The following is a 47,306-nucleotide window of genomic DNA, read 5'->3' as shown; positions in this document are numbered from 1 at the left end:
AGTACGTGAGGGCCCCCTTCCTTGCGTCTAGCGCAATAAAGGGGGCCATCACGTACTTCAAGCGACCGAGGCGCCGGTACCGAGTGGGTCGGGTTGGTGGTGTGGGGGGGGGGGGGGGGGGGCCCCCCCCCCCCCCCCCCCCCCCCCCACCGCCGGTCAGGAGCGAACCGGACCGTTCACGGCCTCAGGCGGGGCCGGTGCCCCACCACTGGCTGCGGCCACCGGCGAGGAAGCTCCACAGCTGGAGCCGCGTGCCGTTGGAGGCCGAGTTGCCCTCCGCGGTCAGGTAGCGGCCGCTGCTCGGGTTCTGGAACCGGACGTAACCCTCGGGGTTGACGGCTCCGCCCCACCACTGGTTCTTGGCACCGGGGATGTAGTCCCACAGCTGGACGATGGTGCCGTTCTGGTTGATGGTGTTGAGGTCCGCGTCCAGGTAGCGGCCGCTGGCCACGTTCTGGAAGCGGGTGTAGCCCTCGGGGTTGTCGGTGATGTAGAACGCCTGCTGGTCCGCGTCGAAGTTGCAGTCCCAGACCTGCATCTTGGTGCCGTTGCGGTTGATGGTGCCCAGGTCGGCGTCCCAGCACTTGTTCGCGTCCAGCCCGGACGGGATGAGGAACATGTCCGCGTCGGCGACGCCGGCCGCCTGCGTGCGGGCGCCCGTCGAGGTGCGCTTGACCGGGATGAGCTTGATGCCGTGCACGGTGACCGTCTTGAACCCGTCGCCGGTGGGCTGCGGGGCCGCGGTGGCGGCGGGCGCGGTGGCCAGGGTCAGGACACCGGCCGCGGCGGCGATGAGGCCGGCCAGACGCTTCATTTTCGTCATTTTTCCCCTTTGTGGAAAGCGTTTTCTCCCAGTGAGACGAAGGGGTACGGCAGGAGTCGTCAGGCCGCGTCGAAACGCGGCCCCTTGGACCTGTCGGTGATTTCCCCTCGTGGAAGGCTCCGCGTAAACCCCCGAGAAGCGGGCCCTCTGTGAACATCATTCAGGTCTGGACCACGGCCGTCGAGGAGATTTCCGGCAGCGGCAAAGCGGCAGTTCAGTGATGTAACGGAACGGCGTGGCTCGCGATCACACGGCGACGACTTCGATCTAGGCGAGGACATCCGTGCGTATCGAGCTGACGTTGCAGGACCTGACGCGCGTCCGGCTCGCGCCGGAGGCCGATCCCCTGACCGAACTCGTATCCAGTTTGCAAATCCTGCAGCGGCGCGATGCCGGCTCGGCGTTGTTCAACCGGTGGCGGCACCGGGTCCGGCACGGGCTGGCGGAGTCGGCTTCGGTGCTGCTGTGGCTGTGCCGCCCGTACGCGCCGATCCCGCCGTTTCTCGTTCCGGACGCCGAGGAGAGCGGTTTGGAGGCGGGGCTCGCGGCGGTCGCCCGGACGGGCTCGGTGTGCTTGAAGTCGGCCTTGCGGGACGCCCCGGTGAACCGGGAGCTGCCCGCCTGGGCGGCGGCATTGCCGGACGGTGACACCGCGGGGCTGCCGAAGCTCGTCCAGGCGATGCAGGACTACTTCGATCTGTCGTTGGCTCCGGGGTGGGAATCGGCACGGGCTCAGGTCGACGCGGATCGCGGGATGCGGGCACAGCTACTGCTGCACGACGGGGTGGACGCGGTGCTGACGAGTCTGCGTCCGCTGGTGCGGTGGTCGTCTCCCGTCCTGGAGGTCGGCGACGGGATCGTCGGCTCCCGCGGCGCGGGTGGCGCCGGGCTGGTGATCTCGCCGACCTACTTCGCGGTCTGCCCGGTGATCGTCCCGGCGGAGGGGGAGTCGCCGGTCCGGCTGCTGTATCCGTCGGTGCGGCAGGCGGCCCCGTCGACCGGGTACGGCCGTGACGTGCGGAGGTCGCCTGACACCGCCCTGGCCGACCTGCTCGGGCCGACCAGGGCCGCGGCGCTGGCGGTCTTGGTGGTCGGGTGCAGCACGTCCGAACTTGCCGCAAGGCTGGGAGTGACGCCGTCAGCGGTGAGCAAGCACGCCACGGTGCTGCGGCGCGCGGGGCTGATCACCACCGAACGCGACCGCAACGCCGTGCTGCACTCGCTGACGCCGCTGGGCAGCGCCCTGCTCGAAGCCTAGTTCCGGTAGATGGTCAGCGCGCTGGGCCGCGACCGGAAGCGGAAGTCGTTGCCGAGCGGGCCGACCTCGCCGTCGGTGGCCACCCGGCGGTTGCCGTTGAGCAGCCGGACGTGCAGCTCCGGGACGTCGAGTTCCTGGTACACGTGACTGGCGTTGAGGCTGTTCGTGATCGTGGCGAGGATGAACCGGGCCCGCGAGTAGGGCAGGTCGGCTCGCAGGTAGCGCACGTCGAGAAGGCCGGTGTCGAGTGCCGGGCGGTGTGAGGGCGCGAGCCCCTTCGGCGCGTAGGTGCCGTTGCCGACGAACAGCAGCCAGATGCTCGTGCTCTTGCCGTTGAGTGTCACTTCCAGCGGCTTCGCGCGCCGGAGGGTGCGGGCGAGCGCGATCGCCGCGGACGGCCACTTGGGATGCCGCTTCTGCAGCTTCTCCCTGACCCGCACCATCTCCGGGTAGCCGCCGAGGCTGGCCGTGTTGACGAAGTAACGGTGATCGTCGTCGTCGTTGATCTCCACTTCGCCGAGGTCGACGCCGACGGCGTTGCCCGCTTCTGTGGCGGCGTCCGCGTCGGGCATCGAGCGCATGCCGACGTCACGCGCGAAGTGATTGAGGGTGCCCGCCGGGATGAGCGCGAGCGGCAGGTCGTGGTCGGCCGCGACGGCGGCCACCGCGGCGACCGTCCCGTCCCCGCCGGCCACACCGAGCGCGCGCACGGTGTTGTCGCGGGCGGCGATCTCGTCACAGAGCTGATCGCGGAGATCCCGCTTCGAGTCCGGGTACAGGATGGTGGCCTTGGGCCAGGCGAAGCGGGCTTCCTCGGTCGGGTCCTGGCCGTCGACCCCGGAGTGCGGGTTGACCAGGACGAGCATGTCCTCACCGTCGCGCATCTCGGGCGCTTCGGCTGTATGCGCTGTGCGGGCGGGGACGTCGGGGTTCAGCGGCCACCAGTGGCGCGTGAGCAGCCCGGCGCCGACACCGATACCGATGCCCACGCCGACGTCACTGGGCCAGTGGACGCCGGTGTGGACCCGGGAGTAGGCCACGGCGGCGGCCAGCGGCACGAGGGCCGCGCCCGCCTTGGGCGATTCCATCGCGACGGCCGTGACGAAGGCCGCCGCGGACGCCGAATGCCCGGAGGGGAACGACGACGAGGTCGGACGCCGGACGAGGCGCCGGTGCATCGGCACCTCCTCGGCCGCGGGACGGCGGCGAGGGAACAGCGGTTTGCCGATCAGGTTGGCCGCGGCGCTCGCCCCGGCGATGGCGGCCACGCCGCGGAGCGCGCCCCGGCGTGTCGGGCCCTTCTTCGCCGCGAGCAGGACGGCGACACACCACCAGAGCTTGGATTTGTCCGCACTTTTGGAGAGCGAGGTGATCACCTCGTCGGCCCTGGTCCTCGGCAGCGCCGCGCTCTGCGCCATCAACCTTCGGTCGGTCCGCCCGACCTTGCGGAAAGGGCGTTTGAGCTGCTTTAACACGAGTTCCCCACTTCCGGGCCGGGATGTCATGTGCGTGATACCCGATCGGGACATCCCGCACACCTTTCACCGAATGCAACGTACCTACCGCGTGTCGCAGCCCGAACGGCGCATCATCAGTGGGGTCTCACCGCCTACTCTGGTGGGATGCAGCGGCGGATCTTTGGCATCGAGACCGAGTTCGGGGTCACGTGCACCTTTCACGGGCAACGCAGGCTCTCTCCGGACGAAGTGGCGCGTTACCTGTTTCGGCGTGTCGTGTCCTGGGGACGTTCGTCGAACGTCTTCCTGTCGAACGGCTCGCGGCTCTACCTCGACGTGGGCTCCCATCCGGAATACGCCACGGCCGAATGCGATGACCTCGTGCAGCTGGTCACGCATGACAAGGCGGGCGAGCGGATCCTCGAGGATCTCCTGGTCGACGCCGAGCGGCGGCTGGCGGACGAGGGCATCGGCGGCGACATCTTCCTGTTCAAGAACAACACCGACTCGGCGGGCAACTCCTACGGCTGTCACGAGAACTACCTCGTGACCCGTGCGGGGGAGTTCTCCCGGATCGCCGACGTACTCCTGCCGTTCCTCGTGACCCGGCAGCTGATCTGCGGCGCGGGCAAGGTGCTGCAGACGCCCCGCGGGGCGGTGTACTGCCTGTCCCAGCGAGCGGAACACATCTGGGAAGGCGTCTCCAGCGCGACGACGCGTTCGCGGCCGATCATCAACACCCGCGACGAGCCGCACGCCGACGCCGAGCGGTACCGGCGCCTGCACGTGATCGTCGGCGACTCGAACATGGCCGAACCGACCACCCTGCTCAAGGTCGGATCGGCGAACCTGGTGCTGGAGATGATCGAGGCGGGCGTCCAGTTCCGCGACTTCACGCTGGACAACCCGATAAGGGCGATCCGCGAGATCAGCCACGACCTCACCGGCCGCCGCCAGGTGCGGCTCGCCGGCGGTCGCGAGGCGTCCGCGCTGGACATCCAGCGGGAGTACCACGCCCGTGCCGTCCAGCACGTCAAGGAGACCGGCTCCTCGCCGCAGTCCGAGCGTGTCGTCGAGCTGTGGGGCCGGGCGCTGGAGGCGGTGGAGCAGCAGGACTTCAGCAAGATCGACACCGAGATCGACTGGGCGATCAAGCACCGGCTGGTCGAGCGCTACCGCGCCAAGCACGACCTCGACCTGTCGAGCCCGCGCATCGCGCAGCTCGACCTGGCCTACCACGACATCCGGCGCGGCCGCGGCATCTTCGACCTGCTGCAGCGCAAGGGCCTCGTGCGCCGGGTCACCGACGACGGCGAGATCGAACTGGCCAAGGACACCCCGCCGCAGACCACGCGGGCGAAGCTGCGCGGCGACTTCATCGCCGCCGCGCAGGCCGCCGGACGTGACTTCACCGTGGACTGGGTGCACCTGAAGCTGAACGACCAGGCTCAGCGGACAGTGCTGTGCAAGGACCCGTTCCGCTCGGTGGACGAACGGGTCGAAAGGCTCATCTCCTCGCTCTGAAGTTGCTCCGTGAAGGCCATCCTGAGGAACGCTCGGTCCTCTAGGGTGGCCTTCACGGATCTTCGAGGGAGAGGTGCGCCGATGCGCCGTTCGTTGCTGGTCCTGCTGGGAGCGGTCGTCCCGCTGGCGTTCACCGGCGTCGCGCACGCCGCGCCGGAATGCCCCGACCCCGCGTGGACGGAGACTCCGACGGGCACGGACGCGCAGTTGCGCGGGCTCTCCGCGGTGGACTCCCGCACGGCCTGGGTCAGCGGCAGCAAGGGCACCGTCCTGCGCACCACCGACCGCGGCCGCACCTGGAAGCCCGTCGCACCGCCCGGAACCGAAGCCCTCGACTTCCGTGACATCGAGGCCTTCGACGCCGATCACGCGGTCGCCCTGTCCATCGGGCCCGGTGACGCGTCCCGGATCTACCGCACCGACAACGGCGGCAAGAGCTGGCGACTGTCCTTCCAGAACAGTGACCCCGTCGCCTTCTACGACTGCATCGCGTTCTTCGACCACCGTCGCGGCCTCGCGATGAGTGACCCGGTGGACGGGAAGTTCCGGTTGCAGTCCACTTCGGACGGCGGCCGCAGCTGGAAGCCCGTGCCCGCCGAGGGCATGGTTCCCGCGCTGGAAGGTGAGTTCGGGTTCGCCGCCAGCGGTCAGTGCGTCACCACGTCGGGCCCGCGCGATGCCTGGATCGCGACCGGCGGCGGGGCACGCGCGCGGGTTCTGCATTCCGGCGACGGCGGGAGGACCTGGGAAGCCGCCGACACCCCGTTGCCCAGCGGTGCTTCCGCCGGGGTCTTCTCGGTGACGTTCCGGGATCCGCGGCACGGCGTGGCCATCGGCGGCGACTACGCGGCGCCGAACGCACCCGGTCCCGCGGTCGCGCTCAGCGCGGACAAGGGGCGCACGTGGCGGACACCGCCGGAGGCCCCGGTCGGTTATCGCTCCGGCCTGGCCTGGCTGGGGAACACGGTCATCGCCGTCGGCCCCGGCGGGAGCGATCTGAGCCCGGACGGCGGACGGCACTGGCAGTCGTTCGACACTGGATCGCTGGACTCGGTCGATTGCGCCCGCGGCGCGTGCTGGGCGAGCGGGGCGAAGGGCCGGGCCGCCCGGCTCGCCGCGGGTTAAGCTCGAAGGACCATGACCGCACACGCCGAACCCGCCCAAGACACCACCGAGCACCTGGTCGAGGTGCTTAAGGCGCTCGCCAACCCGGTCCGGCTCCAGGTGCTCGGCTGGCTGCGCGAGCCGGACCGGCATTTTTCGCCGGAGAGGGCGATCGCCGACCAGAACGAGGTCGGCGTCTGCGTCAGTCACCTCCAGGAGAAGCTCGGGCTCGCGCAGTCGACGGTGTCGGCGTACATGGCGTTGCTGCAGCGTGCCGGGCTCGTCCGGTCCACCAGGGTGGGGAAGTGGACGCACTACCGGCGTGACGAACAGCGGATCGCCCAGCTCGTCGACCTGCTCGGACGCTCCATCTGAGCCTCCTCGGGAATAACATATCGAAAATCTGCGATACTGCGATATGTTGTACTCGACCTGAGGAGAGACAGATGGAACTGGGGCGTTTCGGGATCTGGACGTTCGACTTCGAGGATCAGCCCGCGAGCCTGCTGCGGGATTCGGTACGGGAACTGGAAGAACTCGGCTGGCCCGCGATCTGGATCCCGGAACGGGACGGCCGTGAAGCGCTGACCCACGCCGGATTCCTGCTGGCGTCCACCGAGCGGATCTCCGTCGTCAACGGGATCGCGCGCATCGATTCCCGCGGAGCGCGCTGGACCCACGGCGCGGCACTCCTGCTCGCTGACGCCTTCCCGGACCGGCATGTCCTGGGGCTCGGCTTCGGCGGTGCGCGTCCCGGTGTCAAACCGCTGGAGGCGATGAGCGGGTACCTCGACGAACTCGACACCGTCACCAGCGCGAACCCGCTTCCCGCGGCCCCGATCAGGCGGCTGCTGGCCGCGTACGGGCCGAAGATGCTCGGGCTCGCCCGCGACCGGTCCGAGGGTGCGCACACCTATCACGTGACGGTGCCGCATACCGCTCAGGCGAGGGAAGTACTGGGGGACAAGGCCTTCCTTGGTGTCGAGCACGCGGTCCTGTTCGAAACCGACCCGGGCAAGGCGCGCGAGATCGCCCGTGCGCACCTGCACCCGTACCTGACGTCGCAGTACAACGTCGCCAAGTATCTCCGGCTCGGCTACACCGAGGCCGACATCGACGGCGGCCGCGGCAGCGATCGGCTCGTCGACGATCTCGTGTTCTGGGGCGACCTCGACACCGTCGTCGCGAAGCTTCACGGCCACCTCGACGCCGGCGCCGACCACGTCGGGATCCAGGTCATCGGGGTCGCTCCCGGCGAGTCGGCGATGCCGCACTGGCGGCGGCTGGCCGAAGCGCTGCTGCCGCGCTAGCGGAGCTGGCCGGTCGGGCGGACCACGATCTCGTTGACGTCGACCGAGGGCGGTTGCTCCAGCGCGTAGAGCACCGCCCTCGCGATGTCGTCGGGCTCCAGTTTCGGCTTGGACTTCGAGTCCTCGGGGATCATCGAGGTGTCGACCAGTCCCGGCTGGACCACGGTGACCCGGACGCCGGTGCCGATGGCCTCCTCGCGGATGGACCCGGCGAGCCCGGTCACCGCCCATTTCGTCGCCGAATAGAGGTTTCCCGGCCGGTGGTAGCGCCCGGCGACCGAACCGGTGAGCACGAGGTGCCCCTTCGATTCCGCCAGCGACGGCAGGGTCGCCCGCGCGGTGAGGGCGGTGCCGTAGACGTTGGTCAGCACCATGTCCCGCCATTGTTCGGGGTCCGCGCCGCCGTCGCCGAAGAACGAGACCACGACGCTCTGCCCCGCGTTGGCGAACACCGCGTCCAGGCGGCCGAAGGTCTCCTTCACCGTCTCCACGGCGGAGGACAGCGACTCCCAGTCGGTGACGTCCACCGCGAGCGCGAGGGTGCGATCCTCGCCGAACTCGGCGACGAGGGGGAGCAGCGCCTCGCGGTCGCGGGAGAGCAGCGCCAGCCGGAAACCGGCCGCCGCGGCCCGGCGTGCGGTGGCTTCGCCGAGGCCGCGGGAGGCGCCGGTGATCAGCAGTACTCGATCGTTCATGCGTCCAAACTAGGCGGCGTGTAGGTGTCCCACTCGGGCACCGGTTCGCCGACGAGGGAGGCGCCGAGCCGGTCGAGGTAGAAGTGCCAGCCCTTGAGGATGTCCGAGGTGTCCCAGTCGGTCTTGGGCAGGTGGTGCACGAAGTCGAGCACCGTGCCGTCGCCTCGCGGGCTCAGGGTCAGCTCCACCCGCCAGGTCGGCTCCTCGGTGTTGCGAAGATCCATGACCAGGCGTTTCGGCGGATCGCATTCGCGGATGACAGCGGCGGCCGGATCGGAGCCCTCCTCGGCGGTCATGGACAGCATGATCGTGTTGCCGATACCGGCTTCTCCCGTCCACGGGCCGATCCAGCGCGTCGTCCGGTCTGATTCGGTGAGCGCCGACCACACGTCTTCGATCGGGTCCGGGTACTCGCGCCGGAGTTCTATCCGGGTTTCCTCGTTGTCCATGACGCGAACATAACCGAGGGCTTAATTAAGCGTCAACTTATTCTTGGATCAGAACGAGTCGCCCGCGGAGGCCACCCGCCGCGAGGCGCTCGTGTGCCTTCGCCGCCTCGTGCAGGGGCAGGGTCTCCGCGACCCGCAGGGCGAGCACGCCGTCGTCGACCAGGGTCGCGAGTCCGGCCAGCGCGGCGCCGTCCGCGCGGATCCAGACGTGCCCGACCTCGATGCCGCGCAAGGGGATGGGCGCCGCTCCGGCCGCGAACACCACGAACCGCCCGCGGTTCGTCACGGCGTCCAGGGCTTCGAGTCCGAGCAGTGCGGTGTCGAGCGCCGCGTCGACGCCACCCGGGATCTCGACTCGCACGCGGTCGGCGAGAAAGTCGCCGCGAGGCACGAAAACCTCGGCGCCGAAGCCGCGAACCAGTGCTTCGTCGGCTGAACCGGCGACCGCGACCACCCGGAAGCCACGGGCCTTGGCCAACGCGACCGCGTAGCCGCCGACGGCGCCCGCCGCGCCGGTCACCAGGATCGTCGCTCCCGGCGGCAGATCGAGCAGATCGAGTGCCTGTGCCGCGGTGAGACCGTTCAGCGGCAGTGTCGCGGCCTCCACAGTGGACACCGTCCGCGGGGCGGCTGCGATCGCTGCCGCGTCGAGGACGACGAACTCGGCGTGCGTGCCGAGCGCGGCCGACGGCCGGTCCCGCAAGCCGATCACGGCGTCCCCCTCGGCGAACCCGGTGACACCGTCGCCCACCGCGTCGACAGTCCCCGCCACGTCCCAGCCGATGCCGATCACCTCGCGCGGCGGGATGATCCCCGCCTCGGTCAGGAAACCCGACCGGGTCGCGGCGTCGACCGGGTTCACCGCGGCCGCGGCCACTTGCACCCGCACCTGACCGAATCCCGGTACCGGCACCGGGATCTCGGTGAACTCCAGGACTTCCGGACCGCCGAACCGGCGGACCACCACAGCGCGCATCGTTCTCCTCCAAGGGGTCGTTCATCGCGAACGTAGGGGGAGTTACTCTCCATCGGGAAGTACGCACCTCGAGGTGCCCAACCCACGCGGAGGTACGGCGACCGTGGTCACGCGCACGGCACAGGAACGGCGGGACGAGGAGAAACGGGCCTACGACGCCTACCTCGCGGCCTGCCCGGCCCGGAAGCTGCTCGACGAGGTCTCGGGCAAATGGGTCAGTCTCGTCCTCGTCGCCCTCGGCGACGGCCCCCAGCGCTACAGCGACCTCTCCCGGCGGATCGCCGGCGTCAGCCAGAAGATGCTCACGCAGACGCTGCGGACCCTGGAACGGGACGGTCTGCTGACCCGCACCGTCACGCCGTGTGTGCCGGTTCGCGTGGACTACGAACTGTCCGAACTCGGCCGGAGTCTCCTGCGGCTGGTGGCCGGGATCAAGGACTGGGCCGAGACGAGGTTCGACGAAGTGGAGAGCGCCAGGGATCGTTATGACGCGCGATCGGCGGCTCTCACCATCGGGTCGGACGGCGCGGGCTAGGGTAACCGGGTGTCCACCGCACGCGCCGAACGATTGGTCAACCTGGTTCTGGCCCTCCTGTCCACCCGGCAGTACCTCACCGCCGAGCGGATCCGGGGCATCGTGCCCGGGTATGCCGACGCGGCCAGCGACGAGGCCTACTTCCGCATGTTCGAGCGCGACAAGACCGAACTGCGCGAACTCGGCATCCCGCTGGAGACCGGGCGCAACTCCGCGTTCGACGCGATCGACGGCTACCGCATCGCTCGCCGCGACTACGAACTCGGCGAAATCGACCTCGCGCCCGACGAAGCGACCGCGGTCGGCCTCGCCGTCCGGCTCTGGGATTCACCGGAACTGACCGGAGAAGCACAGGGCGCGCTGGTGAAGCTCCGCGCCGCCGGGGTCGAAGTCGACGACCACGCCCCGACCGTCGTCGAACCTCGCGTCCGCGCCGAACCGGCGTTCGGCCCGCTGCTCGCCGCCGTGCAGGCCGGGCAGGCGGTGCGCTTCGAGTACCGGCGCAGCGGTTCGGCCGAACGCAAGATCCGCACCCTCGAACCGTGGGGTGTGGTGTCCTGGCGAGGCCGCTGGTACGTCGTCGGGCACGACAGGGACCGTGGCGCGTCCCGGTGTTTCCGTCTCTCGCGGGTGACCGGGAAGGTCGCGGCCTTCGGCGAAGGCGGCGTCGTGGAGCGCCCGGAAGGGGTCAACCTGCTGCGGATGGTTTCGGCCAGCAGCAGTGAGGACCCGTCCGCGCCGACCACGGCGAGCGTCTGGGTCGCCGACGGCCGGGCCGCCGGGGTCCGCCGCCGTGGCCGGGTGGTCGGTCGCAGCGACGCCGGGGGAGAAGAAGGCGATCTCGTGGAGATCGAGCTGTACTATCCCGAATCCGCCGCCGACTGGCTCACCGCCCACGGTCCGGATGTCCTGGTCCTCGAACCCGACGTCCTCGCGAAGTCGGTCTTCAGCCGTCTCGAGGCCATCGCGCACGCGGGCGGTGCCCGATGAGCGCCACCGGACGGATGCCGCGCCTGCTCGCGCTCGTGCCGTACCTGCTCGCCCGGCCGGGTATCAAGATCACCGACGCCGCCCACGACTTCGACGTCACGCCCAAGCAGTTGCGCAAGGATCTCGAACTGCTCTGGATGTGCGGGCTGCCGGGCTACGGCCCCGGCGATCTGATCGACCTCTCCTTCGAAGGCGACACGATCGTCGTCACGCACGACGCGGGCATGAACCGCCCGCTGCGGCTCACCGGCGGCGAGGCGACGGCGATGCTCGTCGCGCTGCGGGCATTGGCCGAGACTCCCGGCGTACTCGACGCCGATGCCGTCCGCCGTGCCATCGCGAAGATCGAGGCCGCCGCGGGGCAGGCCCAGCCGTCCGGGATCGTCGTCGGCGGGGGAGTCCGCGAAGGAAAGAAGACCGCCGGCACCCGCGAAGCCGTCCGGGCCGCTCTCACCGCGAAGCGCGCGTTGCGGATCCGGTACTACACCGCGTCGAAGGACGAGATCACCGAACGCACCGTCGACCCGATGCGGCTGCTCATCGTCCAGGCCGTCGGCTACCTCGAAGCGTGGTGCCGCCGCGCCGAGGACGTCCGCCTGTTCCGGCTCGACCGCATCGACGAGCTCACCGTGCTCGACGAACCCGCCGTCCCGCCCGCGCACGCCCGGCCGACCGACATTTCCGACGGTGTCTTCCGGCCGCGTCCCGATCAGCAGGAAGCCGTTCTCGTGCTCGACCCGGACACACGCTGGGTAGCCGAGTACTACCCCTGCGAGGAACTCGCCGAGCTCGACGGCGGGCGCCTGCGGATCCGGATGCGGTACGCGGACGAATCGTGGATGGTCCGGCTGATCCTCGGTCTCGGTGGGGACGCGCAGGTCGAAAGCCCCGTCGTGCTCGCGGAGGCGGTTCGTCGACGAGCGTCCGACGCGCTGGCGCGGGCTCGTCACCTAACGTCAACCTACGAGCAGTAGGGTGACGCCGTGTCGTACCTGCCGAGCATCGTGCTCGCCATCGCCGGGCTGGTCCTGCTCTTTGTTCTGCTAATCAAATTACGCAGAGTCTTGCGCGTGCTCACCCATACGATGAGCATGGTGGCTACGAACACCCGAAAACGGACAGGGCTGCTCCGCGCCCGATCGGCCGCGCTCCGCGTGGCGATCGCGCAACGACGTGGGCTCGAAGACCGGTAACATCTCACACAGAGACTCGAGAAGGAGGCCGCAAACGATGAACGCGCTGCAGCCGTGGCACATCATCATCCTGGTGCTCGTCGTTGTTCTGCTGTTCGGCGCCAAGAGGCTTCCGGACGCCGCGCGGTCCATCGGCAAGTCCATGAAGATCTTCAAGGCCGAGACCAAGGACATGGCCGGGGACAAGGACAAGGCCGCCGAGACCGAAGAGGTCGAGACCAAGCAGCTGCCGCAGGCCACCACGCCCGCGCCCGCCGCCTCGACGGCGCAGGACAAGCAGGTCGCCGACCTCCAGCGTCAGCTCGACGAGCTCAAGAAGCAGCAGGCCCCCACGCCCGCACCGGCGGAGCAGGCGCAGAAGAACGCCAGCTGATCGGCTGGCGAGCAGCGGTCTCAGCAAGCCCAGCGGAGCCTGTTCGCGGATGAGCGCGCCGAAGTCACGGCGCGCTCATGGTGGACCCTGACGAGAACGGACTGTTCAGTGGCGGATTCCGCCTCCGGTGAGGAACGCCGCGGGTCGAAGCGGCGCAAGCGCAGCCGTCGCGGCAACCCCGACGGCACGATGACGCTCATCGAGCACATCTACGAGTTCCGGCGCCGTCTGGGCTTCGCGCTGCTCGCTCTCGTCGTCGGCGGAATCTTCGGCTTCATCTGGTTCCAGACGACGCTGGGCCCCGTTCCATCGCTGGGCAAGTTGCTGGTCGATCCTTACTGCGCCATTCCCGCGGACCGCCGGTTCGGCGGGACCGAAGGCGAGTGCAAGCTTCTGCAGACCGTGCCTTTCGAAGCGTTCATGACGCAGTTGAAGGTCGGTCTCGCGGGCGGCGCGGTCCTGCTTTCACCGGTGTGGCTCTATCAGATCTGGGCGTTCATCGCGCCCGGCCTCTACTCGAAGGAGCGCAAGTACGCGCTCACCTTCGTCGCCTTCGCATCGGCACTGTTCGCCGCGGGCGCCGTGCTGGCGTACCTCCTCGTCCCGCACGCTCTCGCACTGCTGATGAACTTCGGTGGAGACCAGTTCATCACCGCGCTCACCGCGGACAAGTACGTTTCGTTCATCCTGTCGCTGCTGGTGATCTTCGGCGTCAGTTTCGAACTCCCGCTGCTCGTGGTGATGCTGAACCGCGTCGGCGTCCTGAAGTACCAGATGCTGAAGAAGTGGCGCCGCGGCCTGATCATGGTCGTGTTCGTCTTCGCCGCGTTCGCCACGCCCGGCTCCGACCCGTTCTCGATGCTCGCACTGGCGGGCGCGCTGGTGGTGCTCCTGGAGCTGTCCATCCAGATCGCGCGCTTCCACGACCGCAAGCTCGACAAGGAACGCGGCACCGAGGGCTGGGACAAGCTCGACGACGACGAGGCCGCGCCGTTCGACTACACGCCGAGCAAGATCGACGACGAGCCTTCCGCCGCGACCGGCGGCAAGCGGACCAGCACCGACGACGTCACCTGATCCCGGGGATGCACGCGGCACTGGCCGTCCACCCCGCCTCCGGTAACGGAGCCGCAGGACGTTTGACGGAGTCGGTCGCGGCGCGGCTGCGGCCCGCCGTGGACCGGCTCGACGTCCTCGTCGCCAACACGGTCGAGGAATCCCGAGCGCTGATGACCGACTCGCGCGCGGCCGGGCTGGACGTCCTCGTCGTCCTCGGCGGCGACGGCGCGGCGCACCAAGGCGTCCAGTTCTGCGCGGAATCCGGCGTCGCCCTCGGTCTCGTCCCCGCCGGCACCGGCAACGACTTCGCCAGGGCGCTCGGCATCCCGGAGAACCCGCACGCGGCCGTCGATCTCGCCGCCAGGCAGATCGCGGAGGGGAAGCGACGCAGGATCGACCTCGGCCGGGCCGGTGACGCCTGGTTCGCCACCGTTCTCTGCTCCGGCTTCGACGCCCTGGTCACCGAACGCGCGAACAGACTGTCCTGGCCTCGCGGACCGCGCCGCTACGACGTCGCGATCCTGGCCGAACTCGCCGCGTTCCGGCCCCGGCCGGTCCTGCTCCGCACCGACGTCGAGACACTCGAACTCGACGCCACCATGATCGCCGTCGGCAACACCCCGTTCTACGGCGGCGGCATGCGGATCTGCCCGGGAGCGGATCCGGAGGACGGCCGGTTCGACGTCACCGTCGTGGGCAACGCGACCAGGCGGGATCTCCTCCGCATGCTGCCCGGCGTCCGCTCCGGCGAGCACATCGCGCATCCGGCGGTCCGGACTCTCAAAGCGAGCCGGATCCACCTCGCGGGCAGCGATCTGCCCGTCTACGCCGACGGCGAGCCGCTGGGCAGGCTCCCGATCGACATCTCCTGCGTCCCCGGTGCGCTCACCGTCCTGGCTTGAGCCCGGCGTAGCCACCCGCGCGCCACACCCGGCCCCGGAACTCCGCGGCAGGCATCAGGTCGCCGCGCGGGAAGAACACGCCACCGCACCGGTGGCAGAACCACGCCTGCCGCCAGTACTCCAGCGCGTCCGGGATGCCTCGCCGGATCCGCGCGTTGCGCCGCAGCCGGAGCACGAACAGCACGGCGAACAGCGCCACCAGCGCGAACGCCCCGAACGGGAAGATCCACGCCCCGATCGCCGCCCCGACGCGGCCGCCCGCGGTCGGCGCGGGGTTCTCGGCGAGCACGTCGTTGGCGAACGAGACGAACACGAACGCGGGGATCAGCATGAGCAGGGTCAGCGTCAGGAAGCACCCGCCGCCACGGACCACGGGATACGGGTTGAGCGCCGCCGCGGTCGCGGTCACCGACACGCCGCGATGAGCCGTCGCGGTGTAGACCACGCCGTCACCGGCGGGGACGGCCGTCATCGACCCCTGCACGCGGTAGGTGGTCTGCCCGGCCTGGAACACCGCCGGCACGCTCTGCACCTGGTCGACCTGCGCGCACCGCGGACAAGCGAGCTCCATGGCGTCCCCTCTCGATCCCGAATCCGGCCCTTGGATGCGAAAGGGGTGGCCGCCGTTCCCGGGATCGTCACACCGAGTGCGAACTGTCGGTGGGGTATGGAACCCTGACGAAGTGGTCAACAGCCCTTCTCAGACCCCGGCCGAGGCGTACGCAGCCTCCCAGCGCCGCGCTCGGTATCCCCAGCTGACCCGGTTCGCCGCGGAATCGTCGTTCGAGTTCGACGACTTCCAGATCCGCGGCTGCGAGGCGCTCGAAGACGGTCACGGTGTGCTCGTCTGCGCGCCCACCGGCGCCGGGAAGACCGTGGTCGGCGAGTTCGCGGTGCACCTCGCCCTCGCCGAAGGCCGCAAATGCTTCTACACGACACCCATCAAGGCGTTGTCGAACCAGAAGTTCGCCGATCTCGTCGGGCGCTACGGCGCCGACGCCGTCGGCCTGCTGACCGGTGACACCTCGATCAACGGCAACGCGCAGGTCGTGGTCATGACCACCGAGGTCCTGCGCAACATGCTCTACGCCAAGTCGTCGACCATCGGCGAGCTCGCCTACGTGGTGATGGACGAGGTCCACTACCTCGCCGACCGGTTCCGCGGCGCGGTCTGGGAAGAGGTCATCCTCCATCTGCCGGAGCACGTCCGGGTCGTCGGCCTGTCGGCCACGGTGAGCAACGCGGAGGAGTTCGGCGAGTGGCTCGTCGAGGTCCGCGGCGACACCTCGGTCGTCGTCGACGAGCACCGTCCGGTGCCGCTGTGGCAGCACATGCTGGTCGGGAACCGGTTGATGGACCTGTTCGCGGGCCAGGAGGAACACGCGCCGGGCGCCGAACTGCGGATCAACCCCAGCCTGCTGCGCCGCACCGAAGAGGTCGGCCGCGGTTTCGCCCCGGCCGGGATGCGCGGGCCGAGGGGGCGGCGCGGGGCGCCGTCACGGATGCCGCGGTTCCGGCCGCCGTCCCGCACGGACACGGTCGAGCGGCTCGACAACGCCGGTCTGCTCCCCGCCATCGTGTTCATCTTCTCCCGCGCCGGCTGCGACGCCGCCGTCGGCCAGTGCGTCCGGTCCGGTTTGCGGCTCAACGGTCCCGAAGAGGTCGAGAAGGTCCGCCGGATCGTCGCCGAACGCACCAAGGACCTGCCCGAAGGCGACCTAGGCGTCCTCGGCTTCTGGGAGTGGCGTGAGGCGCTCGAGCGCGGTATCGCCGGGCATCACGCCGGGCTGCTCCCGGCCTTCAAGGAGACCGTCGAGGAGCTGTTCGTCCAAGGCCTCGTGAAGGTCGTCTTCGCCACCGAGACGCTCGCGCTCGGCATCAACATGCCCGCGCGCACCGTCGTCCTGGAACGACTGGTGAAGTACAACGGCGAGGCGCACGTCGACCTGACACCGGGGGAGTACACGCAGCTCACCGGGCGCGCCGGACGGCGCGGGATCGACGTCGAAGGGCACGCCGTCGTCGCGTGGCAGCCGGGGATCGACCCGAAGCAGGTCGGCGGGCTCGCGTCGACGCGGACGTATCCGCTGCGCTCGTCGTTCCGGCCCGGCTACAACATGGCGGTGAACCTGGTCGCCCAGGTCGGCGCCGATGCGGCCCGTGACCTGCTGGAGCAGTCGTTCGCGCAGTTCCAGGCCGACCGGTCGGTGGTCGGGACGGCGCGGCGGATCGAGCGGAACAAGGAGGCCCTGCGGGGCTACACGTCCGCCATCACGGGCGATTTCGACGCGATGTTCGAGTACGTCGAGCTGCGCGCGAAGATCTCGGCCCGGGAGAAGGCGCTGTCGCGCCAGAACACCTCCGCGCGCCGCGCGGGCACGGCCGAGTCGCTGGAAAAGCTCCGCAAGGGCGACGTCATCGCCGTCCCCGCGGGCAGGCGAGCGGGGCTCGCGGTCGTCGTCGACCCGGGGCTCGATCCGATCCGCGAACCGCGGCCCATCGTGGTCACCGAGGACCGCTGGTCCGGTCCGCTCTCGGTCGCCGACTTCCCGTCGCCCGTCGAGGCGCTGGGGAACATCAAACTGCCGAAGCACATCGAGCTGCGGTCACCCAAGACCCGCCGGGACATCGCCGCGACTCTCCGGAACGCGGGAATCTCGTTGCCCGGCAGGCAAAAGCGCCGCGCCGGGGCCAATGAGGACGGTGAGCTGGCCGCGCTCCGCCGCGCGCTGCGCGCCCACCCGTGCCACGGTCTGGCCGAACGCGAGGCGAACCTGCGCTGGGTCGAGCGGTACCAGCGTCTCTCGGCGGAGACCGAGCAACTGGAACGCAAGGTCGCCGCGACCACGCACTCGCTCGCGCGTGCTTTCGACCGCATCCTGCGGCTGCTCGGCGAGCGCGGTTACCTCGGCCCCGAATCCGAGGGGAACGGCGAGGACCGCGTCACCGAACACGGCAAACAGCTCACCCGTCTCTACAGCGAGTCCGACCTGCTCGCCGCCGAATGCATCCGGCAAGACGTCTGGAAGGGCCTGGCTCCCGCCGAACTCGCGGCCGTCGTTTCGACGCTGGTCTTCGAGGCCCGCCGCGACACCGCGGGGGAGCCGCGCCTGCCGGCGGGCAAGGTGCTGGACGCCTGGCAGGCGACCACGCGCCTGTGGATGGAGCTCACCGAGGACGAGCGGCGGCACAAGCTGGACCGCACCCGCGAACCCGACGCCGGCTTCGCCTGGCCCATCTATCGCTGGGCGCGCGGCGAATCGCTGGAGAAGGTCCTCACCGCCGCCGAGGCGAACGGGCAGGAGCTGTCCGCCGGTGACTTCGTGCGGTGGTCGCGGCAGGTCATCGACCTGCTGGACCAGATCCGCGACGTCCTCGGGCGGGCCGATCCGGTGGGCGCGGCGGCTTCGGACGCGGTGAAGGCTTTGCGGCGGGGTGTCGTGGCGGCGGGCGGGGCCTGATCCCGGGTTCGGTTCGGTCACCCAAGCGCTATGAAAGGCCCGTTACTTGCAAAATTTGCAAGTAACGGGCCTTTCATAGCGCGCGCTGGGGCACGCCACGGTGCGCCCGGCTGCCGGGGGGTGTTGGGCTGACCGGCGGATTCGATGCCGCCACCGGTGTGAGCACGGTCGCGGCGAGTTGGCCCGACACCACCCGGGAACAGTGGGCAGGGGCGCCCACCTGTGGTTGGATCGCCCACGACGGCCATGTAGCACGGCCGGTGACGATGGCGGAACAGGCGGAGGCGAAACGATGAGCACGCCGTATGGCGGCAACGACCCGCAGCAGCAGCCCCAATGGGGGCAGCAGCCGGGCTACGGGGAACAGCCGGGCGGCGCTCAACCGCCGAGCGGTCCCCAGCAGCAGCCGCAGTGGGGTCAGCAGCCGCAGTACGACCCGTCGCAGACGCAGCAGCAACAGCCCCAGTGGGGCCAGCAGCCCGCTCCCTACGACCCGTCGCAGCAGCAGCCGGGGTATCCCCAGCAGCAGCCCGGTTACGACCCCTCCCAGACGCAGCAGCAGCCGCAGTGGGGTCAGCAGCCCCCGCAGTACGGCCAGCAGCCGGGCTACCCCCAGAGCGGTCCCCAGCAGCAGCCCGGCTATCCGCAGAGCGGACCCCAGCAGCAGCCCGGCTACCCGCAGAGCGGCCCGCAGCAGCAGCCGCAGTACGGGCAGCCGCAGCAGCAGGGTCAGTACGAGTACGGCCAGGGCCAGTTCGCGGGCACCCAGGGCGAGGGGCAGGACAAGCCGAAGCCCAAGAAGGGTCTGTTCATCGGGATCGGCGCGCTCGTGGTGATCATCGCCGCGGTGGGCGTTCTCGGGTTCGTCACGCCGGGCTGGTTCAACACCCAGGTCTTCAACAACACGCAGATGCAGACCGACGTGCAGAAGCTGCTCACCGAGACCTACGGGATCAAGGAGATCAGCGCGGTCACCTGCCCCTCCGGCCAGGAGGTCAAGGACGGGGTGAAGTTCACCTGCACCGCCACGATCGAGGGCAAGCCGCAGGAGGTGCCGATCACCGTGAAGGGTGACACCGGCAACTACGAGGTCTCACCGCCCGCCGTCACCAAGTAAACGGCGGGCGCCGGGGGCGGTCGATCCTGCATGATCGTCCCATGAGCGACTTTTCAGTGCGGCTGTTGCGGTCCGACGAGGATCGGGCCGCGATGGACGTGTTCAGGCGTGCCTTGCACGCCAGGGAGATGACCGACGAGGAATGGTCGGCCATCTCACCGTCGATGCAACCGGACCGCGGGTTCGGCGCGTTCGACCCGGAGCTGATCGGCACCGTCCGGTCCTTCGATTCGGAAGTGACACTGCCCGGCGGCGGCACCACGCCGCTCGCCGCGGTCAGCCTCGTCGGTGTCCGCGCCGACCGGATCCGGCGTGGTGTGCTGACCGGTCTGATGCGCGCTCAGTTCGAGGATTTCGCCGCCCGCGGCGTTCCCGCGGCGATGCTGCACGCGTCCGAAGGAGCCATCTACGGCAGGTTCGGTTACGGCGTCGCCGCGCGGGGCAAGTCGATCGAGGTCGACAGGCATCGCGCGCGGCTCCGTCCCGAGGCCCCGGCCGGCGGGCAGATCTCCTTGCTGGGGCTGGAAAGTACCATCGAGCAGTGGCCGTCGCTCTTCGACGCCCTCCCGCGCACCCGGCCGGGGATGATCGCGCGGAGCCCGCATCTGTGGCCGGGCTACGAGCGGGAAGTGCGCCGGGCGACCACTCCCGTCACGACCGCAGTGCACCGAGGCGCGGACGGGGTCGACGGCTACGTCACGTACACCGTCGAGAGGGCCAGATTCGACGCCCCGTCGCTGCTGAAGATCCAGTCCTTCCACCACGCGGGCCCGGACGCGTTCGCCGGGCTGTGGCGCTACCTGCTGTCCGTGGACCTGGTCGACCGCATCACCGCCGAGAAACGGCCGCTCGACGAACCCGTCGAGTTGTTGTTCGCGGACCCGCGGCACGTGACCGTGCAGAAGACCCAGGACGAGGGCTGGCTCCGGCTGGTCGACGTCGCCACGATGCTCGGCGCCCGGACGTACCGGGGCGAACCCGTCGTCATCGAGGTCACCGATCGCTTCCTGGACCACAACTCCGGCCGGTACCGCCTCTCCGAGGACGGCGCCGCCCGCACTGCCGACCCGGCGGATCTCGCCATGGACGCCGACACCTTGTCGATGCTGTACCTCGGCGGCTGGCGCGCGTCGGATCTCGCCTTCGCCGGACGGGTCCGCGCCACCGGCGCGCTCGCCTTGGAACGGGCGGACCTGCTGTTCGGCACGCGAGTGAACCCCTGGTGCGGTACCTTCTTCTGACGTTGGAAGATCACATTCCGGGGGTGGAGAAGCTTGAGCAGGCGAGCCGTCGCGACGGTCGGTCTGTGCTGTGCCGCTTTCACGGTGCTGGCGGGGTGTTCGGACACTCCGGTACCCGCGCCGGCGACGAAGACCGTCACGGTCCCGCCGTCGACGAGCGTGTCGTCGAGCGCGCCCGCCACCGGCGGTACGTCGGTCGGCCCCTCCAGCGCCCCGGGCAGGGTCTTCGACCCGAGGACCATGCAGGCGGACGTGAAGAAGGTCCTCACCGAGACGTATCAGCTCCAGGGCGTCGGGGACGTGATCTGCCCGTCCAACCAGAAGGTCACGGACGGCAGCACGTTCAGCTGCACCGTCCAGGTCGGCGGGGAGGGCAAGACCGTCACGATCACCGTCACCGGTGAGGACGGCCGCTACGAGGTCGGCGCGCCCGCCTGAAAACCGGTTGGGTTCGCCGCGGCCGGACGGCAGGATCTCCGGTCATGAGCGAATTCCATGTGCGTGCCGTGGCCGAGGGCGAACAGCGGGCCTGCCTCCAAGTTCTCGAAGAGGCCTTGCACGCCAAGCCGATCTCGGACGAAGCCTGGGCCAAGATGGCCCCGAGCTGGCCCGCCGCGGGGAAGTTCGCCGCGTTCGACGACGACGGCACCCCGGTGGGGATCACCAGTTCCTTCGAGATCGAACTCACCGTCCCAGGTGGACAGAAGCTCACCACCGCGGCCGTCGACGGTGTCGGCGTCCGCGCCGACTGGACCCGCCGAGGGATCCTCACCACGATGATGGCCGTACAGCTGGAAGACCTCGCCGCGCGCGGCGTCCCGCTGGCCGCGTTGCACGCTTCGGAAGGCGTGATCTACGGCCGTTTCGGTTACGGCGCCGCCACCTTCTGCAAAGGCGTGTACGTCGAACGTCCCCGCGCCCAGGTCCGCGACAGCGTCGGGCGGGAGGGCCTGGTCAGGTTCGTCACCCCGGCCCAAGCCGTCGAGCGGGTTCCCGCGCTGTACAACCGGTTCCAGGGAACGCATCCCGGGTTCGCCTCCCGGCCGGCGCAGTGGTGGCCGGGCTTCTTCGACCGGCTCGTCACCGGGAACGACGGCTATCGCGTCGCCATCCACAGTGGACCGGACGGGGACGACGGTTTCGTCGCCTACCAGACCATCGACGCGCGAGACCGGCAGGCGCCGGAACGCGGGGCGATCATCGAGGTTCGCGCACTCCATGCCGCGACACCGCGGGCCTGGGCCGGACTGTGGCGCTTCCTGCTGTCGATCGACCTGGTCTCGGCCGTCGCCGGACGAGGCCGCCCGATGGACGAGCCCATCGCCGAACTCCTCACCGATCTGCGTGCGGTGAACACCACCGAGGTCATCGACGACCTGTGGGTGCGGCTGGTCGACGTGCTCGCGGCGCTGCGGGCGCGCACCTACGGCACCGCCGAACCCGTGGTCCTGGAAGTGTTCGACAAGCAGCTTCCGGACAACAACGGCCGTTACCTCGTCGGCCCGGACGGCGTGGAACGCACCACCGCGGAGGCGGAGCTGCGGCTGGACGTCAGCACCCTGTCGTCGCTGTACCTCGGCCACGGCCTCTTCACCGACCTGGCACTGTCCGGCCGCGTCGAAGTGCTGGACGATGCCGCGGCCGTCCGTGCCGACGCGCTGTTCCACACCGCCCGGGCCCCTTGGTGCGGGACTTTCTTCTAAGCCGGATTGCGACGCGGTTTGATCCGTACCTGCGGCAACGCGGGTGCGGGCAACCACGCCGTGGTGCCCTGATAGCCCTCGACGCGGCCGTAGCGATCCGCCTGCGCCTGCCAGGCCTCGCGGTACTCGGCGATCTCCTCGTGGCTGCGGCCCACGAAGTTCCACCACATGACGAGTTCCTCGGTGAACGGGGTCCCGCCGAGGAGGAGCACCCTGGCCGGTACGTCGCCGTGGTTCGCCAGCTCCAGCCGTTCCGCGCCCGGTGCGAGGTAGGCGAGTTCCCCGGTGTCCAGCGCGGTTCCGGCGACGGTGACCGAGCCGACGTCCTGCAGGACACCGTGTTCGAAGGCGGGATCGACGTCGAGGGACAGGGTCGCGCCGGGCTCGACGGTGAGTTCCGCACCCAGCAGGGGAGTGAACGCCGGAACCGGTGACGTGGTTCCGGCGAGGCTGCCGAGGAAGACCCGCGCGGTGGCACCGGGCAGCCCGAGCAGCGGTGGTGCGTAGTGCCGGAAGTCCCGCGCGGTGTCGCGGTGTTCGTCCGGCAGTGCGATCCACAGCTGCACTCCGTGCAGCGTCGCGGTGTCCGATGTGGACACTGTGGACACTGTGGATACCTCGGAATGCGCGATGCCGTGCCCGGCGGTCATCAGGTTGAGTTCGCCCGGCCGGACCGTGGCCCGCGTGCCGATGCTGTCGCGGTGCTCGATCTCGCCGCTGAACAACCAGCTCGCGGTCTGCAACCCGGTGTGCGGATGCGGCGCGACGTCCATCCTGCCGGACTCCGACACGTCCTGCGGCCCGTAATGGTCGGCGAAACACCACGCGCCGATCAGGGACCGCTGCCGCTGCGGCAAGGTCCGGCGGACCCGGATCGCACGCGGCCCGCCGAGCGGGACGTCACGCGGGGTCAGCACGGTGACACCCTCGCCCGGCCGGTCCCGGCACAGCAGCTCGGCGGGGTCGGTCTCGGTGTTGCTCACGGCTTGGGGAGCGCGGCCAGCAGACGCTCCACCGAACGGCCGAGGTTCCAGCGCTCCGCCAGTTCCGCGACCTTGTCCGGGTCGGCGGGCTCGGACGGGACGGTGTCCGGGCGGGACTGCTCGACCGGCGCGTCGGCCGCGACCCGGACGACGGTCGGCGCCACCGCGAGGTAGTCGGCGGCGTCGGTCAGGCGCAGCCGCGTCTTGAGCGGCACGCGCGAATCGCCCGCGTTGGACGCCTCGATCAGCTCCTGCAGGGAACCGAACTGGGTGATCAGCTTCGCCGCGGTCTTCTCGCCGATCCCGGCCACGCCGGGCAGCCCGTCCGACGGGTCTCCCCGCAGCGCGGCCATGTCGGCGTAACCGGGGCCGGCGTTCGCGGCCGGGATGCCGTACTTCTCGGCGAGTTCGTCCGGGCCGAGGATCTCGGCCTTGTTCCAGCCCTTGCCGACGTAGATGACCACCGTGGACGTCGGCTCGTGGCGCACCAGCTGGAACAGGTCGCGGTCACCGGTGATGACCTCGACCGGCGACTTCTTTTCGCGGATCGCGAGCGCGCCGATGACGTCGTCGGCCTCGTACCCGGCCGCTTCGGCCGTCGCGAGCCCGAAGGCCTCCAGCAGTTCCAGGATGATCGGAACCTGCGGCGTGAGCGTGTCCGGGACTTCTTCGACGTCGCCGCCCTCCGGGACCTCTTCGGCCACGCGGTGCGCCTTGTAGCTCGGCAGCAGATCGGTGCGGAACTTCGGCCGCCAGTCCGCGTCCAGGCAGGCGACGAGCCGGGAGGGCCGCCGGTCGACGAGGATCCGCGCGACGGTGTCGGTGAACCCGCGTACGGCGTTGACCGGCGTCCCGTCCGGGGCGGTCATCGACTCGGGCAGTGCGTAGAACGAGCGGAAGTAGAGGCTCGCGGAATCAAGGAGGGCGAGAGGTCCGGTCACGCGGACAGCCTGCCATGTTCCGGCCCGAATGTCCGTGAAGGACCCGACCCCCAGCCGGGTCCTTCACGGACACCGGTCAGGCGGCGTAGGGCCGGGCCTGCCGCGCGGTCCGCAGCGCGGTGGCCCACCAGTTCAGCTGGTTCAGCAGCGTGGTCGCCGCGAGATCGGCTCCGTCGGCGTCCAGGTGCCCGCCGTCGGGCCCGAAGTTGTTCCAGGCGTAGGGGAAGCTCACGGTTTCCCGGATCGTCATGGCGTGGAGTTCGGCGAAGACCGGGCGCAGGTGCTCGACCGCGCGCAGGCCGCCGGAGATCCCGCCATAGGAGACGAAGCCGACCGGCTTTCCGTGCCATTCGGGGCCGGTGGCGTCGAGCGCGCTCTTGAACGGGCCGGGATAGCTGTGGTTGTACTCGGGGACGATCACGACGACGGCGTCGGCGGTGGCGACACAGGAGGAGAGGCCTTCGGGGGTTTCGGCGAGGTCGATGACGGTCAGGGCCAGGTCGTCGCGCTGTTTGGCGCGATCGAGGAACCAGTTCGCGACCACGGGAGCGAAGCGGCCTTCGCGGACGCTGCTGATCACGACGGCGAGCTGATAGGGCGAGTTCGTTGTCATGCCAAGACCGTAAAACCTCAACTTAGGTTGAGGTCAAACTCCAGAATCGGCTTGTGGCAGAGAGCCAACCGCAGAGAACTCTTTGCAAAGAGTTCTCTGCGGTTATAGGCTGCGAGCCATGGGGAAGAGCGAGAGGTATCTCGCGCGGATCGACGGCCGCCTTCTGCGAGCGCTGTCGCATCCGCTGCGGGTCAGGATCCTGGAGTTGCTGCGCGAGGACGGCCCGGCCACGGCGTCGGGACTGGCGAAGCGGGTGGGGGAGAGTTCCGGGACCACGAGCTGGCATCTGCGCCAGCTGGCCGAATGCGGCTTGATCACGGACGACGCCGAACGCGGCAGCAGGCGTGACCGGTGGTGGAAGGCCGTGCACGAAGGCGATCAGATGCAAGCCGCGGACTTCATCGACGACCCGGACCTCGCCGGCCTGTTCAACGCGTATGCCCACACGTTGATCGAGCGGCGCTACGCCGCCGAAGCGCAGTTCGTCGCCGAGGTGCGGGACTGGGCCGACGAATGGATCGACAAGGTCAACTTCCACGACTCGTCGCTGTCGCTGACGCCCGACGAAACCGCTGCGCTGAGCGACGAGATCCTCGAGGTGATCGGCCGCTATCGCCGTCCGGAGCAGGACGGCGACACCCAGGTCCGCGTGCACTGGGCGGCCTTCCCGAGACGATCGCGGCCGGAACACCCGTGAGCAGGCTGCCACTGGGGGCCCTGGTCGTGGCTTCGGGGATCTCCTCGGCCGGGGTGATGATGACCCTGCTCGCGATTCCCTGGTTCGTTCTGCAGAGCACGGGCAGCGGCACCAAGACCGGTCTCGTCACCGCGGCCGAGGTGCTGGGCCTGATGGTGGCCGCGTTGCTGGGCGGGCCGATCGTCGACCGGGTCGGCACGCGCCGGGCGAGTGTCGGCGCCGACCTGCTGACCACCGTCACGGTGCTGCTGATCCCGCTCGCCATGAACACCACGGGACTCGGCCTGCCGGGTCTGATCGCGTTGTCGTTCGTGATGGGTGTGTCCCGCGGTCCCGCCGACACGGCGAAACAGGTGCTGCTCGCGGGAGTCGCCGAAGCGGGCGGTATCCGCACGAGCCGCGCAGCGAGCGCCGTCGAAGCGGCAATGCGCACCGGCCGGATGGTCGGCGGCCCCGCCGCCGGCGGGTTGATCGCGCTGATCGGGCCCATCCCGGTGCTGTTCGTCGACGCCGGCGCGCTCCTGCTGTCCGCCGCGCTGGTGTTCGCCCTGATCCCCGCCGCGGCCGGTCCGCCGAGACCGCCGTCGGGCGGCTACCTCAAGGAACTGCGCGAAGGGCTCGGGTACGTCAAACGCGACGCCGTCCTGCGCGCGATCGTCGGCATGCTGATGCTCACCAACAGCCTCGACTTCGGCCTGCTCGGCGTCCTGTACCCGGCGTACGGCGACCAAGTCCTGCACAGCACCGCGCTCATCGGCGCGATGATCACCGCCGTCGCGGCGGGCGCACTGGTCGGTTCGGCGCTCTACGGCTGGATCGGGCACCGGTTCTCGCGCCGCTCGGCGATCCTGGTCGCCGTCGCCATCGAAGGCGCGCCGAGGTTCGCCCTGCTCGCGCTGGAACCGGCGCCGGTCGTGCTGCTCGCCGGGCTGGCGATCGCCGGAATCGGGGCGGGCGCGCTCAACCCGATCCTGCTCCCGGTGGTCTACGAACGAGTTCCGGAGGGCGTCCGGGGCCGCGTGCTCAGCCTTCTCGTCGGCGGGGTGCTCGCCGCGATGCCGCTCGGCTCGATGGCGGCCGGGCTGCTGCTGGACGGCGTGGGGCTCGTCGGCGCGCTCGCCGTGTTCGGCGGCCTGTACCTGATCGCCGGAACCTTCCCGGCGATCTTCCGGGTTTGGCGCGGGCTCGACGATCCCGCCCCGATCGGGAGTGACCGGCTGGTGAACCAAGGGGTGCGGACCGACTAGGCTCGGCGTCATGTCGCGCCGTTCCCTTCACAACCCCGCCCCCGACACCGCCAGCCTCCGCGCCCGCCTCGACAGGGCCCGTGCCGCCGCGGCCGCCGCGGACACCGACGCCCTGCTGATCGCGCCCGGCTCGGACCTGCGCTACCTGATCGGCCAGGCCGGGGGCTCCTTCGAACGGCTGACCACGCTGGTGATCCCGGCCGACGGCGTCCCGGCGCTGGTGCTGCCGAAGCTGGAAGCTCCCGGCTACGCCGACGTCCCCGCGGACGAACTCGGCATCGAGGTCGTCACCTGGGTCGACGGGGACAACGCCTACGAACTGGTCGCCGACAGGCTGGGCAAGCCCGGCCGGGTCGCGGTCAGCGACTTCACCCCGGCCCTGCACGTGCTCGCCTTCCGCGGCGCTCTCGGCGACGCCGACCAGACGCTGGCCGGGCCGATCGTGCGCGAACTGCGGATGCGCAAGGACGCGGCCGAGATCCAGGCGCTGCGCGACGCGGGCGCCGCCATCGACCGCGTCCACGCGCGGGTCCACGAGTGGCTGCGGCCGGGCCGTACCGAGGCCGAGGTCGGCGCGGACATCACCGCCGCGATCGTCGAAGAGGGCCACACCCACGCCGACTTCGTGATCGTCGGCTCGGGCCCGAACGGCGCCAGCCCGCACCACGACGTCTCCGAGCGGGTCATCGAGCGCGGCGACGTCGTCGTGGTCGACATCGGCGGCCCGATCGCCGAGGGCTACAACTCCGACTCCACGCGCACGTACGCGGTCGGCGAGCCGCGCGACGCCGACGTCGCCGAGACGTACGCCGTCCTGCAGCGGGCCCAGCGCGCCGCGGTCGAGGCCGTCCGCCCCGGCGTGACCGCCGAGCAGATCGACGCCGCCGCGCGCGACATCATCGACGGCGCGGGATACGGCGAGTTCTTCATCCACCGCACCGGTCACGGCATCGGCCTCGACGTGCACGAGGAGCCCTACATCATCAAGGGCAACGCGCTGCCGCTCGAGCCGGGCATGGCCTTCAGCGTCGAGCCCGGCATCTACCAGCCGGGCCGCTGGGGCGCCCGCATCGAGGACATCGTCGTGGTCACCGAGGACGGTGTCGAGTCGGTCAACCAGCGGCCGCACGACCTGATCGTGCTCGACGCATGACCGGTTCTCTGGAGCCGCTGGACCAGGCCATCGTCGGCGAACTGGCCGCGGACGGGCGGCGCAGTTTCACCGACCTCGCCGAGCGGGTCGGACTCTCGGTGTCGGCGGTGCACCAGCGGGTGCGGCGGCTGGAGCAGCGTGGCGTGATCCTCGGGTACACCGCGCGTCTCGACGGCGAGCAGATCGGCCTCCCGCTCACCGCGCTGATCTCGCTGACACCGAACGATCCGGCCGCGCCGGACGACTATCCGCAGCGTCTCGAGCACATCAAGGAGATCGAGTCCTGCTACTCGGTCGCCGGGGACGAGTCGTACATCCTCCTGGTCCGGGTGGCTTCGCCGCTCGGCCTGGAGGACCTGCTCCGCCGCATCCGCGAGTCCGCCAAGGTCTCGACCCGGACCACGGTGGTGCTGTCGACTCCGTTCGAGGGACGCTCGCCGACGCTCTCATCAGGTCTTTCTCACTGACCGGATGGGCTTGCGCGGCGCTGGTACGATAAAAGGTATGGCAACACGTAAGGTCACACTCTCACTCGACAGTGGTGCGCTCGAGTTCGCCGAGCGGGCGGCCAAAGCGCACGGGATCTCGGTCTCGTCGTGGTTGTCCAAGGCAGCCCGCAGGGAAGCCGTCCGCACCGGGTACACCCCGCAGCGAGCTCCGGTCGCACCGTCCGCCGAATCGGACGAGGCCGAGCTGACAGCCGCGGAGAAGGATTTGCGTGCACAGGGGTGAAGTCTGGACGTACCACCCCCCGACCGAACCGGCACGGCAGCGCACCGTCGTGCTGCTGTCCTCGGACGGGGTGAACGAATCCGAGCGGCCGTGGCTGCTCGGTACCGAACTGCTCGACCGCGACCCGCAGGACATCCTCGGGGTCGCCGTCGACGCGCGCTACTGGGTCTCCACGCTGAACCTCACGCGCCTGTACCGGCCGTGGTTCGACGAGAAGATCGCGGAGATCGACCAGGAGGTCCAGGAGCGCATCGACATCGCTTTGCGCGCGGCACTGGATCTCTAGTGCGGGATCACCGTGGGCTCAACCGGTCCAGCGCAGACTGGCTCTCCTCGTCCGCGGCGCGGTAGATCACCAGCAGCTGGTCCGTGTCTTGGAGTGGCGTAAGCGTTTCGAAATCCACCGCGATCGTGCCGACGTCAGGATGCCGCAGCACCTTGCGTCCGCGGCCCTTGACCTTGACGTCCCGCTCGGCCCACCAGTGCGCGAATTCCTCGTCGCCCGTGGTGAATTCGGCGATGAGGTCGGTCAGCGCCCGATCCTCCGGATGCGCGGCCCACGCGGCGCGCAGGTGGGCGACGGCCTCCTGCACGACCCGTTCGCGGTCGGCGTAGAACTCACGCGTTCCCGGATGCATCAGGCACAGCCACATCGAATTGCGCTGTGGCGGTGGCAGGGTGTCGAAATCCAGGAGCAGCCGCGCGATCTCACCGTTCCAGGCCAGGATGTCGTAGCGGTGGTTCAGCAGCATGGCGGGCAGCGGCGACAGGTCGGCGACCAGCCGTGCCAGGGGCGCCGCCGCGGTGGTGGCGAGCTTGTCGGCGGTGCGGGGGCGCTGCTGGGCCAGGTCGAAAAGGTAGGCGCGTTCGTCAGGGGCCAGGCGCAAAGCGCCCGCCAGCGCCTCCACTACGTCCGCCGAGGGCCGCAGCCCGCGGGCCTGTTCCAGCCGGACGATGTAGTCGATGCTGACGCCGGCCAGTTCCGCGACCTCCTCGCGGCGTAACCCCGGGGTCCGCCTGGACCGGCGTCGCGGCAGGCCGAAAGCGTCCGGGTCCAGGCGCTCGCGCCGGGTCCGCAGGAACGCGGCGAGTTCCTGTGTCGTGTCCACGGTGCGGGTCATGATCTTCGAATCTACAGCAGGGTAGGACTGCCGTTCCCAGGAAGTTCTTTCCCTTATCCCCGGCTCGCGGTGGTCGCAGACTCGCTTTCGACAACCGATCACGAGCACAGGAGGACACGATGTCGCTCACCCTCGACACGTACCGGCTGCTGGGCCGGTCCGGGCTGCGGGTATCCCCGCTGGCGCTGGGCGCGGCGACCTTCGGCACCGAGTGGGGCTGGGGCGCCGGGCAGGACGACGCGCGCAAGCTGTTCGACCTCTACGTCGAGCGCGGCGGCAACTTCATCGACACCGCGAACACCTACACCAACGGCAGCTCGGAGCGACTGCTGGGCGAATTCACCCGCGAGAACCGCGAGAGCCTGGTGCTGGCAACGAAATACTCGACGCTGAGCCGGCCGGGCGATCCGAATTCCGGGGGCAGTCACCGCAAGACCTTGTTCGCGTCGGTGGAAACCAGTCTGCGACGGCTGAACACGGACTACCTCGATCTGCTCTACCTGCACGTATGGGATTTCACGACGTCGGTCGACGAGGTCCTGCGCGGGATGGACGACCTGGTCCGCCAGGGCAAGGTCCTGTACGTGGCGATGTCCAACGTCCCGGCCTGGCAGGTGTCGCGTATGCAGGCGATCGCCGACCTGCGCGGCTGGTCGCCGCTGATCGCGCTGCAGGTCGAATACAACCTGATCCAGCGCACCGCGGAACGGGACCTGATCCCCATGGCACGCGAGCTGGGACTGGGAGTGATCCCGTATTCACCGCTGGCAGGCGGGGTGCTCGCCGGCAAGTACAGCCGTGACGACCTGAACGCGGCGGAAGTCGATGCCGACGGCACCCGCAAGGGCTTCAACATCGCCAACGGCGACGTCACCGAACGCAACCTCGCGATCGCGGACATCCTGAAGGAGGTCGCCACGGAGATGGGCCGCCCACCCGGCCAGGTCGGACTGGCCTGGACGCTGCAGAACCCGGGCGTGACGGCACCGATCGTCGGCGCGCGCACCCCCGCGCAGCTGGAGGACAACCTCGGGGCGCTGGAGGTCGACTTCACCGCCGCCCAGCTGGCCCGCCTCGAACAGGCCAGCGCGATCGAACTCGGCTACCCACACGACCTGCTCGCCAGCGACAGGGGCCGCGCCTTCAACAGCGGCGACCTGTCGATCGAGACCCGCCGCTGATACCCGACCGAGCGCCGAGGAGCAGTGCAGCTAGCGGGCGATGACCTCGGGGGCCGCGTGCAGCTTGCCGTCGGCCCCCGAGAGACACGACGCGTTCCCGCCGCGGGCGGCGAGGAACTCGTTGAGGCAGTTCGCGATCTGTGCGTGCCCGTTCGCGTTGGGGTGGAACGACTCCTGCAGTGCGTGGCTCGCGCGGTCGACCTGGCCGAGGTCGCGCAGCTGCAGGGTCAGCCTGCTGAACCACTCGTTCGCCGGGTCGCTGCTGCACGCCTCGCGCCCGGCGCCGGCCCGGGAAAGGTCGAGGAATCGTGAACTGGTCGCCCTCGACGCCTGCTTGAGCCCGTCGGAGAGGACGGAAACGCCGTCGCGGCGCATCCACTCCAGATCCTCGGTGCGGAACGGGCAACCGTTGAGGCTGCGCAGTGCCTCCGGGATCTGCGGGCCGACGGGCGAGGCGTACGACATCAGCACGAGCTGGTAGTCCGCCGGAACGTAACCGGCCTGCGCCAGCACCTTCTTGACGTCCGCGACGGCGTTGGTCACCTTCGGCACCATGGCGTCCACTTTGGACTTCCAGGTGGCGCGAAGCGCCTCGCTGCACGGCGGGCTCTGCGGAGAGAACCACGCCTTGAAGCATTCGCTGACCTGAGCGGAGAACTTCGGCTCGTCGTTCGCGCCGACCGCGATCACCACCGCGGCGACCCGGTGGTCCTTGATCAGCTGCGCGAGCTGCTGAGCCTGTGACGGTTCGGTCCACTGCTTGGCCTCGCCGAGGGCGATCTGCTCGGAAGGCGCCCCCGAACACGCGAGGTTCACCCGCGCGGTGACTTCCGGGATCTTGATCTGCTCGACGAAGGCGTTGGGGGAGCGGTGGCACCAGTTGCCGCCCTGCCCGTTGGTCGTCGGCGTGTAGTTGCCCGCGCCTTCGCCGGAAACGGTGCTGTCGCCGATGGAGACGACCGTCAGCGGCCCCGTTCCCGGCGGGCCTTGGCGCGGGGACGGCTGCCCCGGGCGGCTTTCCGACCCGGTAAAGGCAATGAACCCGACGAGAACCACCACGAACGTGAGCGCGAGAGCACCCCACCACCACCGGAAACGTCGCATCGTCACCGGATTCTACGGACACCTTGCCCGACAGGGTGATCATGGCGGTGTGACGTTGCTGATCCGGCCGGACGAGGGCGGAGGAGCGAGCTCCGCCACCCTCGGGAACCACGGGTGGTCAGACGCCGGCCCAGCGCTCGATCGCGGTGTCGAGCAGCTTCCTCGCGTTGTCGTCGGAGACGTTGTCCGCCCACGCGATGATCCCGTCCGGACGCACGAACAGGCTCGGCTGCGAAGCATCGGGATCCGCCACGTAGGCGACCAGATGCTCCAGGCCGTGAACCGCTTCCGCGTACCGGCTCTCGGCGGACCGGTCGACGAGAACGAAACGGCCGTCGTGGGCGTGGTCCGCGAGACGGCCTCCGGTGCTCAGCTCGGCGTCCCCCGTGATGGAGCCGACCGGGTGCTCGCCGTCCTCGGCGACGTCGTACCGCTGCAGGATCCCGGAGGACAGCGCGATCATGTGGTTCGTCGCGCCGGGAACGGTGAACAGATCGTCGTCGATCACCTTCCGCAACTGTGCGGTGCGTTCGTCGCCACGCATGAGGGCGACCTGCGCCCTCGTCCAGTCCAGCACCCACGCGCCGATCGGATGCCGTTCGGAGTGGTAGGTGTCGAGCAGCCCCGCCGGAGCCGTGCCCAGAATGGTCGCGGCGAGTTTCCAGCCGAGGTTGACCGCGTCGCCGAGGCCGAGGTTGAGACCCTGCGCGCTGAACGGGGAATGCACGTGGGCGGCGTCGCCCGCGAGGAACACCCGGCCGCGACGGTAGGTCTGTGCCTGACGGGCGTTGTCCGACCATCGGGTCGCCCGGCCGTGCAAACCGGTGATCGTCACGGGGACCCCGCTGACCTCCCGCACCGCGCTCTGCAGTTCCCCGACGGTCACGGGCGCGTCGCGATCTTCCGGCTGCGGTGCGAACCGGGCGACGAGGATGCGTCCGGGCACCGGGCCGTAGGTGTAGATGCCGCGAGGGGTCCAATTCCAGCCGCGGCGCAACTCGCCCGGGTCGTCGAAATCGGCGATCGCCTGATATCCGACGAGTTCCGGGTCGGTGCCCGCGAAATCGACGCCGAGCGTCCTGCGGATGATGCTCCGGCCGCCGTCGGCCGCCACGACCCATCCGGCCGTGAGGTCACCGGCACTGGTCTCGACGACGACGTCGGCATCGTCGTCGAGACCCGTGCCCGTGCCACGCAGCCCCCGCACCTCGACGCCGCGGCGGATTTCGACGCCGAGCCGGGCGCAATGTGCCCCGAGAAGCAGTTCGAGATCGTGCTGCGGCACCCAGATGCCGTTGGCCACGGCGGTGTGCGCGGCCAGCACCGGATCGTCCTGGTCGACGAGGTCGTGCCGGAACATGAGCCCCGCGAAATGGCCGATGACCGCGAACCGGCGGGATTTCTCGTTGGCCGCGTCCTCGAGCGCGCGCACGGTCCGGTTCATCCGTCCGGTGGTGAAGGCGCCGGAGGCGGCGAGGCGGCCGCGTTGCACCTCTTCCGCGGCGGGAAGCAGCCCGCGCCGGTCGAGGATTTCCGCGCTGGCGACGTTGATCGAACCGGACTTGATCGTCTGATCGGGCTCTTCGAGCCGCTCCAGCACGGTCACCCGCACTCCCCGCAAGGCCAGCTCGCTCGCGAGGAAGAGGCCGGTGGGCCCCGCTCCGACGACGATCACATCGTTCCGCATGACAGCTCTCCAAGGCTTACTCGGTAAGTTTACTTGGTAAGCTTAACGAGTAAAGGTACGGTTGTCACATGGCGAAGCGAGGAGACAGGGGCGGGGCGAAGACGCGGGCGCATATCGCCGCCGTCGCGACAGAGCTGTTCCTGGAGCGCGATTTCGACGACGTCACCGTCGCCGAGGTCGCCGCCGCGGCCGGTGTCTCGAAGGTGACGGTGTTCGCGCACTTCGATCGCAAAGAGGATCTCGCGCTCGACAGGCTGCCCGACGCCGTCGGCATCGCCAGGGCCGCGATCCGCGAGCGGCCGGACGGCGTGGGTGTCGTCGAAGCCTTCCGCCGGACGGCTCTCGCCCTCGCGGAGGAACAACATCCGCTCTCGGGACTGGCCGAGGGGGGCGATCCGCTCGCGCGCACCGTCGCCGGTTCGCGGGCGCTCATCGCACGGCTGCGCGAGTTCGAGCACGAGATCGAGGCGGAGCTGGCCGACGAGCTCGAGAACGACGCCCGGTTCTCGGGCGACAGCGAGCTGGTCGCCGCGCTGATCGTCGCGGCGTACCGCACCGTCGCCGTGGCGACGGTGCGGCGCCGTCTCGCCGGAGACGACCTCGCCGCCGTGGTCACCGCGCACTGTGAGCGGCTGAACGCCGCTTTCGGCGCGCTGTCCACCGCTTTGCAAGGCTGAGCTCATGTCGGCTGGGCGAGGGTCGGGCCGCACCAGATGCGGGAGCACCTGATGCGGCCCTGTGGCGGGGTCAGCGCTTACGCCAGATCGAGACCTCCAGATCGGTGATCTCGTACCGGCGGCCGTCGACCCTGGTCAGGCTCGGCTCCGTGTCCTCCGACAGCAGCTCGAACGCCTCGCCGAGGACGTTCGCGAGCTCGGCGGCCGACGCGCGCGGGAGCGCCACGAGCAGCAGCCCTCCGGCACGCAGAAGGTTCGCCGAACCGACGAGCGGTCGCAGGTAGCCCGCCGCGCCGCCGAGCCGGTCGAAGGCGTCCGCCACGACCACGCCGTCGAAAGTGCCGAGAGCGGCGGGCGGACGGGCGGTCTCGGCGAGGACGAACGAGACACTGCCGCCCGCCGAGAGCGACGGCCGCCGCGCGTGCAGCTCCCCGCGTCCCGGCACCCGGTAGCCGACATCCGTGCCTTCGGCGAGCCGGTCGGCCGCGGTGATGAACGACGGCCGGTCGTCCAGGCCGACCACCTCGACCGGATGCCGGGCCAGCGAGAACGCCAGCCCGCCCGCCGCGGTGGCGAGATCCGCGACCCGGCGTAGCTCGACGCCGGCCGCGGTCGCGGCTTCGGTGAACCTCGCGATCAGCCGGTCGGGATACGCCGCGGTCGCGGCCAGTGGGTGCCCGGCCCGGCCGAAGGCCTGTTCGGCGGTGCCGTACTGGCCGAGCAGTACCTGGTCGAGCTCCGCGCGCGCCTCACTGTCCACAGTGGATTCCGGTGCCACGACCAGTCGGATCCCCGCCTGCTGCAGGAAATGCGGCCGATAGAAATGCCGCGCCCAGATGCTGCCGAGTTCGCCGGTGCTGATGTAGGCCCCGCCGAGGATCAGCTGATGCTGCCCGCCGTAACTGGGTACCGAGAAGTCCTCGTAGTAAGGATGCGGGGTGAAGCCTTCGAGTGGGTTGAAGGTGTCTTCGCTCCATGTCCACAGGTTGCCGCCGGCGTCGTGCAGGCCCTGAGAGGTCGTCGGTGAGTGGTCGACAGGGCCTTCCGAACCCCAAGCCAGGCCGAGGTTGACGCCTGCCTCACGCAACTGCGCGCCGTCGAGCCGCATGACCACGTCGTCCGCGACGCCGGGACGTTCCGGCAGATCGCGCAACAGGAAGTACTCCGCCTCGGTCGGCAGCCGGTAGTCCCGGCCCTCCTTCTCGGACCGCCAGGCGGCGAACGCCTTGGCCTCGTGGTAATTCACCACCACCGGCCAGTCCCACGGCATGTCGATCTCGTCGAACAGCGTGCGCAGCCGGAACGCGTGCAGTCCGGTCGGGCCGGTCGGTATCCAGAACCGCGGCCACTTGGTGTTGCGGAAGCGGCGCCAAGCCTCGCCCTCCGCCGACCACAACTCCGGCCGCCGGTAACCGCCGTCGGCGACGAATCCGTGGAACTCGCCGTTGCTCACGAGACAGCGGGCCGCTTCGAAGTCCGGCAGCTCCTGGCGGCGCGAGCCGTACGCGCTGTCCCAGCCGTAAGACGGGAAGGACAGCGGCTTGCCGAGCTGGGCCGTGCGCCCGGGCACGGTGACGGTGCCGTTGGCAGGTACGGAACCCGGCTCGGGTTTACCGGTCTCGGTGGTGCGGCGCAGCGGCGACGGCGACGGCCACGCGGCGGGCCGTTCGACCAGGCGCGACCGCATCTCGCGGACCAGCACCGAACTGGTCTCGAGGTGGATGCGATCGTGCTCGATGGACAGCAGCAGGGCCCACGCCTGGTCGTTCATCGTCACCGGCCGCCCGAGGTCAGGGGCGAACGGCGTGGTCTCGATGATGCCGACGACCGTCCGGTACACCTCGGCCCGGTAGTCCTTCACCTCCGAAACCGACGGCCACACCATCTCGTTCTTCGACATGTCGTCCCACGAGTTCTCGTCGACACCCATTTCCAGGATGTGCTCGAGATAGGCGTCGATCGGCGCGTCCAGCAGCCCGGAGACCCGCAGCTTGTTGACGTACAGCGAGGTCGTGTGGCCGTAGTAGAAGATCATCGGGTGCCGCAGGTTGTGGTCCGGCGGACGGTAGAAGGCCTCCGCGCCCTTCAGTCCGGCGAACATCACCTCATGCAGTGTCCAGGCGTTGTCGAAGTAGTCCAGCACCTCTTCGCGGCTGCAGACGGACAGGTCGGGCAACGGCAGCGCCCTGATCTCGCCGGATTCGGCCACACCGGGGCAACGGCCGGGTTCCGGGCGGATCCCGGTGTACCACCACTGTGGATCCCGGGTTCCGTTCAACCGCTCGTCGGCGTGCTTTACAGCATTTCTCTCCCAAGGTTCCGTGTTGACTGTCGACGTCATCTGACCTCACTTCACTTCTCGGTGCGCGGCGGGACAGGTTGCGGAAACCGTCGCATCTTCCAAAAGGCGATTTCCTCTCCTGCCGTGCCGTGGACCGCTCTACGGAAGACGGCGGGCACGGGAGAGCAAGCGGGAAGATGCCGTTTGATCACGGTGGATGGGACCGTCGGTGTTCGATTCCACCTGTTGAGAGGTGAAACTTGTCGACGAAGCCCTGTGTCGTACTCGTGGACACCTACGAAACGGCCGATCACGGGCTGCCGCAGACCGCCCGGCACATCGCGCCGACGTTTCTGGCCTTGGGCGCGGAATGTGTGCGGGTGCAGAGCGCGCCCGACGCGCCCGGGCAGTACCGGACGTCCTCGCCGACCATGAGCAACTACCGCGAGAACATCGTCCACGACGGTGATCTCACGAAGACGCTGGACGCGCTGTCCGTGCACGAGCCGGTCGCGGTCGTGGCCGGCGGTGAATACGCGGTCGCGTTCACCGATGTGCTCAGCGAGGCGCTGGGGGTGCCGTCGAACGGCACCGCCCTGTCCTTGGCCCGGCGGGACAAGTTCGCGATGGGGGAGGCCGTCGACGCGGCCGGTCTCAATGGCGCGAGACAACTCCTGACCGCCGATGAGGCGGAACTCGCCGCCTGGCACCGGGAAATCGGCGGCCGGATCGTGGTCAAGCCGAACCGCAGCGCCGGTGGCGACGGGGTCGTCTTCTGCGACACCCCGGAGCGGTCGGTCGAGGCCTTGCGCGCGATCACCAGCCGCCAGAACGTGTTCTCCGAGGACAACGACTTCGTCGTGGCGCAGGAGTATCTCGCCGGCAGCGAGTACATGGTCAACACGGTGAGCATGGACGGACTGCACCAGGTGTGCGACATCTGGAAGAGTTCGCGGTTCGCCGTCAACGGGGTGTCCGATCTGCTCGGCGCCTGCCAGATCGTGCCGCGTCGCGCGCCGGGCCACGACGAACTGGTGGAGTACGCGTTCGCCGTGCTCGACGCGGTGGGCATCCGGCACGGGGCCGCGCACGTCGAGATCAAGCTGACCCCGCAAGGACCGCGGCTGATCGAGGTGGGTTCCCGTCTTTCGGGCGGCGATCTGCCGCATCTGGCACGGCTCGCGATCGGCGAGTCCCAGCTGGACTGGATGGCCGACGCGGTGCTCCGGCCGGAGAGGTTCCGCGAGCGCTGGGGTGAGGACTACCGGATCCAGCGGCACTACGCCTGGTCCGCGCTGCTCTCGCCGGTCGAAGGCACGCTCCGCCGGTACACGGTGCTCGAGGAGATCGAGCGGCTGGAGAGCTTCCACGAGATGTTCGTGCTGACCCGGCCGGGGAAGCCGTTGCGCCGCACCGTCGACGACACGACGTTCCCGGTGGTCGTCACGTTCATGCACGAGATCGAGGAATACGTCCTGCGTGACCTCGGCACGCTGCGGTACCTCGACGGTGTGGGCTGTTACGAGCTGGAATCATGACGGCACAAGAGTTCCTGCGGACGAGGCTCGGCGGGCTGCCCAAGACGTTCTGGGTGCTGTGGACGGGCACGCTCGTCAACCGGCTCGGCACGATGGTGCTGCCGTTCCTGGCGCTGTACCTGACCAGCGACCGCGGCCTTTCGGTGGCGACGGCGGGCACCGTGCTGGCACTGCTCGGGATCGGGCAGGTGTTCTCGCAGCTGATCGGCGGCGTGCTGGCCGACCGCATCGGACGGCGGGCGACGCTGACCGGCGGCATGCTCGCGACCGGCGCGATCATGCTCGTGCTGGGTTACGTCGAGCGCCTCGAACTGATCGCGGTCGCCGCGCTGCTGCTCGGGCTGGCGCTCGACGTGTTCCGCCCGGCGACCCAGTCGATCGTGGCGGATCTGGTGCCGGGCGCCGACCGCACGCGGGCTTTCGGGCTGCTGCTGTGGGCGATCAACCTCGGCTTCTCGATCGCGATGGTGCTGGGCGGCACGATGGCCCGCGCCGGCTTCACGACGTTGTTCTGGGTGGACGCGGCGACGTGCGTGCTGTTCGCCCTGCTGGTGTGGAAGGCGGTACCGGAGACGCGAGGCGGCGGCCCGACCCGGGAGCGGGGTGGCTTCACCGTCGTCCTGCGCGACCGGGTCATGGTCGGGTTGATGCTGATCTCGCTGGCGGTCGCGTTCGTGTTCCTGCAGAGCTTGGCCACCCTGCCGCTGGCGATGAGAGAGGACGGCCTTTCGCCGGCGGGGTACGGCCTGGTGATGGCGGTCAACGGGGTCGTCATCGTGGTCGTGCAGCCGCTGGTGGGTCACCGGCTGGGCCGTTGGGATCCTTCGCGCGTGCTCGCGTGCGGGATCCTGTTGACAGGCTTGGGTTTCGGTGCCACGGCCTTCGCGTCGACGACACTGGTGTACGCGGCGTGCGCGGTGTTCTGGACGCTCGGAGAGATCGTGATCCAGTCGGTGGGCGTCGCGATCGTGGCCGAACTGGCCCCACCTCATCTGCGTGGCCGCTACAACGGCGCTTACGGCACGGCGGCGGGCCTCGCCGCGTTCGTCGCCCCGCTCGGCGGAACCCAGCTGCTCGTGCTGGGCGCGCCGGTGCTGTGGACGTTCTGCCTGGCCTTGTGCCTGGCCGCGGCCGTCGGCCAGCTGTTGCTCGGCAACGCCGTCCGCCGCCGGATGACCGCCACGGTCGTTCCCGTGGCGGTCTGATCCGGCATCATCCCGAGGTGGGGTGACCGTCCATCCTGGACGCGAGGATCACCGGTAGTCGAGCCAGCCGCACACGTAGTAGTTCGTGTCCTCGTTCCGCTCGACGTTCCAGGAGTAGACCACGTCGCCCGCGAGTTTGCCGGAGCGCGCGTTCCGCTGGGTGACAGTGGCCTGGACCGTCACGAACTCCTGTCCCGGCGGGACGGAGTACGGCAGCATCTGCCAGCGCTCGACGTAGTGCCCGTGGAGTTCGAACCCGAGCAGCGTCTCGCGCAGGCGCGGGCACGTGCCGCTGCGCAACGCGGTCATGTCGTGATTGGCCAGGCCGTTCATGTAGACCTGGAACACCCGGTCGATCGCGGCGGGTTCGAGGCTTGGCGCGGAAGACGAAGTCGGCGCCGGGGGCGTCACGGTCAGGGTCCGGGTCTCGACCGAGGGAGCCGAGTACGACGTGGACGTCTCGGGCGCGGAATCGGAACGCGGTACCGAGAGCCCGCCTCGGCACGCCGAAAGGACCGTGCCGAGGCCGATCAGGAGCACGCCCGCCCGAGCGCGCGAAGTCAGAGGTGTCACCCCGCCGACGCTAAGCGGCCTTCATGAAATTCGGATGAAGACGATTCGGGTTCCAGCGCCGGGCTTCTTGAGTGGCAATGCGGGTTCGCGGGCGGGTCGTGCCGGACTGAAGGCTCCCTTCGCCGCGTCCGATGCGGTGAAGGGAGCCTTCGGCATCGCAGATCTGGACCGGCCGCACCCTGACTGTCCACCTGGGATACTTTCAGGCGGACAATTGTCCGACTGGTGCCCATATGCACGCTTTGCAACGGGGGTCGTGAGTGGTAAGGACGGTTCTATTGAGGGGAAGGGCAAACGTGTCGTGTTCGCGGGCGGGTCGTGCCGGACTGAAGGCTCCCTTCGTCGCGTCCGATGCGGTGAAGGGAGCCTTCGGCATCGCGGATCTGGACCGGCCGCACCCTGACTGTCCACCTGGGACACATTTAGGCGGGTAAATGTCTGATTGATACCCCTATGCACGCTTTGCGAAGGGGGTCGTGAGTGGCAAAGAGGGTTCTAACCCTCTTTGTCACTCATGACCCCCTCGAAAATCGCACATCTAACCATCAATCGGACATTCTGTCGCCAGGAAGTGTCCTTTGTGGACACTCGGAACGACTGGCGCCCCTAGGCCAGTCCAGGACCACGCCGCGAAGGCACCTTTCGACCTTGAAGCCAGCGAAGGGGTCCTTCACCCCTCACTAACCCGACACCGCTCACGAGGCGGTCAGCAGTTCTCCAGGAAATGCCGCAGCACCCGCGTGCCGAACCGCAGCCCCTCGACGGGGACGCGTTCGTCGACACCGTGCGCCATCGCGCGATAGGGGAAGCCTTCCGGCAGCCACAGCGGCGCGAACCCGTAGCAGTCGATCCCGAGCGGGCTGAACGCCTTCGCGTCCGTCCCACCGCCCATGCAGTAGGGGACCACCACGGCTTCGGGATCCTCCGAACGCAGCGCGTCCGCCATCGCGTCGAACCACGGCGAATCCACCGGAGCCTGGACCGGCGGCTGGTGCGCGACGAACTCGCGGGTGACGCCTTCGCCGAGCATCGCGTCGATCTCGGCGAACAGCTCCGTCTCGGCACCGGGGAGGACACGGACGTCCACCTGGGCCTCGGCCGAACTCGGGATCACGTTCACCTTGTAGCCCGCGTCGAGCATGGTCGGTGTCGTGCTGTTGCGGACCGTCGGCACCACCAGCGCTCCGGCGGGCCCGAGCCGCGCGATCGTCCCGTCCACATCGGACAGATCGACCGGGACGCCGAGCGCTTCGCCGGTGCGCTCCAGGAACGCCTGGACCGTCGGGGTCAGCTGGATCGGCCAGCGGTGCGCGGCGATCTTGCCGAGCGCGGTGACCAGCCGGGTGACGGCGTTTTCGTCGTTGGGGCGCGATCCGTGCCCCGCGCGGCCCTTGGCGGTCAGCCGCAGATGCGCGGTGCCGCGTTCGGCCGTCGCCACCGGATAGAGCCGCACGGTCCGGCCGTCGGCCGCGGGGACGTGGTAGCTGTAGGCCCCCGACTCGCTGATCGCGGCCGCGCAGTCGTCGAACAGGTGCCGGTGCTCCGCGGCGAGCCAGTGCGCGCCGTACTCGCCCTTGTCCTCCTCGTCGGCCACGAACGCCAGCACGATGTCCCGTCGAGGCCGGAAACCGATGGCGAGGGCGGCGAGGACCATCGCGATGAAGTCCTTCATGTCGACCGCGCCGCGACCCCAGAGGAACCCGTCGCGGACCTCACCGGAGAACGGGTCGACCGACCAGTCGGCGGCGTCGGCGGGGACGACGTCGAGATGTCCCTGCACCAGCAGCGCGGGCAGGCTCGGGTCGGTGCCCGGGACGCGTGCGATCACATTCGCGCGCCGGTGCGCGGACTCGATGATCTTCGCGCCGATCCCGAGCCCGGACAGCAGCGACGCGACGTACTCGGCCGCCTCGCGCTCGCCCTCGGAATCCCCGTTGCCCCGGTTCGTGGTGTCGAACCGGATCAATCGCGAACAAACCTCGACGACATCCATCTCAGCCATAGATACCCTGCACCGCCCCGGCCGCGATCGCTGTGACGATCTTGAACGCCTTCATCGCTTCGGTCATGTCCGGCGCGTCGAAACCGACCCGCCGCACGCCGATCTGTTCCACCGTCGGGATCACCGCCGCCGCCTGCGCGAGGTGGCTCGCGTCGAACTCCACCTCGATCCGGTGGGGAGTGGTGAACCGTTCGACCCGGCCCGCCCGGTTCATCGCGTCCGCCGCGGCCGAGGACAGCAGCTCGGCGGTCCTCGCGGGAGGGAGGCAGATCGCGGCGTAGCGGCTGATGCACTCCTTCACCGTGACCAGTTCGGCCTCGGGCGCGTAGTCCTGGGCGTCGTCGCAGGCCTTGTCGTCGCCGGAGACGACGAGCACCGGGACGCCGTACTCGGCGGCCATCGCCGCGTTGAGCCTGCCCTCGCTGGCGGGGACGTCGTCGAGCCATACGCCGGTGATCTGATTCTCCAGGTACGTATGGGACAGGACGCCGTCGAAACCGGCACCGGCGTGGTAGCCGAGGAAGACGACGCCGTCCACGCCGGTGTCGATCCCCTGCATCATCGAGAGCGGCTTGTGCCTGCCGGTGAGCATTCGCGCCCGGCCGTCGAGGTCTTCGAGCAGGAGGTTTCGCTGGGACGAGTGCGCCTCGTTGACCAGCACGTCGGTGGCGCCGGCGTCGAAGAGGCCGGCGATGGTGGCGTTGACGTCACCGGTGAACAGGCGCCGGAATCGCTGCCACTGTTCCGTGCCGGGGATGACGTCCTCGGTCCAGGTGACGCCGGTGGCGCCCTCCATGTCCGCCGAGATCATGATGCGCATGGAGGGCACCCTAACCGAGGCTCTTTGCCCTCGCCGCCGGAATCAGGGCCAGGAACCCGAACGCGGGTAGACCGCCCAAGCGCGCTCCCAGGCCGCGGCGCGGTGCCGGTCCAGCACCAGCCGGACGACCCGGTGGAGCAGGACGAGCGCGGCGACCACCGCGAACCAGAGCCAGAGGCCGACGAGCACCGAATCGAACACGGCCGTGGACGCGCTTCTCGGGGCGGCGGTGAGCTCACCGCGGGCGTTGGTCCAGATCGGCACGGGCGATCCGGCGGGGCTGCCCGGCGTCGCGAGGACCCCGGCAGTGTGCCGGGTGCCGCGCGAGTCGGTCCAGGTCGCCTCGGTGGTGGGATCTTCGGTCGCGACGCTTTCGCTGTCGACGATGCGGACGGGCGCGGCCTTCAGCAGATACGCGGTGGTGGCCTGACGTCCGGCCGCTTCGGCGGCGGCCGCGGTCACCTGCCTGCCGTGGTTGGCGGAGCCGACGGCGGCCGCGACGGGGATGGCGAGGAGCGCGGCGAGGATGACGAGTTTGAGGATGAGGGCTTCGAAGCGGTCGGAGCCGCGGGCGAGCGAGTTGTGACCGGGGAAGAGCCGTCGCCGGAACCGGGCGATCGGACCGCTGGACCCGTGCACGAGGAACCCCATTCCCTCAGACCGCGAAAACCTCCGGTCTCGATTCTCGGTCACCGGGGCGTCCTTGTCGCGGTATGGGGACACAGACCACTCTGTGAACCCGTACACAACTTTTAATTCGTTTTGCCCGTTCGCATTCCCCGGCTACCGTCTACGCCATGGGGTTCTTCTTCTACCTGTGATTCTCGCCTTCGACGCGGCCCTGGCGTAGAGCCTTCGCTCCGCCGGGCCGCGTCCTTCCGCGTGCTCTTCTTACTTCCGAGAATCCAGGAGGACGCCCCTATGCGTACCCCGCATCGAAATTCCGGAACACAACTCGTGCTCTCCGGTGTCACCAAACGTTTCGACGACCATGTCGTGCTCGACCAGGTCGGCTTCACCGTCAAACCGGGCGAAAAGGCCGGGGTCATCGGCGACAACGGTTCGGGCAAATCCACCTTGCTCAGGCTGATCGCCGGCCACGACCGGGCGGACAACGGCACGGTGACCGTCACCGCGCCCGGCGGCGTCGGCTACCTCCCGCAGACGTCGGAGCTGCCCGGCACCGCCACGGTCGGGGACGCGATCGACCTCGCGCTGGCCGACATCCGGGAGCTGGAGTCCCGGTTGCGATCGGCGGAGAAGTCGCTCGAGACCGCCGAAGACCTGGACGTCTACGGCGACCTGACCGCGGCGTACGAAGCCCGTAGCGGCTACGAGGCCGATGCCAGGGTGGAGGTCGCCTTGCACGGGCTCGGGCAGCCTGGTCTCGACCGCGGTCGAGCGCTGGGCAGCCTGTCCGGTGGGCAGCGGTCCCGGCTGGCGCTCGCCGCGACGTTGGCCGCGTCTCCCGAACTGCTGTTGCTGGACGAGCCGACCAACGATCTCGACGACGAAGCCGTCGCCTGGCTGGAGAACCACCTCCGCGGGCATCGCGGCAGGCTCGTCGCGATCACCCACGACCGGATGTTCCTCAGCCGGGTCACCACCACGATCCTCGAGGTCGACGCCGATCGCCGGACCGTGCACCGCCACGGCGACGGCTACCCCGGTTACCTCGCGGCGAAGGCGGCGGCGCGGGCCCGATGGGTCCGGGAGTACGAGGTCTGGCAGCTGGAGATGGCCCGTCAAGAGCGGCTGGCGGACGTCAACATCGACCGGTTCTCGGCGATTCCGCGCAAGGCGCCGGCTGCCTTCAGCGGGGCCGGTGCCTTCCGGGCCCGTTCCCGGGCGCACGGCGCGATGAGCCGTATCCGGTCGGCCCGGGAGCGGATCCAGCGGCTCGAGGCCGACCCGGTTCCGCCTCCGCCGCGACCGCTCCGGTTCACCGGGCGGATCGACGCGGGGGAGGTGGAGGCCGATCGGTACGTGGTCGAGGCGGACGGTGTGTCGGTGGACGGCCGTCTGCCGCGGACGTCGCTCTGCGTGCTGCCGGGGGAGCGGGTGCTCGTGACCGGTCCGAACGGGGCGGGCAAGACCACCCTCATGCGGGTGCTCGCCGGTGAACTGGCGCCGTCGGCAGGCTCGTCGGAGCGGGCGGGCCGGGTCGGGTTCCTGCACCAGAACGGCGGGCTCGGCGACGACACCCGGACCGCCATCGCGGTCTTCGCCGGCGACGGTGACGAGGAGGAGGCGGCCGAGAGGTTGCTGTCACTGGGCCTGTTCCGGGCACCGGATCTGCGCAAACCGGTCCGGGAGCTGTCCGTCGGACAGCGCCGCAGACTGGAACTGGCCAAGCTGGTGACGGCCAGGACCGATCTCCTCCTGCTCGACGAGCCGACCAACCATCTCGCCCCCGATCTGGTGGAGGAGATGGAACAGGCGCTCGCGGACTACTCCGGCGCGCTCGTGGTCGTCACCCACGACCGGCGGCTGCGGCGGAGGTTCGAGGGCAGGCGCCTCGAACTCACGCCCGAACCGGTGGCCGTCTGATGTGGACGGTCACTTCAAGGGCGCGAGCGGCCCGTCCACCTTCGCCGGGTTGAGGCAACTGCTCAGCCCGTCTACGAGAGAGCAAGTCCCGGGTCCGCGTTCGAGCCGGTAGCCCTGCGGAACGCCACCCGCCGTCACCAGAGCCTGGTACGCGGGAACGGCGTCCGTGGGGCGCCGGGTCAGCGCGGGATCGGTGAGCGCGTCCACTGTGTACAGTCCGAACCGGGCACGGTAGCTGCCCCATTCGTAGTTGTCGGTGAGGCTCCAGTAGTTGTAGCCGATGAGGTTCATCCCGTCGGCCTTCGCCCGCTGGAGCCAGTACACGGTGTCGCGCACGTGGTCGCCGCGGGTGTAGTCCGCGTCGCGAAGCCTGCCGTTGTCGGTCGCCATGCCGTTCTCGACGATGTAGAGCGGCAGGCGCGGGAACCGGTTGTGATAGCTGCGCAGCGCGTAGTAGATGCCTTCCGGCTGGAGCTTCACGTCCCAGAACTTGTCGCTCGCGGCGGCGAACACCGTCCAGTTGTCGATGCTGAGGCCGTAGTAGTAGTCGATGCCGATGAAGTCGAGTTTGTCCTTGACCTGGTCGAGGAAGAACCAGTCGGCCATCCCGTTGACCCCGGTGATGTAGGCCTGGTTGCTGGTGACCTTCGAGGCCGGATCGATCTCGTGGATGAGGTCGTAGGCCCGCCGGTGCGCCTGGACGACGTTGGACTGCGCCGCGAAGTACCGCGTCGGGCTCAGCGCGCCGACCTTCTGCTCGTTCTTGAGGAAGATCAGCGGTTCGTTGAACGTCACCCAGAGGACGTCCTGCCCGGCGTAGCGCTCGACGATCTTCCGGCTGAACTCCAGCCACGCGTCCGCTGTCCGGGTCTCGGCCCAGCCGCCCTGGTCCAGCGCCCAGCCCGGGTAGACCCAATGGTTGAGCGTGATCATCGGCGTCATGCCCGCGGCGCGGACCTGCCGGAGGACGTCGTCGTAGAAGGCCAGCTCGCTCTCGTCCCACCTGCCGGGCGAGGGCTCGACGCGAGCCCACTCGACGCCGAAGCGGTAGGTGTTGACGCCGAGCCCGGCGGCCAGGCGGATGTCGTCGGCGTAGCGGTGCCGGAAGTCCACGGAGTCCCGGTACTCGTCGACGCCGTCCTTGCCCGCGGAGCAGTCCACGAACCGCTTCCAATTGCTGTCCGGGGCACTGCCTTCGGACTGGTAACCCGACGACGCGACACCCCAGTAGAAGTCACGGGACCAGTCGTCATCCTGCGATGCGGACGCGTTCACAGCCGAAAGTGTCGCGCATAGTGAGACGGCGACCGCCGAGGCCAGTACCCGGCGTAATCTTCTCCGATGCTCCGGCCACTTCGTCGAACGTTCACCGGTGTCCGCCATCTTCCGGACGTTAACGTGAGTGAACGGCGTAAACAAGCGGCCGTCCCGGGGACTTCGACGATGACGTTGGGGAGATGATCGACTTGACCGGCAGCACGGTCCGCCATGCCGTCTATCTGCCGCCTTTCGGCCCGTTCGGTGAGCCGGCGGTGCTCGTCGACCTCGCCGTACGCGCCGAGGCGGCGGGCTGGGACGGCTTTTTCCTGTGGGATCACGTGGTCGCGGACACCATGCCCATCGCGGATCCGTGGACCACGCTCGGCGCGATCGCGCACGCGACCAGCGGACTGCTGTTCGGGCCGATGATCACGCCGCCCGCCCGGCGCCGCCCGTGGGTGGTCGCGCGGCACGCGTCGACGGTCAGCAGGCTCTCCGGCGGGCGGCTCATCCTCGGCACCGGTCTCGGTTCGGACGAATCCGGTGACTTCAGCCGGTTCGGTGAGCAGACCGACCTGCTGACCCGGTCGGCGATGTTCGACGAAGGCCTCGACGTCATCCGCGCGATCTGGTCCGGCAGGCGGTTCGACCACGACGGCGCGCACTATCAGGTCGCGCTGGCCGAGTCCCCGCCCGAGCCGTTCCCGATCCCGATCTGGGTGGCGAGCTCGACCGACAATCCGCGCGTCGTCCGGCGAGCGGCGTTGTGCG

47 protein-coding genes (1 of these 47 running past the window's edge) are annotated in these 47,306 nt (G+C 69.5%); 29 read left to right on the top strand and 18 right to left on the bottom strand.

Annotation, left to right across the window (positions count from 1 at the left end):
• Positions 1–184: 184 nt before the first annotated feature.
• Positions 185–823, bottom strand: coding sequence for an RICIN domain-containing protein (locus ACLJRM_RS19625; protein ID WP_101607683.1), 639 nt, complete (start codon positions 821–823; stop codon positions 185–187).
• A gap of 283 nt (positions 824–1,106) precedes the next feature.
• Between ACLJRM_RS19625 and ACLJRM_RS19620 the strand changes: the two genes are divergently transcribed.
• Positions 1,107–2,081 carry an ArsR/SmtB family transcription factor gene (locus tag ACLJRM_RS19620; RefSeq protein ID WP_410663860.1) on the top strand — a complete coding sequence of 325 codons (975 nt, stop codon included), beginning with the start codon at positions 1,107–1,109 and terminating at the stop codon, positions 2,079–2,081.
• On the opposite strand, the gene ACLJRM_RS19615 is transcribed toward ACLJRM_RS19620, so the two are convergent.
• Positions 2,078–3,499, bottom strand: a complete 1,422-nt coding sequence (locus tag ACLJRM_RS19615) for a bifunctional phosphatase PAP2/diacylglycerol kinase family protein (protein ID WP_369862387.1) — start codon at positions 3,497–3,499, stop codon at positions 2,078–2,080. The genes ACLJRM_RS19620 and ACLJRM_RS19615 overlap by 4 nt on opposite strands.
• A 204-nt stretch (positions 3,500–3,703) precedes the next feature.
• On the opposite strand from ACLJRM_RS19615, the gene pafA reads away from it, so the two are divergent.
• The 4 genes from pafA to ACLJRM_RS19595 all read left to right on the top strand — a co-directional run bounded on the left by pafA (position 3,704) and on the right by ACLJRM_RS19595 (position 7,476).
• Complete coding sequence (gene pafA / locus ACLJRM_RS19610) at positions 3,704–5,062, top strand: Pup--protein ligase (protein ID WP_101607686.1); 1,359 nt, start codon at positions 3,704–3,706, stop codon at positions 5,060–5,062.
• 81 nt (positions 5,063–5,143) lie between these two features.
• Positions 5,144–6,187: a WD40/YVTN/BNR-like repeat-containing protein gene (locus tag ACLJRM_RS19605; RefSeq protein WP_410663859.1), complete on the top strand. Its 1,044-nt coding sequence runs from the start codon at positions 5,144–5,146 to the stop codon at positions 6,185–6,187.
• Positions 6,188–6,199: 12 nt separating this feature from the next.
• Positions 6,200–6,541, top strand: a complete 342-nt coding sequence (locus ACLJRM_RS19600; RefSeq protein ID WP_101607688.1) for an ArsR/SmtB family transcription factor — start codon at positions 6,200–6,202, stop codon at positions 6,539–6,541.
• Between the two features lie 71 nt (positions 6,542–6,612).
• Complete coding sequence (locus tag ACLJRM_RS19595; protein WP_101607689.1) at positions 6,613–7,476, top strand: TIGR03620 family F420-dependent LLM class oxidoreductase; 864 nt, start codon at positions 6,613–6,615, stop codon at positions 7,474–7,476.
• On the opposite strand, the gene ACLJRM_RS19590 is transcribed toward ACLJRM_RS19595, so the two are convergent.
• The 3 genes from ACLJRM_RS19590 to ACLJRM_RS19580 are packed head-to-tail and all read right to left on the bottom strand — an operon-like array spanning position 7,473 to position 9,596.
• On the bottom strand, positions 7,473–8,171 hold the full coding sequence (locus tag ACLJRM_RS19590) for an SDR family oxidoreductase (protein ID WP_101607690.1): 699 nt from the start codon (positions 8,169–8,171) through the stop codon (positions 7,473–7,475). The two genes, ACLJRM_RS19595 and ACLJRM_RS19590, sit on opposite strands and share 4 nt — an antisense overlap.
• Entirely contained in the window at positions 8,168–8,620 is a 453-nt protein-coding gene (locus tag ACLJRM_RS19585; RefSeq protein WP_101607691.1) for an SRPBCC family protein, read from the bottom strand. The genes ACLJRM_RS19590 and ACLJRM_RS19585 overlap by 4 nt, the downstream gene beginning before the upstream one ends.
• A 37-nt stretch (positions 8,621–8,657) precedes the next feature.
• Positions 8,658–9,596, bottom strand: a complete 939-nt coding sequence (locus tag ACLJRM_RS19580) for an NADP-dependent oxidoreductase (protein ID WP_410663858.1) — start codon at positions 9,594–9,596, stop codon at positions 8,658–8,660.
• A gap of 103 nt (positions 9,597–9,699) precedes the next feature.
• On the opposite strand from ACLJRM_RS19580, the gene ACLJRM_RS19575 reads away from it, so the two are divergent.
• The 7 genes from ACLJRM_RS19575 (at position 9,700) to ACLJRM_RS19545 (ending at position 14,648) form a co-directional block, all read left to right on the top strand.
• The gene (locus ACLJRM_RS19575; RefSeq protein WP_410663875.1) at positions 9,700–10,131 is read left to right on the top strand and encodes a winged helix-turn-helix transcriptional regulator; all 432 of its coding nucleotides are present in this window, start codon (positions 9,700–9,702) and stop codon (positions 10,129–10,131) included.
• Between the two features lie 9 nt (positions 10,132–10,140).
• On the top strand, positions 10,141–11,121 hold the full coding sequence (locus ACLJRM_RS19570; RefSeq protein ID WP_101607694.1) for a helix-turn-helix transcriptional regulator: 981 nt from the start codon (positions 10,141–10,143) through the stop codon (positions 11,119–11,121).
• Positions 11,118–12,095 (top strand): helix-turn-helix transcriptional regulator, encoded by a 978-nt coding sequence (locus ACLJRM_RS19565; protein WP_101607695.1) that lies wholly within the window; start codon positions 11,118–11,120, stop codon positions 12,093–12,095. The genes ACLJRM_RS19570 and ACLJRM_RS19565 overlap by 4 nt, the downstream gene beginning before the upstream one ends.
• 9 nt (positions 12,096–12,104) lie before the next feature.
• Positions 12,105–12,314, top strand: a complete 210-nt coding sequence (locus ACLJRM_RS19560) for a bacteriophage holin (RefSeq protein WP_101607696.1) — start codon at positions 12,105–12,107, stop codon at positions 12,312–12,314.
• A 37-nt stretch (positions 12,315–12,351) separates the two neighbouring features.
• Positions 12,352–12,687 carry a Sec-independent protein translocase subunit TatA gene (gene tatA / locus ACLJRM_RS19555; protein WP_101607697.1) on the top strand — a complete coding sequence of 112 codons (336 nt, stop codon included), beginning with the start codon at positions 12,352–12,354 and terminating at the stop codon, positions 12,685–12,687.
• 108 nt (positions 12,688–12,795) lie between these two features.
• Positions 12,796–13,764: a twin-arginine translocase subunit TatC gene (gene tatC, locus ACLJRM_RS19550; protein ID WP_101607698.1), complete on the top strand. Its 969-nt coding sequence runs from the start codon at positions 12,796–12,798 to the stop codon at positions 13,762–13,764.
• Between the two features lie 8 nt (positions 13,765–13,772).
• Complete coding sequence (locus ACLJRM_RS19545; RefSeq protein WP_101607699.1) at positions 13,773–14,648, top strand: diacylglycerol/lipid kinase family protein; 876 nt, start codon at positions 13,773–13,775, stop codon at positions 14,646–14,648.
• Here the strand turns inward: ACLJRM_RS19545 and ACLJRM_RS19540 are convergent.
• Complete coding sequence (locus ACLJRM_RS19540; RefSeq protein WP_101607700.1) at positions 14,632–15,219, bottom strand: hypothetical protein; 588 nt, start codon at positions 15,217–15,219, stop codon at positions 14,632–14,634. The two genes, ACLJRM_RS19545 and ACLJRM_RS19540, sit on opposite strands and share 17 nt — an antisense overlap.
• A 112-nt stretch (positions 15,220–15,331) precedes the next feature.
• On the opposite strand from ACLJRM_RS19540, the gene ACLJRM_RS19535 reads away from it, so the two are divergent.
• From ACLJRM_RS19535 to ACLJRM_RS19515, 5 genes are all read left to right on the top strand, one after another.
• Positions 15,332–18,109, top strand: coding sequence for a DEAD/DEAH box helicase (locus ACLJRM_RS19535; protein ID WP_410663857.1), 2,778 nt, complete (start codon positions 15,332–15,334; stop codon positions 18,107–18,109).
• Positions 18,110–18,401: 292 nt separating this feature from the next.
• Entirely contained in the window at positions 18,402–19,226 is an 825-nt protein-coding gene (locus ACLJRM_RS19530) for a DUF4333 domain-containing protein (protein WP_101607702.1), read from the top strand.
• Positions 19,227–19,267: 41 nt separating this feature from the next.
• The gene (locus ACLJRM_RS19525) at positions 19,268–20,467 is read left to right on the top strand and encodes a GNAT family N-acetyltransferase (protein WP_410663856.1); all 1,200 of its coding nucleotides are present in this window, start codon (positions 19,268–19,270) and stop codon (positions 20,465–20,467) included.
• Between the two features lie 33 nt (positions 20,468–20,500).
• The gene (locus ACLJRM_RS19520) at positions 20,501–20,905 is read left to right on the top strand and encodes a DUF4333 domain-containing protein (RefSeq protein ID WP_410663855.1); all 405 of its coding nucleotides are present in this window, start codon (positions 20,501–20,503) and stop codon (positions 20,903–20,905) included.
• 44 nt (positions 20,906–20,949) lie between these two features.
• Complete coding sequence (locus tag ACLJRM_RS19515; RefSeq protein ID WP_410663854.1) at positions 20,950–22,170, top strand: GNAT family N-acetyltransferase; 1,221 nt, start codon at positions 20,950–20,952, stop codon at positions 22,168–22,170.
• Here the strand turns inward: ACLJRM_RS19515 and ACLJRM_RS19510 are convergent.
• From ACLJRM_RS19510 to ACLJRM_RS19500, 3 genes are all read right to left on the bottom strand, one after another.
• Positions 22,167–23,153, bottom strand: a complete 987-nt coding sequence (locus ACLJRM_RS19510) for a pirin family protein (protein ID WP_410663853.1) — start codon at positions 23,151–23,153, stop codon at positions 22,167–22,169. The two genes, ACLJRM_RS19515 and ACLJRM_RS19510, sit on opposite strands and share 4 nt — an antisense overlap.
• Positions 23,150–24,094, bottom strand: coding sequence for a 5'-3' exonuclease H3TH domain-containing protein (locus ACLJRM_RS19505; protein WP_410663852.1), 945 nt, complete (start codon positions 24,092–24,094; stop codon positions 23,150–23,152). Before ACLJRM_RS19505 ends, ACLJRM_RS19510 begins: the two co-directional genes overlap by 4 nt.
• Before the next feature lie 76 nt (positions 24,095–24,170).
• Positions 24,171–24,707 (bottom strand): NADPH-dependent FMN reductase, encoded by a 537-nt coding sequence (locus ACLJRM_RS19500; protein ID WP_410663851.1) that lies wholly within the window; start codon positions 24,705–24,707, stop codon positions 24,171–24,173.
• A gap of 118 nt (positions 24,708–24,825) precedes the next feature.
• Here ACLJRM_RS19500 and ACLJRM_RS19495 point away from each other — a divergent pair, with 118 nt between their 5' ends.
• From ACLJRM_RS19495 to ACLJRM_RS19470, 6 genes are read left to right on the top strand one after another with little or no spacing between them, the layout of a single operon-like run.
• Positions 24,826–25,404, top strand: coding sequence for an ArsR/SmtB family transcription factor (locus tag ACLJRM_RS19495; RefSeq protein ID WP_410663850.1), 579 nt, complete (start codon positions 24,826–24,828; stop codon positions 25,402–25,404).
• Positions 25,401–26,651, top strand: coding sequence for an MFS transporter (locus ACLJRM_RS19490; RefSeq protein ID WP_410663849.1), 1,251 nt, complete (start codon positions 25,401–25,403; stop codon positions 26,649–26,651). The genes ACLJRM_RS19495 and ACLJRM_RS19490 overlap by 4 nt, the downstream gene beginning before the upstream one ends.
• A 10-nt stretch (positions 26,652–26,661) precedes the next feature.
• Positions 26,662–27,804 (top strand): M24 family metallopeptidase, encoded by a 1,143-nt coding sequence (locus ACLJRM_RS19485; protein WP_101607710.1) that lies wholly within the window; start codon positions 26,662–26,664, stop codon positions 27,802–27,804.
• Complete coding sequence (locus ACLJRM_RS19480) at positions 27,801–28,271, top strand: Lrp/AsnC family transcriptional regulator (RefSeq protein WP_101607711.1); 471 nt, start codon at positions 27,801–27,803, stop codon at positions 28,269–28,271. Before ACLJRM_RS19485 ends, ACLJRM_RS19480 begins: the two co-directional genes overlap by 4 nt.
• Positions 28,272–28,308: 37 nt before the next feature.
• Entirely contained in the window at positions 28,309–28,536 is a 228-nt protein-coding gene (locus ACLJRM_RS19475) for a hypothetical protein (protein ID WP_076166772.1), read from the top strand.
• Positions 28,523–28,822 carry a hypothetical protein gene (locus ACLJRM_RS19470; RefSeq protein WP_005150941.1) on the top strand — a complete coding sequence of 100 codons (300 nt, stop codon included), beginning with the start codon at positions 28,523–28,525 and terminating at the stop codon, positions 28,820–28,822. The genes ACLJRM_RS19475 and ACLJRM_RS19470 overlap by 14 nt, the downstream gene beginning before the upstream one ends.
• A 7-nt stretch (positions 28,823–28,829) precedes the next feature.
• On the opposite strand, the gene ACLJRM_RS19465 is transcribed toward ACLJRM_RS19470, so the two are convergent.
• The gene (locus tag ACLJRM_RS19465) at positions 28,830–29,660 is read right to left on the bottom strand and encodes a helix-turn-helix transcriptional regulator (RefSeq protein ID WP_410663874.1); all 831 of its coding nucleotides are present in this window, start codon (positions 29,658–29,660) and stop codon (positions 28,830–28,832) included.
• Between the two features lie 116 nt (positions 29,661–29,776).
• Between ACLJRM_RS19465 and ACLJRM_RS19460 the strand changes: the two genes are divergently transcribed.
• Positions 29,777–30,838 carry an aldo/keto reductase gene (locus ACLJRM_RS19460; protein WP_101607712.1) on the top strand — a complete coding sequence of 354 codons (1,062 nt, stop codon included), beginning with the start codon at positions 29,777–29,779 and terminating at the stop codon, positions 30,836–30,838.
• Positions 30,839–30,868: 30 nt separating this feature from the next.
• Here ACLJRM_RS19460 and ACLJRM_RS19455 read toward each other — a convergent pair whose 3' ends face one another.
• A complete protein-coding gene (locus tag ACLJRM_RS19455; protein WP_101607713.1) occupies positions 30,869–31,942 on the bottom strand; it encodes a GDSL-type esterase/lipase family protein in 1,074 nt (357 codons plus the stop codon).
• 118 nt (positions 31,943–32,060) lie between these two features.
• Positions 32,061–33,629 (bottom strand): FAD-dependent oxidoreductase, encoded by a 1,569-nt coding sequence (locus ACLJRM_RS19450; RefSeq protein ID WP_410663848.1) that lies wholly within the window; start codon positions 33,627–33,629, stop codon positions 32,061–32,063.
• A gap of 68 nt (positions 33,630–33,697) precedes the next feature.
• Between ACLJRM_RS19450 and ACLJRM_RS19445 the strand changes: the two genes are divergently transcribed.
• On the top strand, positions 33,698–34,306 hold the full coding sequence (locus tag ACLJRM_RS19445; protein ID WP_101607715.1) for a TetR family transcriptional regulator: 609 nt from the start codon (positions 33,698–33,700) through the stop codon (positions 34,304–34,306).
• A gap of 70 nt (positions 34,307–34,376) precedes the next feature.
• Here ACLJRM_RS19445 and ovoA read toward each other — a convergent pair whose 3' ends face one another.
• On the bottom strand, positions 34,377–36,647 hold the full coding sequence (ovoA, locus tag ACLJRM_RS19440) for a 5-histidylcysteine sulfoxide synthase (protein WP_410663847.1): 2,271 nt from the start codon (positions 36,645–36,647) through the stop codon (positions 34,377–34,379).
• A 200-nt stretch (positions 36,648–36,847) separates the two neighbouring features.
• On the opposite strand from ovoA, the gene ACLJRM_RS19435 reads away from it, so the two are divergent.
• Complete coding sequence (locus tag ACLJRM_RS19435; protein WP_410663846.1) at positions 36,848–38,125, top strand: ATP-grasp domain-containing protein; 1,278 nt, start codon at positions 36,848–36,850, stop codon at positions 38,123–38,125.
• Positions 38,122–39,330, top strand: a complete 1,209-nt coding sequence (locus tag ACLJRM_RS19430) for an MDR family MFS transporter (RefSeq protein WP_410663845.1) — start codon at positions 38,122–38,124, stop codon at positions 39,328–39,330. Before ACLJRM_RS19435 ends, ACLJRM_RS19430 begins: the two co-directional genes overlap by 4 nt.
• A 48-nt stretch (positions 39,331–39,378) precedes the next feature.
• Here the strand turns inward: ACLJRM_RS19430 and ACLJRM_RS19425 are convergent, their stop codons facing one another.
• From ACLJRM_RS19425 to ACLJRM_RS19410, 4 genes are all read right to left on the bottom strand, one after another.
• On the bottom strand, positions 39,379–39,903 hold the full coding sequence (locus tag ACLJRM_RS19425; protein ID WP_410663844.1) for a hypothetical protein: 525 nt from the start codon (positions 39,901–39,903) through the stop codon (positions 39,379–39,381).
• A gap of 706 nt (positions 39,904–40,609) precedes the next feature.
• The gene (locus ACLJRM_RS19420) at positions 40,610–41,905 is read right to left on the bottom strand and encodes a M20/M25/M40 family metallo-hydrolase (protein WP_410663843.1); all 1,296 of its coding nucleotides are present in this window, start codon (positions 41,903–41,905) and stop codon (positions 40,610–40,612) included.
• Positions 41,898–42,725 carry a M55 family metallopeptidase gene (locus ACLJRM_RS19415; protein ID WP_101607716.1) on the bottom strand — a complete coding sequence of 276 codons (828 nt, stop codon included), beginning with the start codon at positions 42,723–42,725 and terminating at the stop codon, positions 41,898–41,900. Before ACLJRM_RS19415 ends, ACLJRM_RS19420 begins: the two co-directional genes overlap by 8 nt.
• Positions 42,726–42,767: 42 nt before the next feature.
• Positions 42,768–43,418, bottom strand: coding sequence for a hypothetical protein (locus ACLJRM_RS19410; RefSeq protein ID WP_410663842.1), 651 nt, complete (start codon positions 43,416–43,418; stop codon positions 42,768–42,770).
• Positions 43,419–43,646: 228 nt separating this feature from the next.
• Between ACLJRM_RS19410 and abc-f the strand changes: the two genes are divergently transcribed.
• Positions 43,647–45,275, top strand: a complete 1,629-nt coding sequence (gene abc-f, locus ACLJRM_RS19405) for a ribosomal protection-like ABC-F family protein (RefSeq protein WP_410663841.1) — start codon at positions 43,647–43,649, stop codon at positions 45,273–45,275.
• Positions 45,276–45,284: 9 nt separating this feature from the next.
• Here the strand turns inward: abc-f and ACLJRM_RS19400 are convergent, their stop codons facing one another.
• Positions 45,285–46,550 carry a family 1 glycosylhydrolase gene (locus ACLJRM_RS19400; RefSeq protein ID WP_410663840.1) on the bottom strand — a complete coding sequence of 422 codons (1,266 nt, stop codon included), beginning with the start codon at positions 46,548–46,550 and terminating at the stop codon, positions 45,285–45,287.
• Positions 46,551–46,732: 182 nt separating this feature from the next.
• On the opposite strand from ACLJRM_RS19400, the gene ACLJRM_RS19395 reads away from it, so the two are divergent.
• A protein-coding gene (locus ACLJRM_RS19395; RefSeq protein WP_101607720.1) for an LLM class flavin-dependent oxidoreductase crosses the window boundary here: on the top strand, positions 46,733–47,306 show its 5' portion. Its footprint extends 272 nt past the window's final position; the window shows 574 of its 846 coding nt (coding positions 1–574); the start codon lies at positions 46,733–46,735; its stop codon lies beyond the right edge, outside the window.

The sequence above is a fragment of the Amycolatopsis sp. lyj-84 genome (assembly GCF_046549075.1).
Lineage (GTDB): Bacteria > Actinomycetota > Actinomycetes > Mycobacteriales > Pseudonocardiaceae > Amycolatopsis.
Note: the sequence above shows the minus strand (reverse complement) of the source record. Positions and strands in the feature narration are given on the sequence as shown.

Bases quoted from the DNA above. Each gene is read 5' to 3' on its own strand.
- ACLJRM_RS19485 (WP_101607710.1), top strand. From the start codon at position 26,662: ATGTCGCGCCGTTCCCTTCACAACCCCGCCCCCGACACCGCCAGCCTC.
- ACLJRM_RS19625 (WP_101607683.1), bottom strand. From the start codon at position 823: ATGACGAAAATGAAGCGTCTGGCCGGCCTCATCGCCGCCGCGGCCGGT.
- ovoA (WP_410663847.1), bottom strand. From the start codon at position 36,647: ATGACGTCGACAGTCAACACGGAACCTTGGGAGAGAAATGCTGTAAAG.
- ACLJRM_RS19475 (WP_076166772.1), top strand. From the start codon at position 28,309: ATGGCAACACGTAAGGTCACACTCTCACTCGACAGTGGTGCGCTCGAG.
- ACLJRM_RS19480 (WP_101607711.1), top strand. From the start codon at position 27,801: ATGACCGGTTCTCTGGAGCCGCTGGACCAGGCCATCGTCGGCGAACTG.
- ACLJRM_RS19445 (WP_101607715.1), top strand. From the start codon at position 33,698: ATGGCGAAGCGAGGAGACAGGGGCGGGGCGAAGACGCGGGCGCATATC.
- tatA (WP_101607697.1), top strand. From the start codon at position 12,352: ATGAACGCGCTGCAGCCGTGGCACATCATCATCCTGGTGCTCGTCGTT.
- pafA (WP_101607686.1), top strand. From the start codon at position 3,704: ATGCAGCGGCGGATCTTTGGCATCGAGACCGAGTTCGGGGTCACGTGC.
- ACLJRM_RS19600 (WP_101607688.1), top strand. From the start codon at position 6,200: ATGACCGCACACGCCGAACCCGCCCAAGACACCACCGAGCACCTGGTC.
- ACLJRM_RS19495 (WP_410663850.1), top strand. From the start codon at position 24,826: ATGGGGAAGAGCGAGAGGTATCTCGCGCGGATCGACGGCCGCCTTCTG.
- ACLJRM_RS19420 (WP_410663843.1), bottom strand. From the start codon at position 41,905: ATGGCTGAGATGGATGTCGTCGAGGTTTGTTCGCGATTGATCCGGTTC.
- ACLJRM_RS19450 (WP_410663848.1), bottom strand. From the start codon at position 33,629: ATGCGGAACGATGTGATCGTCGTCGGAGCGGGGCCCACCGGCCTCTTC.
- ACLJRM_RS19500 (WP_410663851.1), bottom strand. From the start codon at position 24,707: ATGACAACGAACTCGCCCTATCAGCTCGCCGTCGTGATCAGCAGCGTC.
- ACLJRM_RS19530 (WP_101607702.1), top strand. From the start codon at position 18,402: ATGAGCACGCCGTATGGCGGCAACGACCCGCAGCAGCAGCCCCAATGG.
- ACLJRM_RS19590 (WP_101607690.1), bottom strand. From the start codon at position 8,171: ATGAACGATCGAGTACTGCTGATCACCGGCGCCTCCCGCGGCCTCGGC.
- ACLJRM_RS19605 (WP_410663859.1), top strand. From the start codon at position 5,144: ATGCGCCGTTCGTTGCTGGTCCTGCTGGGAGCGGTCGTCCCGCTGGCG.
- ACLJRM_RS19595 (WP_101607689.1), top strand. From the start codon at position 6,613: ATGGAACTGGGGCGTTTCGGGATCTGGACGTTCGACTTCGAGGATCAG.
- ACLJRM_RS19545 (WP_101607699.1), top strand. From the start codon at position 13,773: ATGCACGCGGCACTGGCCGTCCACCCCGCCTCCGGTAACGGAGCCGCA.
- ACLJRM_RS19565 (WP_101607695.1), top strand. From the start codon at position 11,118: ATGAGCGCCACCGGACGGATGCCGCGCCTGCTCGCGCTCGTGCCGTAC.
- ACLJRM_RS19515 (WP_410663854.1), top strand. From the start codon at position 20,950: ATGAGCGAATTCCATGTGCGTGCCGTGGCCGAGGGCGAACAGCGGGCC.
- ACLJRM_RS19540 (WP_101607700.1), bottom strand. From the start codon at position 15,219: ATGGAGCTCGCTTGTCCGCGGTGCGCGCAGGTCGACCAGGTGCAGAGC.
- ACLJRM_RS19460 (WP_101607712.1), top strand. From the start codon at position 29,777: ATGTCGCTCACCCTCGACACGTACCGGCTGCTGGGCCGGTCCGGGCTG.
- ACLJRM_RS19525 (WP_410663856.1), top strand. From the start codon at position 19,268: ATGAGCGACTTTTCAGTGCGGCTGTTGCGGTCCGACGAGGATCGGGCC.
- ACLJRM_RS19415 (WP_101607716.1), bottom strand. From the start codon at position 42,725: ATGCGCATCATGATCTCGGCGGACATGGAGGGCGCCACCGGCGTCACC.
- ACLJRM_RS19615 (WP_369862387.1), bottom strand. From the start codon at position 3,499: ATGGCGCAGAGCGCGGCGCTGCCGAGGACCAGGGCCGACGAGGTGATC.
- ACLJRM_RS19455 (WP_101607713.1), bottom strand. From the start codon at position 31,942: ATGCGACGTTTCCGGTGGTGGTGGGGTGCTCTCGCGCTCACGTTCGTG.
- ACLJRM_RS19585 (WP_101607691.1), bottom strand. From the start codon at position 8,620: ATGGACAACGAGGAAACCCGGATAGAACTCCGGCGCGAGTACCCGGAC.
- ACLJRM_RS19430 (WP_410663845.1), top strand. From the start codon at position 38,122: ATGACGGCACAAGAGTTCCTGCGGACGAGGCTCGGCGGGCTGCCCAAG.
- abc-f (WP_410663841.1), top strand. From the start codon at position 43,647: ATGCGTACCCCGCATCGAAATTCCGGAACACAACTCGTGCTCTCCGGT.
- ACLJRM_RS19580 (WP_410663858.1), bottom strand. From the start codon at position 9,596: ATGCGCGCTGTGGTGGTCCGCCGGTTCGGCGGTCCGGAAGTCCTGGAG.